Consider the following 57,671-nt stretch of genomic DNA (forward strand, 5'->3'; position numbering starts at 1 on the left):
ATCAAACTCTCCAATAAAGTTTGTTGCTGGTTCAAAGCTGGCAAATCTTTTAATGATAGACTCATTAACGCTTTCGCTGTTCAGTTTTCAAAGAGCATTTTTTGTCGAACGTCTTACATCTTATCACGTTCGTTATTAGCGAGTCAAGAAGTTTTTTATCGAATCTCGTTTTCTTTTCTCGTATTTTGTCGTTGTTCTTGGCGACAAGGAATAATCTATCACATATAAAATTCTAAATCAAGAGTAATTTTAAAAGTTTTTTTATCAAAAAACGAGAAACAGCTAAAATATCGCGATACGAAAGGAAAAAGAGCGAGAAAAACATCCCGCTCTTTCTATTAAATATCTCTACTATATTCATGCTTGGGCTATCTTTTAACGACGCCTCTGAAGCTCCGTCAGTACTTCATCCAGTGGCAGCTTTTGCTCGCGTAACAAAACCATCAAGTGGAAGATCAGATCAGATGCCTCGTACCGCAGTTCCTCGCGACTTCGATTTTTCGCTGCAATAATGACCTCGGCAGCCTCTTCCCCGACCTTTTTCAGGATTTTATCTACGCCTTTTTCGAACAAGTAGGTGGTGTAGGAGCCTTCCGGGCGCTCTGCCTCCCGCGCGGCAATTAGTTCCTCGAGCTCACTTAAGATGGCAAACCGCTCTACTTGTACTGGCTCATCATCTGTATCGGTGAGAGCCTCCTGCGTGAAACAGCTATACGCTCCCGTATGACATGCGGGCCCATTCGGTTCGACCATTACAACCAGTGCATCTCCGTCGCAATCATACCGCATAGAGACGATCCGCTGTGTATGACCCGAGGTCTCGCCCTTGTGCCACAATTGTTGTCGGGAACGGCTCCAAAACCATGTTTCTTTGGTCGCCAATGACTTTTGTAGCGATTCCTCATTCATATAGGCAAGCGTCAAGACCGTCTTGCTTCCGGCATCCTGCACGATGACAGGAATCAAACCCTTTTCGTCAAAACGCAATTTTTCCACGGCAAACGCTTCTGCTCCTTTCATGGTCGTACGACAACTCCTTTGGTTTGCAAATACTCTTTGACTGATTGAATCGACGTCTCGTCATAGTGAAAAATAGAAGCGGCGAGGGCGGCATCTGCCTTTCCTTGCGTCAGCACATCGTAAAAATGCTCCCTCAAGCCCGCTCCACCAGAAGCAATGACCGGAATTCCAACCGCCTCTGATACCCGCTTGGTCAATTCGAGGCCAAAGCCTTTCTTTTCCCCATCGTCGTCCATGCTGGTCAAAAGAATTTCACCCGCTCCCAGCGCTTCTGCCTCCTGTGCCCAGCGGATGACGTCCCTACCCGTCGCATTCCGTCCACCGTGGGTATACACTTCCCAGCGATCTTCCCCGACACTTCTCGCATCAATCGCCACGACGATACATTGTGAGCCAAAGACTGTCGCTCCCTCGCGAATCAATTCCGGACGCAAAACAGCCGCTGTATTCAACGAGATTTTGTCCGCACCCGCACGCAAAATCCTTTTCATATCGTCGACGCTATTAATGCCACCGCCAACCGTGAAAGGAATCGTAATGTTTGCGGCCGTTTTTTCGATGACATCCACCATCGTCTTGCGTCCTTCATGGGACGCAGAAATATCGAGAAAGATCAGCTCGTCTGCTCTCTCGTCGCTATACTTTTTTGCCAGTTCAACCGGGTCTCCTGCATCGCGAAGTCCGACGAACTGCACGCCTTTTACCACCCGTCCGTCTTTTACATCAAGACACGGGATGATTCGTTTAGCCAGCATAGGATTCACGCCCCTCCATACGCTGGAGCGCTTCTTCCAATGTAAAAGCGTCCGTGTAGAGTGCTTTGCCAACAATGGCGCCAGAGACTCCGTCCGAAGCATGGGTAGCCAGCGTCAACAAGTCGTCCAGTTGGCTGACACCTCCCGAAGCTATCACCGATTTTCCTGTAGCCATCGCCAAGGCGGCAATTTCTTCTACATTCGGTCCTGTCATCGTGCCATCACGGGCGATATCGGTATAAATAAACGTCTCCGCGCCAAACGTAACCAACCGCTTGGCAAGCTCTGTCGCTTGCACATCTGTCGTGGTCAACCAACCTCTGGTAGCCACCAGTCCATTCCGGCAGTCCAGACCAATCGCAATCTTGTCTCCATCGTTTTGAAGAATTCGCTTCGTAAAAGGCTCGTCTTCGATCGCAGCAGTCCCGACGATCACTCGCGCGACGCCCGCCTCCAAATAGTCCGCGATCTGCTCTTCTGTCCGAATGCCGCCCCCAACCTGCACGGGTACAGGGATCGAGCGCGCTATCTCCTTGATGATCGCTGCATTTGCAGGCTTGCCTTCCTTTGCCCCGTCCAAATCTACGAGATGAACCCAGGACGCCCCTTGCTCTACCCAGCGTTTCGCCATCGCGAGCGGTGAATCGGCGTACACTGTCTCTTGCCCGTAATCTCCTTGGAAAAGTCGAACACACTTGCCCCCGCGAATATCGATCGCCGGATAAACAATAAAGCTCATGTCAAAACCCCCTCGCATTGAACGGCAAAGTTGCGCAGCAGCAGCATTCCTGTCTCTCCGCTCTTTTCCGGGTGAAACTGCATACCGTATACGTTGTCACGATTTACAATGGCTGTGACCTCCTGGTGATAGTCACTCGTCGCAAGCAAGACATCAGGCTCGCACAAAACATGATACGAGTGGACAAAATAGACGTAATCGCCATCCTGCACACCGTTTAGTAACGGTTGCTTTTGCTTGATCATCAGTTGGTTCCAGCCCATGTGCGGTACCTTGTAATCCCCGCGAAAACGAACGACCTCACCACCGAGCAGTCCCAAGCCCGTATGCTCGCCATGCTCCGCACTTTGCTCAAATAAAAGCTGCATGCCGAGACAAATGCCCAAGATCGGACGACCTGTTGCTGCGTATCCTTTGATTGCTTGCTCTAATCCGAGCTCACGAATGTTGGCGATAGCATCTCCGAACGCCCCGACCCCCGGCAAAATCAACCCGCTATATTCTTGCAGACGCTCTGCTTGAGAGACGAATTCATACGAATAGCCCAATCTTTCCAACGCCTTGCTCAAGCTGTACAGATTCCCCATGCCGTAATCGATGATGCCGATCATGTTACAAAACCCCTTTTGTTGACGGGACCCCTTTTACACGCGGATCGATCGTCGTCGCTTCATCCAGTGCACGGCCCAGCGCTTTGAAAATCGCCTCGATCATGTGGTGCGTATTGTGACCGTAGTGCAGGATCACATGAAGATTGATCCGCGCCTCCAGTGCGAGTTTCCATAAAAATTCGTGCACCAGCTCCGTCGGAAACTGACCAACGATATTCGTCGGGTACGTAGCCCGATATTCCAGATGAGGACGGTTACTGATATCAATGACGACCTGTGCGAGCGCGTCATCCATCGGGACAAACGCATTTCCATAACGCTTGATGCCTCTTTTGTCTCCCAACGCTTCCCGCAGAGCATGCCCAAGACAAATCCCGATATCCTCAACCGTGTGGTGATAGTCGATTTCGATATCTCCCTTTGCCTTGACAGTCAGGTCGAAATGTCCGTGTCGGGTAAACAGGTCTAGCATATGATCCAAAAATGGTACACCTGAGTTTTGCTTGCTCTCACCCGCACCGTCTACAGCAAAGGAAAGCGCGATCTGCGTCTCATTCGTATTGCGTTCAATCTGTGCTGCACGTTGTTTCCCTTCACTCATCTCTTTTCACTCTCCTGCTCTTCGGTCTCAAAATCTCGCAAACGCGCAAGGATCGCTCGACCGTGCCCAGACAATCCTTCCTGCTCTGCCAGCGCCACAATTTTATGTCCATTTTCCCGCAAATCTCGCTTGCTGTAGGAAATAACACTCGACTTCTTGATAAAATCATCGACGGATAATGGCGAGGAAAAACGCGCCGTTCCATTCGTAGGAATTACATGATTGGTACCAGCAAAATAATCGCCGACTGGCTCTGAGCTGTATGGGCCGAGGAAAATCGCACCTGCGTTTTCCACTTTTCCGAGATGCTCAAACGGCTCCGCCATCATGATTTCCAAATGCTCGGGTGCGATGCGGTTAATGACAGCAAAACCTTCTTCCAAATCGGCGACGAGTAAAATAGCCCCGTAGTCGCGTATCGCCGCTTCTGCAATCGATTTGCGTGGAAGATCGGCAAGCTGTCGCTCTACTTCCTGTGACACCTGCTCCGCCAGCGCTTGCGATGTCGTAACCAATATAGCGGCTGACATCGGATCATGCTCAGCTTGAGACAGCAGGTCTGCCGCGACGTAACGCGGGTTGGCTGTTTCATCTGCGATCACCGCAATTTCGCTAGGCCCTGCCACCATGTCGATACTGACCAATCCGAATACTTCTCGCTTTGCCAGTGCCACGAAAATATTACCGGGGCCAACGATTTTATCGACTGACTTGATTTGCCCCGTCCCGTAGGTCAATGCCGCAATCGCCTGCGCTCCGCCTACCTTGTATATCTCAGTCACACCTGCAATTTGAGCTGCAACGAGTATCGCCGGATTGATTTTCCCATCCGCTCCTGGGGGCGTCGTAATAACGACTTCTGGAACACCTGCAATTTTGGCAGGGATGGCATTCATCAATACGCTGGATGGATAAGCTGCCGTTCCGCCTGGAACATACAACCCTACGCGCTGCAATGGACGTATTAGTTGGCCCAGCAATGTGCCGCTTTCTTTGGTAGTAAACCAGGACTGGCGCACTTGTCGCTCATGGAACGTCCAAATGTTTTCGGCTGCTTCTTCCAATGCCGCTTTGACTTGTGAAGAAACGAGCTCACTTGCTTCTGCAAATTCTCCTTCGCTCACACGGAAGTTTTGTAGAAGCACACGATCAAATCGCTCTGTGTAATAGCGTAACGCCTCGTCGCCTTGCTGGCGAACCGAGGTGAGGATCGCCTTCACCGCTTCTTGCTGTTCTCTCGTCCCAGCGTCTACCGATCGTTTCCCTTCATACTGGCTGGCTGACTTGATACGCATAGCTGTCTCCCCTTCTTCTCTAGTTCCCGCGAGGAATGACCTCTAAAAATTTTCCGGCGATCTCATCCACCGCTTCACTTTTCATCCGATAGCTGGCTCGATTGGCAATGAGCCTCGTCGTAATTTCACAAATGCTCTCCAGTTCGACCAAGCCATTTTCCCGCAATGTCCTCCCAGTTGAGACAATATCCACAATCCGATCAGCCAGCCCAATCATTGGTGCAAGCTCCACTGAACCATTCAGCTTGATTACCTCAACCTGCTGTCCCTGCTCACGAAAATAACGTGACGCAATCTTCGGATATTTCGTCGCAACACGCAGAGCTTCCGTCGGTTTCCAGTCTGGCAGACCCGCTACCATCATGCGACAATAGCCAATATGCAAATCCAACAGCTCGTAAACATCTCGTTCTTCTTCCAATAAAACATCCTTACCGACCACGCCAACGTCAGCCACCCCATACTCGACATAAGTAGGAACATCGGCAGGCTTCGCCATAATGAATTCGAGCTTGGCATTTTCTACAGGGATGATCAGTTTGCGCGAATCTTGTAGATCCGCAGTGACCTGCAAGCCAGCCTGTTGGAGAAAGTGGACGGCCTCTTCAAAAATCCGCCCTTTTGGCATGGCGATCGTCAGTTTTTGGTCGTTTTTCGTGAGTGCCATCTCCTACTCCTCCTGTTGTGTCATGCAAATGACCTTGGTAAATCCCGCTTCTTGTCCAACCTGTTTCTCATCTATCTTGGAGACGAGACGTGTCACTACTACGAGCCCGTCTTCACGTAATAGCTGTGCCTCTGCCAAAGCGGTGCCGCGGCAATCCTCCGTGTAAACAAGCAAAACGCGGGCAGGTGCTTGCCTTTTTACCGAAGGAGTGACCTGAAGCAGCCGATCCATTTTGATCGCAAAGCCTGTAGCGGATGCAGCCCGCCCAAATTGGGAGAGTAATTGATCGTAGCGTCCTCCGCCCAATAGCGGGGAGCCCAAGTCAGCAGCGTATCCTTCAAAAACGACGCCTGTATAGTAGTTCAAGTTGATGATCAGATTGAAATCGATCAACAAATCTTCTGTCACCCCGTAGGCTTCTAACGACTCCCACAAGGAAGCAATCGTCTCGACTGCCCTCCCTGCCTTTCCGTTGCCTGCCAGTTTGCGGGCGACCTCGATTTTCCCTTTTCCCCCTTGCAACCGTAACAAGGCTTCCAATCGGCTTTTTGCCTCTGTCGAAATGTTTACTGTCGCGAGTAGCTGCCGGAAGCCAACGAAGTCTCGCTCGTACAAAAACTGGCGGAATTGATTGCGAATAGGCTCATCCTCAATCTCTTCCTCCAAAAGACCGTCTACAAAATCGACATGTCCAATGGCAATCCGAAACGTTTCCACACCAGCTACCCGCAAGCAAACCACCGCAAGCGCAATGGCTTCTGCATCCGCATCGACAGACGCATCTCCGATCAGCTCGATCCCGGTTTGAGAAAACTCCGCATTCCGTCCCGCTTCCTTTTCTTGTGCCCGAAACACATTTGCCTGATAATACAACCGAATCGGCAATGGAACATCTTTATAAAGGGAGGAAACAACCCGCGCAATTGGCGTCGTCATGTCCGGCCGCAGGACTACGGTGTGACCTTGTTTATCCAGGATGCGAAACATCCGATCTGTCAGCGTCGCACTTGCGGCTCCTACCGTATCGAAGTATTCCAGAGAGGGTGTGGATATTTCGTCATAGCCCCATCTCTCGATACACTGCCGCAGTTCCCGCTCCAAGTGCCGTTGCTTCGCCAGTGATTCCGGCAGTATGTCCCGCATCCCAAGCGGCTTTTCAAATCCCAACGGCTTTGCCATCTTTGTTCCCTCCATCACATTCGCTTTACTCTGCTAATATGGTAACAAACTAAAGTGTTATGAAGAAGATTACCACGTCGAGAATCTTAGGTCAACCAAGATAAGAATAGTCGGAAAATTTAACACAAAACAAAAAACCGCCAGGATAAGCACCTGACGGCTGATCATAATGGAAGTGACACTACAAGACTTCTTCCTCTGAAGCTTTCATTCGAATGAGCTGCATGGGATTCCCACCTACAAAGGCACCAGGCGGGACATCCTTATGAACAACCGTTCCCGCTGCGACAATGGCCCCTTTTCCAATCGTTACTCCAGGCAAAATGGTAGTGTTGGCCCCCACCAGGACAGCATCCTCAATAATCACTTCTCCCAAACGGTATTCATCTATTAAATATTCATGGGCAAGTATGGTCGTATTGTAACCGATCACGCAATTACGACCGATCTTGATTTTCTCGGGAAACATGATATCCATCATCACCATCAACGCAACCGCACTATGCTGCCCTACTTCCATACGCAAAAATGTGCGAAACATCCAGTTCTTCCATGAAACAATCGGCGTATATCTGGAGAGTTGGATGACGATAAAATTTTTCATGACTTTCCAGAAGCTTACCGTTCGATACATGTGCCAAAGCGGGTTTACCCCATTTACGGGATAACGTGTTGTCTTCCTCATATGCGTCTCTTTCTCCTACAAGTCAGAATCGGCATCCTCTAAAATGGCATTCGACTGTTTCCGTGTGAAGTGCATCGCGGCGTTATAACCCATCCGTTTCAAACGGAAGTTCATCGCTGCAACCTCAATGATGACTGCCAAGTTTCGTCCTGGTCGAACAGGAACGGTAATAATCGGAATTTCCGTATCCATGATCTTCAATGTTTCCTCATCGAGTCCCAACCGCTCGTACATTTTATGTGGCTCCCACAGCTCTAGCTGGACAACCATCTCGATGTTTTTCACATTGCGCACAGCACCTGCACCAAACATCGTCATAATGTTGATAATCCCTACACCACGGATTTCCAAGAGATGCTGAATCAGCTCAGGAGCGCTACCGCTTAGCTGCCCCCCTTGCGTCTGCTTAATCTCCACTGCGTCATCTGCTACGAGTCGGTGTCCGCGCTTAACAAGCTCAAGCGCAGCTTCACTCTTCCCGATTCCGCTTGATCCCATAATCAAAACACCGACGCCGTAAATGTCTGTGAGTACCCCATGAATCGTCGTCGTTGGGGCAAGACGATTCTCCAGGAAGTTGGTTACTTTCCCGACCAACGTCGTCGTTGCCAGAGGGGACTGAAGTACAGGTACCCCCAACCGATTGGAAACGTCAATCATCTCTTCAGGCACCATCTGATTACGGGTCACACAGAAGCAAGGAACCTGACTTTGCATGAGAAAATTCATCCGTTCCAGCCGTTCCTCTGGAGTCAGCGTTTGAAAAAAGTTGATTTCCGTCAAACCGAACAATTGAATCCGCTCTTCCGCAAAGTACGAATAGTAACCGGCTAACTGCAGTCCCGGACGACTCAAATCCGTTACGGTAATCTCACGACCCAAGCCCTCTTCTCCGCTCAAAATCGTCATATTGAAATGATCCACTAAATGGCTCACATTCGTCTTACGCATGAAGCTTCCCCCTCACATGGGATTTTCCGTCCCTATGGTTGTGTCTCTATTGTAACGAAACCTTTGTGCTTACGACAACCTCATAAGACCGAGCATCCTGATTAGCCAAAAACCCCGCTACTCGTTTGAGAGAATACGGGGCTTTTTCAAACATACTACCTCTTTTCTTTTCTCGTCCCTACCACAACTTCAATGAGGTAGCCAAAAATACTCATCAGTGCTGCTGCCACGATGACCGTGCCAATGTTATCAGGCCATGGTCCCACTTCAAATCCATCAATAAAGTAGGCAGTCAATGCAAACGTCACGGCATTAATGACAAACCAGAACAAACCGATCGTCAATACTTGCAAGGGAAAAGTAAAAAACAGCAGAATCGGCCGAATCACTGTGTTGACCATCCCCAGAATCAATATAGCCCATAGTGCTACTGTGAAATTCGCGACATAAATGGAATGGAACCAATTGCTGATCAAAAGCAGCGCGGCCCCATTTAAAAGCATTTTGATTATCCAGCGGCTCATGGTGTATTCCCCCTATACAGTCTGGCCTTCGCGCAACAATTAGCGAATCCCTTTTACTTCCCATTCCCATTGTTCAAAAAACGTTGTCATGAATCGATGTCTGTCTTCGGCGACTTTCTGGGCAGTCTTGGTGAAGAGCATGTCTTTGATGCGCTGCAGCTTCCACGTGTATTCCTTATAAGGCGTATGCTGATTGGGGTCATCCGATTGTATGGGTTGCCCAATAACCCCAGTATAAGCAAAAACCCGCGCTACTCCAATAGCCCCAATCGAATCCAGCTTGTCGGCATCAAACAAGACCTTTTCTTCTAGGGTATGTGGAGGTCGTTCTTTGCGAAAACGATGGGCGAGAATCGCAGACTGCACACGTGAGATGAAGGCCTCCGTCATACTGCGTTCGGCGAGCCATTCCCCTGCTAGTCTTGCGCTGATTTCGGCATGACACTCTCCTGTTTGCCGTTCTTCTGCTCTCCCGATGTCATGCAGCAAAGCAGCGAGGCGCAGCACTTCCATATCTGCCCCTTCCTCGTGGCCAATCCGCTCACACATTGCCATCACACGCAAATTATGCTGCCAATCGTGTGCAGGATCTTGTCCATCAAAGCGCTTCTGTGCTTCTGCCACTAGCTCGGCAGGTAGTGCGGCAATAGAATCCTTCACGTAATCCATCTTTTCTCCCCCTTTGTGCTCACGTAGAAAAGATGCCCCCCTGAATCAGGGAGGCAGTCTCTCGATTACTTTGAAACGAATTGCTCTAGCTTGGCATTCGTCCGTTCTTTATCGCGTTCCAAAATCGGCTTCAAATAGATACCCGTGTAGGAGCCCTCCATTTTTGCCACTTCCTCTGGTGTACCCGTTCCGACAATTTCTCCGCCACGTGTACCACCCTCTGGCCCCAAATCTACGATGTAATCCACCGTTTTGATGACATCCAGATTGTGCTCGATGACCAGCACCGTATCTCCGTTTTCCACCAATCGCTGCAGTACTTTCAACAAACGATCGATATCGTCTGTATGCAGACCGGTTGTCGGCTCATCCAAAATGTACAGAGTTCGTCCTGTGCTGCGTCGATACAGCTCAGAGGCTAGCTTGACGCGTTGTGCTTCCCCACCAGAGAGGGTGGTAGCAGGCTGCCCCAGCTTCATATATCCCAATCCTACGTCTACGATGGTCTGCAGCTTGCGCTCAATCTTCGGCAGATTGCGGAAAAACTCTACCCCATCCTCGATCGTCATTTCCAAAACATCAGCAATACTCTTGCCTTTGTACTTCACGTCGAGCGTCTCGCGGTTGTAGCGCTTGCCATGGCAAACTTCGCAAGGCACATACACATCCGGCAAGAAGTGCATCTCAATTTTAATAATCCCGTCACCGCTGCACGCTTCACAACGGCCACCCTTGACGTTAAAGCTAAAGCGACCTTTTTTATAGCCGCGCACTTTGGCTTCGTTGGTGGAAGCAAACAGGTCGCGAATATCATCAAAGACACCTGTATATGTCGCTGGATTGGAACGTGGTGTACGTCCAATTGGAGATTGATCGATGTCGATCACCTTGTCCAAATGCTCCAGTCCCAGGATGCGACGATGCTCACCTGGCTTCACCTTTGCCTTATTCAAATCGCGTGCCAGTGTCTTTTGCAAGATTTCATTGATCAGCGTACTTTTTCCTGAGCCAGATACACCTGTTACGGCAACAAAAACGCCAAGAGGAAGCTTCGCAGTGACGTTTTTCAGGTTGTTTTCCTTCGCGCCCTCAATCTTGATCCATTTGTCCGAAGGCTTACGACGCTCCAGCGGAACAGGGATGAATTTGCGCCCACTCAAATAGGCACCCGTCAAGGAGTTAGGGTCCTTCATGACTTCATCCGGAGTTCCTGCCGCTACGATTTGACCGCCATGTATGCCGGCGCCCGGGCCAATATCGATAATGTAATCGCAGGCCATCATCGTATCTTCGTCATGCTCGACGACGATCAATGTGTTCCCCAGCTTGGTCATATGCTCCAACGTCTTGATCAGACGCGCGTTATCCCGTTGATGCAATCCGATACTCGGCTCATCCAAAATGTAGAGAACGCCCATCAGACTAGAACCGATCTGCGTAGCCAGCCGAATCCGCTGCGCTTCTCCCCCGGACAGTGTTCCCGCCGCACGGCTCAGCGTCAAGTAATCCAGTCCGACATCAATCAAGAAGTTCAGTCTTGCCTTGATTTCTTTTACGATCAGGTTCGCAATCTTTGTTTCCCGCTCTGTCAGTTCCAGGCCATCGACAAACTGATGCGCATCGAGAATAGAAAGCGTAGTCAGCTCGGAAATGCTACGCTCCCCGATCTTAACCGCCAAGCTCTCCTGACGCAAACGTTGGCCTTTGCAGACAGGACACGCCTTTTGGCTCATAAATCCTTCAATTTGCTCGCGGATGTAATCCGAGCTGGTCTCCAGATGACGTCGTTGCAGATTGATGACGACACCCTCGAACGGAACGACTGCCTCGCGTACTTGCCCGAACTCGTTCTCATAGCGGAAGTGAATTTTTTCGCCTTCACTACCGTACATCAAGATTTGTCGGTGCGCTGCCGTAAGCTCCTCATATGGCACATCCATTCGAATGTTAAAGTGGCGGCAAGCTGATTCCAACAATTGTTGATAGTACGTCGAAGTCTTCGGCTCCCATGCGCCAATCGCCCCGTCATCGAGCGTCTTCGTCGCATCCGGGACGACCATATCCGGGTCGACCTCCAGTTTGACACCTAATCCATCGCACTCTGAGCAAGCACCAAATGGGCTGTTAAAGGAGAAAATCCGCGGCTCCAGGTCTCCAATGGAAAATCCGCATACCGGACAAGCATGCTTTTCACTGAACAGCAGCTCTTCTTGCTCCATCACATCGACGATGACCTTACCATCTGCTAAACGAAGTGCCGTTTCCAAGGAGTCTGCGAGACGCGCCTGTACATCCGGCTTCACGACGATCCGGTCAACGACAACCTCAATGTTATGCTTCTTGTTCTTTTCCAGCTTGATATCTTCGGACAAATCGGTAATTTCACCATTGACCCGCACACGGACGAAGCCTTGCTTGCGGATGTCCTCCAGCAGCTTGACATGCTCTCCCTTGCGTCCTTGCACCATAGGAGCTAGAATCTGCATTTTCGTGCGCTCAGGATACTCCAATAGTCGATCGACCATTTGTTCAATAGTCTGGGATTGGATCTCGATGCCATGCTCCGGGCAAACCGCTCTACCGACACGCGCATACAAAAGGCGCAAATAGTCGTAGATTTCCGTAACCGTACCTACCGTGGAGCGAGGGTTGCGGCTCGTCGTTTTCTGGTCAATCGAGATTGCAGGGGAAAGTCCCTCAATCGAATCCACGTCCGGCTTGTCCATTTGCCCGAGAAATTGGCGGGCGTATGCAGACAGAGACTCGACATAGCGTCGTTGTCCCTCTGCGTAAATGGTGTCAAAAGCAAGCGATGACTTACCCGAGCCAGACAAACCCGTCAAAACGACGAATTTGTCCCTCGGAATGACTACATCAACATTTTTCAAATTGTGGGCACGTGCACCCTTTACGACAATATGTTCTAATGGCATGAAAAAAACCTCTCCTTAGAGTTCCGCCTTCAGCTCAAGAATCAAATCACGCAATTCGGCCGCACGCTCGAACATGAGGTTGCGTGCCGCTTCTTTCATTTCTTCTTCCATACGTTCTATGACAGCCACGCGATCCTTCTTCGGCATTTTTTTGAAGTCCGCATGTGGCAAGTAATCCGCTTTTTCCTCCGCTACCTTGGTAGCCTCGATTACTTCGCGGACGGACTTTTTCACGGTTTGCGGCGTGATGCCGTGCTCTTCATTGTAAGCCATCTGAATGGAACGACGGCGTTCTGTCTCTCGAATCGCAGAGGCCATCGAATCTGTCATTTTGTCCGCGTACATGATAACGCGTCCCTCAGCATTCCGCGCAGCCCGACCAATTGTCTGAATCAACGAGCGCTCATTGCGAAGGAAGCCTTCCTTGTCTGCATCCAAAATCGCCACGAGTGATACTTCCGGTAAGTCCAGACCTTCCCGCAAGAGGTTGATCCCGACCAGCACATCAAACTCACCTAAACGCAATGAGCGTAAAATCTGCATCCGCTCAATCGTTTTAATATCCGAGTGAAGATAGCGGACCTTGATTCCGATTTCTTTCAGATAGTCCGTCAAATCCTCAGACATTTTCTTCGTCAGAGTCGTGACGAGAACTCGCTCATTTTTCGCAATCGTGGCTTGAATTTCGCCAATCAAATCGTCTATCTGTCCTTTGATCGGACGTACCGTAATCGTTGGATCAATCAAGCCTGTCGGACGAATCACCTGCTGCACCATTTCCGGACTATGTTCCAGCTCATAAAGACCAGGTGTAGCCGAAATGTAGATCGCTTGTTTTAGCTTTGCTTCAAACTCCTCGAACTTGAGTGGGCGGTTATCGCGTGCAGAGGGCAGACGGAATCCGTGTTCGACCAGTACATCCTTCCGTGCGCGGTCACCGTTATACATCCCTCGCACCTGTGGCAAGGTCATATGCGACTCATCCATCATGACGATAAAATCATCTGGGAAGTAATCCAGCAAGGTATACGGAGCATGCCCGGCAGGCAGTCCCGTCAGATGGCGCGAGTAGTTTTCGATTCCGGAGCAAAAGCCCATCTCCATCATCATCTCAATATCGTACCGTGTGCGTTGCTCTAGTCGCTGTGCTTCCAGGAGCTTGCCCGCATCACGGAATTCTTTCAGTCGTTCTTCCAGCTCGGCCTCAATGCTTTGGACAGCCAGCTTCATTTTCTCCTCGCGTGTCACATAATGAGATTTAGGGAAGATGGCAATGTGATCACGCTGTCCCAAAATCTCGCCGGTCAGCACGTCAATCGAAGTAATCCGCTCAATTTCATCTCCAAAAAACTCAACGCGAATCGCCTGCTCACTCTCTGAGGCAGGGAAAATCTCCACGACGTCACCCCGCACACGGAACGTACCGCGCGTGAAGTTGATGTCGTTGCGTGTGTACTGGATATCGACCAGACGATGCAATATCTCGTCCCGTCCTGTTTCCATACCAACACGCAAAGACAAGAGCAGCTCCCGATACTCCTCGGGCGAACCCAATCCGTAAATGCAGGAGACGGAGGCAACGATGATTACATCTCGGCGTTCAAACAGCGCACTGGTAGCCGAGTGACGGAGCTTGTCGATCTCCTCGTTGATGCTCGAGTCTTTTTCAATAAACGTATCTGATTGGGGAATGTATGCTTCGGGTTGATAGTAATCGTAGTAGCTGACGAAGTATTCCACCGCGTTGTTCGGGAAAAACTCCTTAAACTCTGCACAAAGCTGAGCGGCCAGAGTTTTGTTGTGTGCCATCACGAGTGTTGGCCTGTTCACCTGAGCAATTACCTGGGCAGCCGTATAAGTCTTTCCCGTTCCCGTCGCACCCAGCAATGTCTGGTGTCGCTTGCCAGCCTGTAACCCTGCCACCAGCTCGGCAATGGCGGTTGGCTGGTCACCGGACGGTTGAAACTCCGATACCAATTCAAAACGCTCCATTCCCTCGTTCATCTCCTCATAGCATGACTGTTTCTACTTCCATTATAACACAATTCCGGCTAGTTTAAGCCCAAAATTCGAACAAACGTTTGTCTTCATCTTTCCACCGATTTTTCCGATATAAGATGAAGGAAGTACAAACATACGCAGATAGACTCGCCACCTTCAGGGAGGATTGACATGTCAGATAACGGAACAACCGTCAAAAATAACCCTTATATACAACCGCATATGAGCTATAAAGGCAAAAAGGAATTCAGCACGGAGCTCGACCAAAATGCCTTTATGAAGCTCATGCTGGAGCAGTTAAAGCATCAGGACCCTATGTCCCCCATGGACAACTCTCAGTTCATCCAGCAAACAAGTATGCTGACCATGGTAGAAAAAATCACAAAAATGACCACGCTGATGGAGCAATCGAACAACAGCATGGTCACTTTGGATAAGTATGAAAAGCTGGTAGGTCGTACTGCTTCGTATTCCCTCACTACAAAAGACGAGATGACGGGAGAAACTAAGACGGAGAAGAAAGAAGGCGTACTTGATGCCGTCTACATGGATCAAGGCAAAATCTACTTCCGTATCGCAGGCGAATCGACACCGATTCCGCTGGCAGACGTCTCCGGATTGGAATCGCAAGGTCTGGCCGGCAATACGCTCGACAACAGCGTGAAGTACATGGAAATGATCGGTCGTGAGATTTCCTATAAAGTAACAAAGGAAGTCGACCGGGATGGCAATCCAGATACCAAAAACGACATTTCCAAGGTTGATGAAATCTTGAATGGCGTCATCACTGGCTTTACCACAAAAAACGGTACCGCACAATTCCAACTGGATAATGGATCAACCGTAAAAGCCGAAGAAATCGTAGGCATGACGGTGAAACCTGAAAACAGAACAATGGGCAACTCCCTTGCCTATGCGCAAATGATCGGCTACAATATCACGTACAACCAGTCTCAGACAAACCCGGACGGCACCACTACCAATACTCCTCTTTCCGGAGTGGTCAAAGCTGTCAGCATGAAAAACGGAGTCGTTGAATTCGTCCTCCAGGATGATAAGAAAGTCGCTCTCAATCAAATCACAGGATTCGAAGCAACTGCCTAGAATCCTATCCAAAAAGCCGCACATCTTCGAAATCGGAGAAGGCGGCTTTTTCTTTTACAAGTTCCTATTCGTTTACGATCACTTTTCCGGTTATCGCATCCACATAAAATGTATCATCTACTTTAGATTCTCCCCCGCAGAAGCAATGCGAGCGAGTTTGGCGAAACGAAAGGTCATAGCCGAGTTTCCAGGTAATCGTGTTTTTCTTATAATCTGGCTGGTGGATATAGGTCAGCTCAAGTGGATAGGTTTGCAGTAATCGGGTCATAGCCACTTGTTCTTTAAGGGCTTGAGAACGGGCAGGGTATTTGACACTGGGCGGTTTGTTTATGCTCACCTGATCCCATGTACCCGTCCATGAATCGATCCGAATCGTATACATCCCGTTCTCCACACTCTGATTGACCCCATAAACTGGAATGCCGTTTACAAGGGGATCAGCTATGATTGAGGTGTACCTTTCATCTCCATCCTCCGTTATTTGGATCTGATTGTTTCCAGACGGAGTCAGTCTTTTCAAAAGCTTATCCGCTTCCATCCGATCCCGCTTCTTATCCGTTTTCACATTAGACCATTGCGGATTATTCACCTTTGTGGAAAATGCAAGCAGTTCACCAGACTTTGCATCCGTCACGAGGAGATGATGCTGCTCACCGTTAGTGCTTCCCTCAGGAAAGGTAGCCATTCGAGATATCTTGTCAGCATCGGGAACCCCCTCACTAAAATTCCCCCAAATGAAATAACGACGGGCTGGACCATCATCGTAACTCGCCTCGTAGATGGACAGCGGCAGCTTTTCTGTTTCGAGTCTAAACAATATGCGTAATAAATCACGGGCTTGTGCCTCTGTTTGCGCTACCCACTTCTCACCTGTTCCAGTCACATTGATGGTCTGAGCCGGGTTGGTTGTCGCTCGGGAATTCGCTGTTACCAATCGTTTGCCACTGAAGGCATCCAATGCACTACCTGTATGTTGTTGCGCTATGACTCCATTTTTCAGGACATAAGCGAGCTTTGCTTCTACCTGTTCGCTTTGATGATGAATGGGCAATAAATAAACAAGCTCTAATGGCCGGCTTTCTTGCCACTTTCGTACAGCTAGTTCGGAGGAGATGACACGCTGCGGAGATGGGAGTGAAGAGGGACTTACTTTTTCGTATAGCCTGCCATCAAACGTGGAAAACCAAACGATTCTTCCCGATGCATCAAAACTGACGAGACAATCATAATCGTCATCGAGCACCACATTATTCAGAACTCGCACCAGTCGAACCGTCAATAAATCCTTATTTTTATAAACCTCTCTCGCTTGATAGTTGTTTCCTGTGCCAGTCTCCTGCAATCCAGCGACAAAAGCTAGCGCACGTGCTTTGGCTTGCTGCTCAGTCGGGTAGGCAGGCTTTGTTGCTGCTTTCGGGGTAAGATTCAGTCGGAGCAACTCCCCTGTCTGTCCGTCAAAAATCGCATCATCCATGGACGACTCAGCCTCAGCAGCAGACTGTGCAAACGTGACCACTACCCCGCTAACACCAGGTCCATCTACATCGCCACCGTAAACGACAAAGCGCGAAGACAGCTCCGGCAAAAGCTTGACTAGCTTTTGGACACCTTTCGTCACATGCATCGGTACAGCTACAACCGATTGGGCCTGTGCTACGGTCACAGTTGTCGTTGCGCCTGCTCCTGATAAGGGTGCGGCAAAAACCGTGGTAGCAGCTAATGTACCCGACAAAAACCACGAGACCGTTCTTTTTACCTTCAACACCGAACCCACTCCCTCTTTTTTCCTCCTACATTGAGACGCAACAGCTACCAGTAAGTTTCCCATTGGACAAGCTTATCTCGAAAAAAAGAAGGTATGCACGTTTGCCTGCATACCTTCTCCCAACTATCCTTATGCTCCTACATTTAGCTTCTCCAGCTTTTGCTTGATCAGCTCGACTACACTGGCGCGTTTCAAATCAACAAATGCACGGGTATTGGCATCTGGAACCACAATAATCCCCAGTTGGTGATGATTGCCCGCATAGACCGCACACTGTACGAACTTCAGCTCACCTTCATGCGTGAGTACTTCCATTTTACAAAAGGCAGGATTGGCTTGTAGTGCTGGATATAAATCTTCTTTTTCCCGCACCGAAATGCCATTTACTTTCACGATAATCTCACCGGGCGTAATGCCGATTTCCTCTGCTCTCGTTCCCGGAATGACACCCATTACTTTTACACCGCGCGAAGACTGGATGAAATAAGGCGTACGCTTTCTTTCTTGATACTGACTCCAGAAAAACAGCGCCTCATGACCGAATAGTGCAAAGATCGCGGTCAGCATGATCAACGGATAGAACCATACAGTCAGAGCACACAATCCCAACAAAATGAGCGCATACAGCGTCAAATTTTTTGCAACCTGCGTTGCTTTTCTATACGGAGTCATCGTTTGCGTCATATCAGAGAATCCGGTCACTGTGGGCAGAAGCATCAGTCCGAAAGAAGCGACTTCGGGCGAAAAGAACGGCCACCCCGGATACAACGCACCACTGATAGCACCAGGCTCCATCTGTACGAACAGCACGGCTGGCGTCAGCCAAAAAGAATGAAGCAAATAGGCACCGACAATCCGACCACGCTGCCCTTCCACGAACAGTGGAGAAGCGTCTCGCCCGCCATTCCAGCGTACGAGCATCGCTTCAATTAGATGCATGATCGCAACTAACGCAAGCAATGGCAATGGTTTCGCCTGACGAATCATTTCCCAGATATAGCTCAATCCTGGAACATCCGTAACCGGTGGAATAACCAGTGTGATCGCGTGTAAAATCGCCAAAATCCCGGCAGCATATGCGAAACAGAGAAATCGTAAACGAATCAGCGCCAAGATGAGCGCCAATCCCCATAGTATCCACAAATCCTGTGCTTGCACGACCACGCCGAGTCCTGCACTAAGAAGAGAAATCAGCAAGCCTCCCACCAAGCCCATTCCTACAGCCCGAATCGTTGAGAGCAAGGGGGACTGAATGCGTGCAGAAAAAAGCTGCCTTTCCAGATTCATCTGTCTGCGATAATGCAAATAAATAAAAACCAGAAAGAGATAGAAGACAGGATTGATAAAAAATGCGGCAAAGCCATATGCAATGGTAAGCATATCTGCCTGTATCGCCAATTGCCTCACCTCAACTAAAGGAAAGAAAAACCACGGCATTTGATTTGCCGTGGTTATCATTTCTACGGGTAGCAGGGAATTACCTGCTTCCATTTTCTTGATTATTCATTACTTGCCCGTGACTACATCCAGAGCTTTTTGCAATTGCAGATCATTCTCTGGCTTCGTCATCGTTTTACGGAGACTTTCTTCCAGCGAAGAGCGTGTCTTCGCGTCTACTTTGCCAGTTACCTCAAGCTTGCTGGAGGTTTGGAACTGCTTGATTGCTTCCTCTGTCTTTTCATCAAAATAGCCATCTTCTCGTCCTGTGGACAGATTCAAGCCTTTCAGGATGAGCTGCAGGTTTTTCACGTCAGTACCAGCCATGTCGCGCTGCAATACCTTATCTGCCGGCAGCAGAGTTGCGTTGAAATAGTCAGGTTGCTTAACTTCAAAGTCTGGCTTAATGCCTTTTTTATGGACCCAATCCCCACTCGGTGTGATCCACTTGGCAATCGTCAGCTTCAATTGGCTCTTGTCGTTCATTTCCATGGTACTCTGAACGGTTCCTTTACCAAAGGTCTTCTCACCGACCAGCTTGTAGTTGCCGCTATCTCGCAGAGCACCCGCGAGAATCTCCGATGCACTGGCGCTTCCGCCATTAATCAGTACCGAGATTGGATAAGGCTTGGCAGCTTCTGTAGTCGAGAAATACTCTTCTTTTTGCTGTCCGCCATTTCCATACTCGATTTGTACGATCTTGCCTTTATTCGGTACGAGGATTTCGCCGATTTCCTTCACAGCCAGCAAATACCCGCCCGGATTGCCTCGAACGTCAATTACCAGACCGCCAATCCCCTTCTGCTCAAGAGCAGCCAGCTGTTCTTTGAAGTGCTTAGCTGTGTCTGTAGAGAACTGGGTAAGGTTGATTACCCCTACTTTAACACCGTTCTTCTCGATAATCTGACTGTTTACCGTCTCAATCGGAATATCGTCACGTACACACACAATGGTAAGAGGCTCTGGTACTCCGGCTCTCACTACTTTGAGAACCGCCTTCGTTCCTTTTGGACCACGAATCTTCGTCACTGCCTGATGCAGGTCCAATCCTTCAAGGGATTCATCATTTACGCTCAAAATTTGGTCGTTTGGACGCAGCCCCGCACGCTCCGCTGGGGAGTTTTTGAATGGGGAAACAACCGTTACCCGACCATTTTGCATCGTTACCTCTGTCCCAATCCCTTGGAAAGTCGAGTGTAGGGTAGATGTGAACTCCTCAGCAGAGCGAGGGTCCATGTAATCACTATACGGATCTTCAAGCGACCCGACCATTCCGCCAATTGCACCCTCTACTAACTGCTCAGTGGTGACATTTTGGATGTAATCTTTCTTGATTGCTGAAAACGCCTCGTACAGCTTCTGGAACTCTTTCGGATAATCTCCGCTTCCAGAAAACAGCGCCATGCTGGATGCTGTTAAAGCCCCACCTTGACTCGAACTGGCGCTAGCCGATGTCTTCATGATCGCCATCGTAACAAAACTACTGGCTACCATGGAGATGAGTACAAGCGCGATTACGGTACGTCCTTTCCATCTCACTGTTACGTCACCATCCTTTGTGCTACCGGAAAAAGATATGCTGCTAGTGTATGCATGTTCCGTTCACAATATTTGTCTGGTCGCACGAGGGTCTACTTCAAGTACGGCATTGGGTTAACTGCTACGTCGTTTTTATAGACGGTAAAGTGTACGTGATTTCCGGTTGAGCGACCTGTTGATCCTACCTCTGCGATCTTTTGACCTCTCGATACGGATTGCCCAACTGAAACCTTGATACCTCCCTCGCGAATATGACCGTACAGAGTGGTATATTCTGCGTTATGCTTGATCATTACTGTATTCCCGAAGCCGCCGTTATATCCTGCAAAGAGAACAATTCCGTCAGCCGCAGCCAAAATTGGCGTTCCCTTCCGTGCTGCCATATCTACACCATTATGCCCAGCTGAACGGCCTGTAAACGGGTCGGACCGCACTCCGAAGCCTGAAGTGAAGCGGAATTGCCCACTTGCGACAGGCAAACCAAACTTTCCACCCTTGTAGCCTGTACTGGATGCGCTCAGCGCACGTACTCGCTCCGAATATTTGGCTGCTTCTTGTTTGGTGATAGCCAAAAGCTCCTGCCCATACTGCTCCAAATCCACTTCAAGAGCAGACTCTTTTTTATCCAGTTCAGCCTTGACCACTAAACTTTGCTTGTACTGCTTGTCCAATTCGACTTTGAGCTCCTCAGCCTCATCGAACATCCCAGCGTACACAGTCAGCTGATGATCAATTTCTTTCTTTTTGGTCTCGATGGTTTCCTTATCGCGAATGTTATCCTCTAAAATACGCGTGTCCTGCTCCAAAATAAGCTGCAAGGCCTGCATACGCGTCAAAAAGTCCCCAAAGTCAGAGGAACCGAGAAGGACATCCAAATAGGAGACCGTACCGCGTTCGTACATGGAAGTCACACGTGTTCTGAGCAAGGCATCCCTTTTCGCCACGCGATCCTTTGCCTCATCCAGCTTATCCTGCGCGTTTGCTGCTTTTTCCTTGGTATCTTCCATTTGCTGCTCAAGCTTGTCCAGCTTTTTCTGTGTATCGTTGCGACGCAAATCGATTTGCATCAATTGCGTTTCCAAGCCCTTTTTCTCTTTTTGCACGACATTGATCTGTTCTTCTGTCTTCTTCATTTGCTGCTGCTGGCTTTTCTTCTTCTTTTGGATTTCTTTTAGCTCTCGATTAATCTTGTCCAAAGAGGCCTTACTAGGCGCAGCCAAGCTCACATTCGTCGGGAGCACCGTACCGACTACAAGCCCAGTGATTACGAGTGCTAGCAGGATTCTCTTTCTCATGATACTCCTCCCACGCTCTTCAAATTATTAAACTCGCAAGAAGCGACGTACGGACACCAAACTTCCCCAAATCCCGATGAATGCACCAATCGCCAGCAAAGCCAACGCAACTTGATACACGAGCGGGAATAGCGGCAACAGTTTAAACAGTTGGGAAGCTTCAAAACTGGAGTGAATGGCATCCAGGAGGTAGTAATACCCAACCATTAACATAATGGTCGGAATCAATGCCCCTGCCACACCCATCATGAGCCCTTCCACAAAGAATGGCCAACGGATAAACCAGTTCGTGGCACCAACCAGCTTCATGATTTCAATCTCTCTGCGACGTGCCACAATTGTCAGCTTAATCGTGTTGGCAATCAAGAACATCGCGGTAAAACCAAGTCCAATAATAAAGGCAATCCCGACATTACGAACTGCTCCAGTCAAGGAAAACAGTTTGTCCACAGTGCCTTCCCCGTAGGTTAGGCTTTTGACATACTGGATATTTTTAATTTGAGCAGCAACAGCAGCAGTGTCTTGCGGTTGCTTCGTTTTTACGGTAAACGCATCCGGCAGAGGATTGCTTTCCTCCAATCCTTCAAACAAATACGCTTTTTCACCAAGGCTCTCTTTAAATTTCTTCAGCCCTTCGTCTTTCGGTATGAATGAAACGGACTCCACTTGCGGAAGCTTCTTGATGTTGTTCTCAACCTGTGTGATGTTTTCTTTTGTCGCCAGCAAGTCCATGAAGACGCGGATTTCTACCTGCTTTTCCACGGTTTGCGCAAAGTAATTGACGTTCATCGCCAGAATGAGGAAAACTCCCAAGATAAAGAGAGTAATGGTCACGGCACTAATTGAAGCGAACGACATCCAGCCGTTCCGCCCGAGGTTTTTGACCCCTTCACGGACATGGCGCCCCAGCGTCCTAATCTTCATAACCGTATTCCCCTCTCTGCTCATCACGGGCAATTTGGCCTGCTTCGATCGCAACCACCCGTTTTCTCATGGTGTTTACAATTTCTCTATTGTGGGTAGCCATAACGACTGTCGTTCCACGCTGATTAATTTCTTCAAAAAGCTTCATGATTTCCCAAGAGGTCTCTGGGTCCAGGTTCCCCGTTGGCTCGTCCGCGATAATAATTCCCGGACTATTCACCAATGCGCGTGCCAAGGCAACCCGTTGCTGCTCACCACCGGACAGCTCGCTTGGTAGCATTTTGGCTTTATGCTTGAGCTTTACGAGACCCAAAACATCCATCACGCGCGGCTTGATTTGTTTCGGATTGCTCTCGATTACTTCCATCGCAAATGCGACATTTTCGAACACGGTTAACGTCGGCAGCAGCTTGAAGTCTTGGAACACGACACCGATACTGCGGCGGACTAATGGTATTTGACGCTCTTTGATTCTGCTGACATTGAAGCCACCCAGAAAGATTTGTCCTTTCGTCGGCTTCTCTTCACGGTACATCAATTTGATAAACGTAGATTTACCCGCACCACTGGGGCCTACTACGTACACAAATTCACCTTTCTCAATCCGAATATTGATTCCTTTCAAAGCATTGGTTCCATTCGGGTATGTTTTCCATACATCGAACATTTCGATCAAGCCAATCACATCCTACTTCGTCAGATCCTTGTCTATGTATCTTGATCCTGATTTTTTGTTAACGGTAAAATCGACAAAACCCCTCTACCCACTAGCAAGCGCTGCCATACCTTGCTGAAAAACAGCGGGATTTCCCATCTTATCCATTATACCACCACGATTCACGGATGGTATCCACTAAATCTCTCATTTCTTGTCGAAACAGCTTCGATTGTTAACAACTGTCACGAATTAGGGAGATATTAAGATTGCACATTCCCGCCTAGCATCATGGAAAACAGTTGGCTACAATGAGTGTGATAAGAGGTCATCATAAAAAAGGAGCTGGTTATCAACGTGGAAAATTTTGTTTACCATAACCCGACACAGCTGATTTTTGGACGGGGTCAATTGGCCCAGCTCGAGGAAAAAGCACGTCTGCTAGGTCCCACCGTTCTTTTGGTATATGGTGGTGGCAGTATAAAGCGAACTGGTCTCTACGACAAAGTGATTTTTCTTCTCCAGTCTGCGGGCTGCCGCGTGCATGAGTTGTCCGGAGTGGAGCCAAATCCACGTCTGAGTACCGTTAACAAAGGAATTGAGTTATGCCGCCAAGAGGGTGTCAATTGGATACTCGCTGTAGGTGGTGGTAGTGTAATCGACGCGGCCAAAGCAGTCGCGATTGGTGTGCCTTACGAGGGAGATGTTTGGGATTTTTATACGCGCAAAGCGGTCGCACAAGAGGCTCTGCCCCTCGGTACCGTACTGACACTTGCTGCTACTGGTTCTGAAATGAATCGGGGAAGTGTCATCACCAACTGGGAGACACAAGAAAAGCATGGGGCTGGCACGACGTTTCCGACGTTTTCGATTCTAGACCCAGAGCATACGTTTAGCGTACCTCGCGACCAAACGATCTACGGAATCAGCGACATTTTGTCCCATGTATTCGAGCAGTATTTCACGCATACAGCCGAAATTCCACTGCAAACACGTTTTGCCGAGTCGATCATGAAGACCGTCATCGAAAATGCAGAACGCGTCCTCACCAATCCGGAAGACTACGATGCCCGCGCCAACATCCTGTACTGCGGAACAATGGCATTGAACGGCACTCTCCCGGTTGGCGTCACAACAGACTGGGCAACCCACTCCATTGAGCATGCTGTCAGTGCTATTTACGACATCCCGCACGGTGGCGGTCTGGCAATCATCTTCCCGAAATGGATGCGCTATGTGTACCGTGAAAACGTCGCTCGCTTTGTGCGGTTCGCGACAGAAGTATGGAATGTCGATCCTTCCGGCAAGACAGACGATGAGATCGCCTTGGAAGGGATCGCCGCTACGGAAGCTTTCTTTGCGCGTATCGGTGCCCCTACCCGATTGGCTGATTACGACATCACCGACGAGCACTTGCAGCTCATGGCCGAAAAAGCTACTCCTTTTGGACCGATCGGCCAGTTTAAAACATTGACGAGTGACGATGTGGCACAGATTCTTCGATTAAGCTTGTAAAAAATACAATAAATCGACAGTTAGAAGCAATTGATTATATACGAATCAGTTGCTTCTACTTTTTTGAAAACAGATACAAAATCTATCATCTCATGAAAATTAATGTAAAATTCTGTATTTACAACCTTTTTTAAATAGAATATTATGAAAATTGTAAAATAAAGTCGTTAAAAGGAGGGTTTACTATGAAGAAAAAGCTTCTAGTCGGTCTTTCATCATTGGTTTTGAGTTTAACAGTGGCATCCTCTGTATTTGCTGCATCGTATTGGGAAACGGAAACAAATCAGCAAAGCAATAATACATGGAGTCAACGTGATGCAAATGGATTTGTTCTAGGAATCGGGGATGTCGCACAAGGATACATTTGGGATATTGATGATGAAGACTACGTTGCTTTTTACCCAAAAACAAGTGGTACAAGAACAATTAGATTGAACGTTCCTTCCAATATGGATTTGAAATTTGAAATATGGGATGCAGCGCGTAACAAAGTATTGGATGAATCCATTTCAAATAAAAACGGTGTAGGTGGCGCTGAATCAGTTACCATGTATTTTTCTGCGCAAAAATACTATATTTTAATTGACCGAGTGAGTAAATCAGGTGCTGAAGGTAACACCACAAACGGATATGCTCTATCTATCCAATAATTTATGTTCGATCAATTCATTATGGCTCGTCCAATTCAAATGGACGAGCCATACCTTTTTCGAATGGCATACCCACACAGGAGCACCAACGGTACACCGATGCTATAGGTAACATCATAGAATGGCCAGTACTTCGCAATGATGTCGCCATAGACAACCATATTGGGCGAGAAAATCGTAGACATTACCATGAGCAAAACGATGTACGGAAGGATGAGAACCCTGAAGTTCTCGATTCGAAAGACGTGACGGATGCCCAAATGAAAAAACAGGCAATATAATGTAATTTTGACGCTCACCGCGATAAACCAAATCACCGCGATAATCGCCTCTAGCCGCTGGATGAAATCCCCGAGCTTTAGCTGTTTGATAAGAACATAGGTTGGATAAAAATGCCGCGAAGTCTGTTCTGCCCCCAAAACAAGGATGCACATCAGCATGATGATGAACAACACAATCCCTCCAAGCAACGTCCCCAGAAAAAAAGATCTCATACGTTTTTGGATAGGCGAGACAAACGGAAGAACCGCCATAAAAATGACCAGCTCTGAAAAAGGAAAGGCAATTGCCGCTGTAGAACCCTGCAAAATTGGCTTCCACCCATTTTCAAATACAGGTTGAATTCTCGACATGTCCGCCTGTGGCAGAAGAGTAATCATGAGTAAACCAAAAAAGAAAAAGAACCAGACAAAATAGATTTCTGCCGATTCTGCGACTGTTTGCAGTCCCAAACGCACACCAAACATAATCACAATGACAAACAATAGCTGTATCGCGAATCTTGGAGTCGAGACTAATAGATGCGTGCCAACAAAGTCGCCGATTTCCATCACATGCGCCCCTGCTGAAAACAGCGTATAACCAATAAACGAGAGGGTAATGATCGTTCCTAATACTCTCCCAACGGTTTGATCAACGAAGGTAAAGAAGCTCTGATTCCGATAAAGCTTCCCCACAGCTATGAGTAAGACAATATTGAGCAGTCCCACCACAAGCCCGATCAGGATGGATATCCACGCATCCTGTTTAGCGAGTGTAGCCGTCACTCCAGGCAGAACGAGAACGGAATCCCCAATGGTAACTAGGGTGACGAGCATCAATAGTTGCCGGGGACTGATCTTGTAGCTCTCTTGCATGATTGCTCCCTGCTCTCTTTAGGCCTTCGATCCCTTTATACAATTATTTCCTCCATGAATCGGCGCTAAACACGTAGGCATTTCATGCTATGATAAAGAAATATATGTAAAATGGATGGGAGGACTGCAACCATGTATAGAGTAAAAAAGCAGGACGTAATTTATGCCATGTCTCCTGAGAATCGGCCGGTCTTGAAGGTAGAAGCAGGCAGTATCGTAACGTTTGAAACCTGCGATTGCTTCGAGGACCAAATCCAATCGGCTGACACGGTGTTTCAAGAGCTTGATTGGAATCGGATCAACCCTGCTTCCGGCCCTATTTATATAGAAGGAACAGAACCAGGTGATATTTTGGTTGTTCATATTCAGAAAATTAAGATTAAAAATCGAGGCGTAATGGTTACAGGGCCGGAACTGGGTGTAATGGGTTTCGACCTGCAAGAAAATGTGATCAAAATGATTCCGATACAAGATGGAAAAGCTGTCTTGTCGGACAAGCTTCAGGTTCCGATCAGTCCTATGATTGGCGTAATTGGAACAGCTCCTGCCAAAGAAGCCATTTCATGCGGTACGCCAGGCGATCACGGCGGTAACATGGACTGCAAGCAAATGCGCGAAGGTACTACATTGCTTTTACCCGTAAATGTTCCCGGCGCATTGTTTGCCCTGGGTGACCTTCATGCTGCAATGGCTGACGGTGAAGTTGCTGTATGTGGTGTGGAAATCGCAGGGGAAGTAACCGTAAAGCTCGATGTAATAAAAGGAAAACAGTGGCCGTTACCGATGGCAGTCAACCAGGAGCATTTGATCACAATTGCGTCGGAAAAAGCGCTGGACAAGGCTGCGGATCGAGCGGTCATCAACATGGTACAATTTCTACACGAAGAGCTCGGCGTAGAAAAGGCCGAAGCCACCTTCCTGCTCTCCGCTGCGGGAGATTTGCGCATCTGTCAGGTCGTGGATCCTTTAAAGACAGCCCGTATGGAGTTGCCTCTCGCGTACGCAACCGCAGTTGGCTTTGATTCGAAAATAGTCGGTAGATAAGGATAGAACGCAAAAAAACCCCAAAGCTATGGGGTTTTTCCCTTTATACATGCACGTTTTTATGCAGGTGAACCAACATCGATCAGGGATTCAATCATGACCTTTTGGCTGTTTTTATCCACCCAAGCATGTGTTTCTACCAGTTGCTTGCGATACCAATCCATTTGGACTTCTACCTGATTACGAGCGGTCCCACCCAACACGTTGCGCGCATTGACGACGGTCTCAACAGCTAGCGCTTCATACACATCTGCTCCAATAGCCTCTGAGAAGCTCTGGAATTCCTCCAAGGTCAGATCCAGAAGATATTTTTGCTGCTCGATGCAGTACAAAACGGTTCTCCCTACGACTTCATGCGCCTGACGGAACGGCATGTCTTTGCGAACCAAGTAATCTGCCAAATCTGTCGCATTGGAAAAGTCATTGGTAACTGCTTGACGCATACGATCTGTTTTGACTTGCATCGTTTTAATCATCGGCGTGAGCAACGCTAGTGCACCATGAATGGTAGCTACCGTATCAAACATGCCCTCTTTATCTTCTTGCATATCCTTGTTGTACGCCAGCGGCAAGCCTTTCAATACGGTTAACAATCCAAACAGATTGCCGTAAACACGCCCTGTTTTCCCGCGAACCAGCTCTGCCACATCAGGATTTTTCTTTTGCGGCATAATACTGGACCCCGTACAAAAAGCATCGTCTAGCTCCACAAAGGAAAATTCCTGACTGCTCCAGATGACGAGCTCTTCGCACAGACGGGAAAGATGAGTCATGACCAAAGAAGCGTCTGCCAAAAATTCGACAATGAAATCACGATCACTCACTGCATCCATGCTGTTTTGATAGATACCGTCAAATTGCAGCAATTCCGCTACAAATGTGCGGTCGATCGGGAATGTCGTACCTGCGAGAGCACCTGCTCCAAGCGGCAACACATTCACACGCTTCCACGTCTCGGTCATCCGTTCGATATCGCGTTGCAGCATGGACACATACGCCATCAGGTGATAGCCAAACAATACCGGTTGCGCACGTTGCAAATGTGTATAGCCTGGCATGACGGTATCGAGATGCTGGCCTGCTTGTTCTAACAATGCCTCTTGCAAATACATCGCCAATTGGATAATCTCCATCAGCTTTTCTCTGAGGTACAGGTGCATATCCAAAGCAACCTGATCATTGCGGCTGCGTCCAGTATGGAGTTTGCCCCCCACCGGACCGATCTCTTCAATCAGCATCTTTTCAATATTCATGTGCACATCTTCGTGCGCAACGAGAAACTCAGCTTGCCCGCGCTCAATTTTCTCTTTTACTTTTTTCAAGCCAGCAATGATCTGTCTTACTTCCTCCATCGGCAGGATGCCACACTTGCCCAACATGGCAACATGAGCCAGGCTTCCAACGATGTCCTGTCGCCACATTTTCTGGTCGAAAGAAATAGAAGCGGTATACTCTTCTACGAGTTGATTTGTCGGCTTCGTGAAGCGTCCTCCCCAGAGTTTCATTGCTTGATCGCATCCTTTTCATCCAAAATCTTAATGGCCGTGTTTTTATTCTCGTGCAGTACACCCTCGTTTACCTGTGCGTATACCTTTGTTGGCAGACCCCACAGCTTGATGAAACCGAGTGCTGCTTTGTGGTCGAATTGGTCACCTGCATTGTAAGTCGCCAGCTCATGGCTGTAGAGAGACGATGCAGAGGTACGGCCGACAACGATCGCATGTCCTTTGTGCAGCTTCACGCGTACAACACCCGTTACGTGTTTTTGCGTTTCTTCAATGAATGCCTGGACAGCATTGCGAATTGGCGAAAACCAAAGACCCTCGTAAATCACTTGCGCCAGTTTTTGCTCGACAATCGGTTTGAATTGAGCGACCTCACGTGGTTGGGTCAAGAATTCCAGCTCACGGTGCGCCAAAATTAAAGTAGTCGCAGCCGGTGTCTCGTAAACTTCGCGAGATTTGATGCCCACCAAACGGTTTTCCACATGGTCGATACGGCCTACACCATGGTTTCCAGCGATCTTGTTCAGCTTGAGGATCAGCTCAGCCAGTGGGAGCTCTTCGCCGTTCAATGCCGTTGGCTTCCCTTGCACGAAGGTGATTTCGATTTCTTCTGCCTCGTCTGGAGCATCCATGATTGACTTCGTTAGATCGTATGCACCTTCTGGAGGAGCTGCCCATGGATCTTCCAGAACACCGCACTCGCAGCTTCTGCCCCACAGGTTTTGGTCAATGCTGTATGGATTGTCCAGATCGATTGGGATCGGAATATTGTTCTTTTTCGCATATTCGATCTCTTCGTCACGCGTCCAGCCCCATTCACGAACCGGCGCCACGATTTTGATATCCGGGTTCAGTGCTGTAAAGGAAACATCGAAACGTACCTGGTCGTTTCCTTTTCCTGTGCAACCATGTGCGACAGCTACCGCGCCTTCTTTTTCCGCGATTTCAACCAGCACGCGCGAAATCAGGTAACGCGACAGTGCAGACACTAGCGGATATTTCCCTTCGTACATCGCGTTTGCCTTCAGAGCTGGCAACACGAATTCCTCTGCGAATGCATCTTTTGCATCCACTACGATTGATTTCAATGCCCCTACCTGCAATGCTTTTTTCTGTACGAAATCGAGGTCTTTCCCTTCCCCTACATCCAATGCAACTGCAATGACATCGTAGTTATACGTATCTTGCAGCCATTTAATTGCTACCGATGTATCTAAACCGCCTGAATAGGCCAACACAATTTTTTCTTTTGCCATCATTCTCTCTCCCCGTTTCGAAGTTTCTCTTATGCGAGTAATTATACAAACGAACTAATAAAAATACAACTATTTTTCTTGTGAATTTCTTGTTAATTCGCATTCAAAGACGAATACGCAATGAAAATATACACTTCTCGTATAAAGAGTGTCTTGTTTTTATGCATACTCATCATCTGTTTATGCATAAACGTTCTCGTCATCAAAAGGGAAACTTATCCTGGGCAACGAATGAGTGAATGGAGGAATTCCATAGGAGAAGTCTGTTGGAGGGATTATGAAAATAATTTATTTGGTACGTCATTGTCAGGCTGCTGGCCAAGAACCCGAAGCCTTGCTCACGGAAAAGGGAGAAGTACAAGCTCGGGAGCTTGCCACCTTCTTCGCTGGTTCCCCCATTGATCGAATCATTTCGAGTCCGTATCATCGGGCGGTTGCTACCATCCAGCCACTTGCACAGGAACGCGGAATCGTAGTTGAAGAAGACACGCGCTTGGTCGAGCGTGTCCTTAGCGGAGTACCACGTGAGGATTGGTTCGAGCGACTCCGCGATACGTTCGATGACTTGACTCTTGAACTCGAAGGAGGCGAATCCAATCTTACTGCTATCAACCGGGCAAATTCGCTGCTCACTGAGATTTTGGCAGACGAGCATAAAAACATTGTGCTTGTTAGTCACGGATGCCTACTGGCCTTGTTCATGAAATCAATAGATGATCGCTTTGGCTTTCACGATTGGGAGAAATTAAGCAATCCAGATGTCTTCAAGCTTACCTGCCATTTAGAAACCAGTGAGCTCGTCCGCATATGGTCGTAAACGAATAAAAACAGTTACAAGGGGCAGCTCATCTGATTGCCTCCTGTAACTGTTTTTGTGGGATGGACTCTATTCCGATAATGCTCTGCAACTCATCGCACGGCAGTCGCTGAACGATTCTGATAAAATGCTCCGCCAATATCGGATCAAATTGGGTACCGGAGCCTCTTCTGATTTCTTGAAGCGCTTCCTCCACAGGTAGCCCTTTTCGATAAGGCCTGTCCGCAACCATCGCATCGAAAGCGTCTGAAATCGCTAAAATTCTCGCCATCAGCGGAATCTCATCCCCGGCTAAACCATCCGGATAGCCCCTTCCATCTATACGCTCATGATGCGAGCGGATCGCCGGAAGCAATTCATTGAACATCCCTGCTTGCAAAATGATTTCGTAACCAATGACCGTGTGCTGCTTGATCTTGTCATACTCTTCTGGAGTGAGCTTTCCTTTTTTATTGAGAATTTCGTCTTCGATGCCAATTTTTCCAATGTCGTGCAGGATTCCCCCGATATAAACATCCTCCACTTTTCGTTCGGCCAAACCAATATCTCTCGCAATTTCTCTTCCCCAGTAAGCTACACGCTGAGAATGTCCACTTGTGTATCGATCTCGTGCGTCAATGGAAGCAGCCATCGTCGTTAAGAAGTTGTGATTGAATGATTTGACCTCTTCCACTTTTTGCTGAAGCCTTTGAAGATTGTCATAGTAATGATGAAAAACGTAGCTGATCGTAATAAACGCAATCGTCATAGGAATTAGTGTTAACGGACCATATAACTCTACTAATCGTGAACCTACCCCGGCAAGAATTAAAAGCAACAAGTAAGTCGAGGTAAAGCCTTTTGCCATCATCTTTACGGTTCGCGCCCAGGTCATTTGATGAAAATAGGAGATACCCAATCCACATAAAGTCAGGTTCACAAACCAATACACAACAGCCAAAAACAAATCACTAATAATGGGAGAAACAGTTCCTAAGCCCTCGATCCAATCCTTCAAAAACGCTACTGTCCATATAGTCATTAACAACTGCCCAATGTTAATAATAGCTTTTAGCGGATTAAACCTTACCAGGAAAGCAATGATTAAAGATTCAATAACAGCAGCCCATACTCCGACCCAAACTCCGTACAACAAGATACCCGAAAAGATTACAGCATTGTTCACTGTTAAAATCGTATTAGATATACGCACGGGAGCAAAACAGGAAAAAATGGTCAGGAGGGTGTAGGTAGATAATACCCCCCAATGCTCACGAGCAGCCCATTCAGATGAAGATGTGTAAAAAATATAGATTGCTGCAATGACAAATCCAACCTGGACAACAATCCCTTTTATCCAAACTGCAAAATCAGTTTTTTGTCGCATAACTTTTACCTTCGCGAAGTTGTAGTAATGAAATCGGTTTATTCATCAATCGCTGAACAAGTAAAAAGGCACCTAACATAATAAAAATATCGCCGATGCTAATAATCCGCGGAATGAAAGATGGCATGTAAATGACATCCGTCAAAAACGGAAAATTCGAACTTTCCGTCAATACACTATGCTTGTAATTCGTTCCGTTTATAACAGGCTCTAAATCATAAGGAAGCTTTGCTGCTTGAACTAAATCGATTGGCATTTTTCCATTGTTAGACCAAATTGCAATCGCATTCAGAAACCAGCCGATTAAAAAAATCCGCATATCTTCAAATTCTCGATTAAAAACGAGGAAGGCCAAAATAAACACATACGCGATCGATATGAAAATGCCACCGATCGTAGGGAAGAAAACTGCACAAGACTGCAGCAATATGGTAACGATAAGAAGTTTCATTTGGTTGAACTTAGGTAATTCTTTGATTCTTCCCCCTCGCAGCAATGCTACGAGAAAAGATAGGGCAATTACATCCAATAGCATGTTGTTTCCTCCAAGCTTGAAGAAAAAACACCACTCAGCCAAGCGGTGTTTGTTTCTCCGATACGCTTATTTATCCAATATGGAAGTTTGCAGAAGTAGCTGCTACGATTGCTACCACCATCATAATTGCCGCGAACCATTTTTTCATTTTCTTTTCCCCTCCTTCAAGCATAGTGGAGAAAGCTGGCTTCGCTACTGTCCGTGATGCAGAGGCCAAGCGACCAAGTACAGCCCCTGCTCCCCTTTCCTTTTCCATTACGGAAAAGGTTGGATTCGCTACTGGCTCCATACGGACCAAGCGACCAGATACAGTCCGTACTTCTTCGCTTCTTTCCTACCTTTATTTTACACATAAGTGACAAAATTCGGCAATCATAGATTCATAGTCTATTCGATTTAATTGCAGATAGTTCTATTTAACTAGAACTATGTTCACACCAGCGCCGCCAAGATCGCTTTTTGTGCGTGCAATCTATTTTCAGCCTGATCAAAAATGACAGAGCGCGATCCGTCGATGACCCCGGTTGTCACTTCCTCCCCACGATGTGCTGGCAAGCAGTGCAAGAAGAGATAATCACGGTCTGCCGCTGCTACCAATTTTTCGTTCACTTGATAGTCGGCAAATGCTTTCAATCGCACCTCATTTTCTTCTTCAAAACCCATACTAGTCCAAACGTCCGTGTATACAGCATCTGCCCCCATGACAGCCTCTATCGGATCAGTGGTCACCATCATTTTTCCACCGCTTTGTTTCGCGTACCCTGTAGCTTTTGCGACAATGGTTGTATCCATTTCGTAGCCTACCGGAGTCGCCACCCGCACATCAAGACCTAGCAGAGCTGCGCCCAGCACCAGTGAGTTCGCCACGTTATTGCCGTCTCCTACATAGGCGAGCTTGATTCCTTTCAGCTTGCCCTTATGCTCCCAGATCGTCAGCAGATCAGCCAAAGCCTGACAAGGATGGTACAGATCGGTCAAACCATTGATAATGGGGATCGACGCGTGCAGAGCAAGCTCTTCTACATAGGAGTGGGAAAAGGTACGAATCATGATGGCATCCACGTACCGAGAGAGAACTTTTGCTGTGTCGCTGATCGGCTCCCCGCGTCCGAGCTGTAGCTCTTTTCCGCTCATGAACATCCCCAGGCCGCCCAACTGGTGCATCCCTACTTCAAAGGAGACGCGCGTGCGGGTCGAAGCCTTGTCAAAGATCATTCCCAACGTCTTGCCTTGCAAAGGCTGGAATGGCTGACCCAGCTTTTGCAATTGCTTGACGTGAGCAGACAGATGGAGCAGCTCCATCAATTCTTCCCCGTTGAATTCATCGACGCGCAGGAAGTCCTTTCCTTTATGCTTTTGTAACGGCAAGTTTTGAAAGTGTTCCAATATCTTCACTGGCTGCATGCGAGCCACCTCTTTTCTTCAAAATAGACTTCACGTATAACTCGAACGTATCGACAGCGGAGAACAATGGCACACCCTGTTGTACCATCCTGCTTCTCAGGGCAAATCCTGTCCGGCCCTGACGATTGCCTTTCGTCGCAGTAACGAGAGCGAAGGCCGCTTCTTCCTTTTGCAACAGCTCGATCCACGCCGCTTCATCTGCCACGATATGCTTCACGACAATTTCTTTGGCTGCCAGCCACTCGGCCGTTCCGGGAGTCGCCGCCAGTTCCGCTCCGTCAGCGTGGAGTCGCCCCAGCAGCTCTCTTACAGCTTCCTGCTTATCTCCATCTGCCAGAGAAATCATGACCAACTGACCTTTTTGCCAGTCGCCGTACAAATTGTCCTTGAAAGCAAAGGCTTTGCCTGCTGCCTCTTCGAAAGAATGCCCCAAGCCGAGAACTTCGCCCGTCGATTTCATCTCTGGACCAAGTACCGGGTCTACACCGTTTAGCTTGATCGTGGAGAAAACAGGTGCCTTGACGACTGCAAACGGAATCTCTGGTAAAAGCCCTGTACCATAGCCCATCTCCGCCAGCTTTTCACCCAATTGTGCGCGAACCGCGAGTTGAACCATCGGGATGCCAGTCACTTTGCTTGTAATCGGTACGGTCCGTGATGCCCGTGGATTTACCTCCAGTACATAAACCGTTTCCCCATCAATGACGAACTGGATATTGATTAATCCGACCGCTTCCATTTCCTTCGCGATTGCTTCGGTATAGCTCGCGATTTTGTGCTTGATGTCATCCGTCAGATGAGGAGCTGGGAACAAGGCTACACTGTCGCCTGAGTGGATGCCGGCTCTCTCCACATGCTGGAAAATCCCTGGGATGATAACAGATTGTCCGTCGCATACCGCGTCTACTTCTGCTTCCTTGCCTGGAACGTATTTATCCACAAGGAGCGGGAAAAACATGCTCATGTCCGGATGGTTCAACCAGTCGTAAAGGGTAGCTTGTAGCTCGTCGATATTGTGGACAACTACCATACCTTGCCCGCCGATGACGTACGAAGGTCGCATCAAAACAGGGAAACCGATCTCCTCCGCGATCGCGGTTGCATCCTCCAAGGACGATACTCCTTTACCGGGGATATGCGGAATGTCCAGCTTGCGCAGCATGGCGTAGAACAGCTCGCGATCCTCCGCGCGTTCGATTGCGGTAAGCGACGTACCCATTACTTTCAGCCCCGCGTTCTCCAGCTTGGCTGCCAAATTGATCGCAGTTTGACCACCGAACTGAACCATGACGCCCTCAACCTGTTCGCGTTCTGCGATATGCAGCACGTCTTCTACGTGAAGTGGTTCAAAATATAGATGGTCGGCTGTTTCGTAGTCAGTGCTGACCGTCTCTGGGTTGTTGTTCACAACGACTGCCGCAATACCACTTGCCTGAAGTGCTTTGGCTGCATGCACAGAGCAGTAGTCAAATTCGATTCCCTGACCAATGCGTATAGGACCTGAGCCAAGTACCAGAACTTTGCGGCCAGACAGTGACTCGACCTCATCTATTCCTTGCCAATCCGAATAGTAGTAAGGGGTTTGGGCATCAAATTCTGCCGCACAAGTGTCCACGATTTTATAAGTAGGCGTAATGCCTGATTCTTGACGAAGTGATTTGATTTCGGCAGGTGTAGCACCAACCAGTGTAGCGATGGTTTCATCGGAAAATCCGCGACGCTTTGCTTCCAACAACAGCTCTGGGGTTAGTGTTTTGCTGTCGTGGCAAGACAGCTCTACTTCCAAGTCCACGATTTTACGCAAGCTCCGCAAGAAAAACGGATCGACACCAGTCAGATTGTGTAGCTCACTTTCTGTAAAGCCTTTGCGAATGGCCTCGGCAAAAACAAATAGTCTGATATCCGTCGCGTCCTGCAAGGATTGGGCAAGCTCCTCACGCGTCCATGCTGCCAGCTCTGGTCGAGTCAAATGAGTGCAGCCCTGTTCCAAAGAACGAACTGCCTTCAAAAGTCCTGCTTCCAGATTGCGGGCGATCGACATGACCTCGCCAGTCGCTTTCATTTGCGTCCCCAGCTTTCGGTCTGCCAGTGGAAATTTGTCAAACGGGAAGCGCGGGATTTTGACAACGATGTAGTCCAACGCTGGTTCAAAGCTGGCGTACGTATAGCCCGTGATTGGATTAAGCACCTCATCCAGCCCGTAGCCCAATGCGAGCTTGGCTGCGATCCGTGCGATTGGATAGCCTGTTGCTTTGGACGCCAACGCACTGGATCGACTGACACGAGGATTTACTTCGATCAGCACATACCGATCAGAATGCGGATCGAGCGCAAATTGAATATTGCAACCGCCAACTACCCCAAGCGAACGAATCACTTTCGTTGATACGCTGCGCAGCATTTGGTACTGACGATCTGTCAGCGTCTGAGAAGGCGCAACGACAATACTGTCTCCCGTATGAATACCTACCGGGTCCAAATTTTCCATATTGCACACGATTATGCAGGTATCATTTGCGTCCCGCATGACCTCGTATTCGATTTCCTTCCAGCCTTTTACGCTGCGCTCAATCAGTACCTGACCGATTGGGCTAGCTGCAATCCCACCGGCTGCAACCTTTCGCAAGGATGCTTCATCCCCTGCGATCCCGCCACCTGCTCCTCCGAGTGTATAAGCAGGACGGACAATCACTGGATAGCCGATAGCGTTCGCAAACTCGATTGCTGCCTCTACAGATTCGACTGTATCGCTCTCTGGAACAGGCTCTCCGATTTGTTGCATCAATTGCTTGAACAGCTCACGGTCTTCCCCGTTTTGAATGGCAGCCAGTGGCGTACCCAGCAGCTCCACGCTATACTTTTCCAGCACGCCCGCTTCTGCCAGCGAAACAGCAAGATTAAGTCCCGTTTGGCCGCCTAATGTAGGCAAGAGACCATCGGGACGCTCTTTTGCGATAATAGCTGTCACGGATTCCACCGTGAGCGGCTCCAGATATACTTTGTCCGCTACTTGTTCATCTGTCATGATCGTTGCCGGATTGTTATTTACCAGCACGACCTGCACGCCAGCTTCTTTTAGGGAAAGGCAAGCTTGTGCGCCTGCATAATCAAACTCCGCTGCCTGCCCAATGACGATCGGGCCAGAACCGATGACCAATACTTTATGAATGTGTGGCAATTTAGGCATATCTCTTCGCTCCTACTACGCGCATCGACTGCAAGAATTGGTGGAAAATGTGGGATGTATCACTCGGACCCGGATGTGCCTCCGGATGAAACTGCACACTGAAAACAGGCAGACTGATGTGACGCAATCCTTCGACTGAACCGTCATTGACATTACGGTAGGAAACCGCTAACTGGCGTTTATCCAGAGACTCTTCCTTGACCACGTACCCGTGATTTTGTGAACTCATATATACTTTGCCAGTCATCAGATCCTTGACCGGATGGTTGCTACCGCGGTGACCGTATGCGAGCTTCTCTGTCTTGCCGCCGTACATTAGCGCCAATACTTGATGCCCCAAACAAATACCCAATGTCGGGTACTGCTCCACAGCTTTGCGCCATTCGCTGCAATACGCAAGCAAATGCTCCGGATCGCCAGGCCCATTGGAAAACAACAAGCCGTCTGGTGCGAGAGCATTTATTTGAGCAAAACTCGTATCAAAAGGAACGACCGTAACACGGCAGCCTTGCTGGAGAAGGGCATCCAAAATGGATTGCTTCATGCCGAGGTCAATCAAGACAACATGCTCCCCTGTTCCGGGATAACGCTCCACCTGTTGTCTGGATACGTTGGCAACTAATGATTTCTTGGCGTGCTTGTAGCGCAGGGACACCACTTCCTCTACCTGCATAGGCTGATCGGAAATGACACCGAATACGGTACCGTCTTGACGGACGCGCTTGGTAATCGTTCGCGTATCAATCCCCGCAAGGATCGGGAATCCAAATGCTTCTGCGGCTTGGGCCAAAGTCATGTTTGATTCGTAATGACTTGGCTCCGTGCATAGCTCGCTGACAATCATCCCTGTCAATGCTGGCTTGGCTGCTTCATAATCCTTTTCGTTGATCCCGTAGTTTCCGATCAAGGGATACGTGAAGGTAACGATTTGCCCTGCAAAGGAAGGGTCGGTCATCACCTCTTGGTATCCCGTCATTCCTGTATGAAAAACCACTTCTCCGAATCCGTTAATGGGTGCGCCATACAGCTTTCCTGTAAAAACCTCGCCGCTCTCCAGCGTTAAATACCCTGTTCCTAACGATTGTTTCTCTCTATCCATCTATGAAGCCACTCCTCTCCAATGGGCACCGGCCTGATTGCTCTTACCGAAAATTTATGCAACCTTTTGTATTAATATACATTTGGGATTATAAAAATGCAACGAGTTTTTTGACCACTTCCACTCGTTGCATTCTTTGCTTTTTCATCTAAACCTGCGACAGTGCCTCGCTTAATACAGTAATGGCCTGCTTTACTTCCTCGTCTGTCGTTACAAACGAAGGCAAGAGTCTCACTACTTGTGGGCCAGCCATCAGCAGAATGACTCCTTTTTCCCGTGCATACGCAACCGGCTCACCAGCAGGAATCGTTAGCTCCACACCGAGAAGCAGCCCTTTTCCCCGAATCGTAACCACTTTGTCTGGATGCTCCGCCTTGAGCTTTTCCAGCTCTTTGATCAATACGTCATGGATATGAGCTACCCGCTCCAAGATCTGCTCCTCTTCCATCGTCGTAAGCGTCGCGATCCCAGCAGTTGCTGCCAATGGATTCCCGCCAAAAGTGGTACCATGCGTACCCGGAGCAAACGCTTCTGCTACTTCCTTGGTCGCGACGACCGCTCCAATCGGAAAACCACTTCCCAAGCCTTTTGCCAATGAAATCGCATCTGGCTTCACGTCGTAGTGCTGGAAGGCAAACCATGTACCCGTGCGGCCAATCCCAGTCTGAATCTCATCGATTAACAGGAGCAATCCGTGCGCATCGCACAATTCACGCAGCGCCTTCACCCACGCCTCTTCTGCCGGATGCACGCCGCCCTCTCCCTGTACCAGCTCCAGCATGATCGCGCATGTCTTGTCTGTAATGGCTGACTTGACCGCATCAAGGTCGTTGTAAGGAACCGTGACAAATCCTTGCGGCAGTGGTGCGAAGCCGTCCTTCACCTTTTCCTGCCCAGTAGCCGTCAGGGTGGCCAATGTCCGCCCATGAAAAGACTGTTCAAAGCTGATGATTTCGTAACGATCGGTCCCTTTTATTTTTTGTGCATAGCGACGGGCGAGCTTGATCAAGCCCTCATTCGCCTCTGCTCCACTGTTGCAGAAAAAAGCCTGATCCAGTCCAGACAGACGACTCAGCTTTTCCGCCAAAATCTCTTGCTGAGGAACATGCACCAAATTCGAGCAATGCCACAACGTATCGAGCTGCTCGTGGAGCTTAGCCGTTACTTTTGGCGGGACATGCCCTAACGAGGTCACGGCAATTCCCGAGGTAAAATCGAGATATTGCCTGCCTTGATCATCCCACACCTGGTTTCCTTGTCCTTTTACCAAACTGATTGGCCATCTCGCATAGTTATTCATGAGATGCACAGGCGCTGTTGTTGTATGCATATTCATTTCCCTCCTCATCCTAAGCGTAATTGACATTCATACGGACTGTTGTCCCAACTGCCTGCCCCGCACAAACACCGAGCAGATCTTCAGCGGTTCCCCGGCAGATGACAACCTGCTCCACGCCTTGTCCGAGAGCGTCGAGAGCTGCCTGAACCTTCGGAATCATTCCGCCAGTAATAATTTCTTCCCGAATCATTTCCTGTATCTCTTCTGCACTTGTGGCTGACACTACTGCCTTGGTTCCGTCTGGCTGTGGCTGCATAATGCCCGGAACGTCTGTCACCATGATCAGTTTTTCGGCGCTAAGTGCTGCTGCAATCGCCCCTGCGGCTACATCCGCATTGACGTTATATGTCTCTGTGCCATCTTCACTAACAGAAAGGGGAGCAATCACCGGGACGAAGCCCTGCTCAAGAATCGCTTTCGGAATAGTCGTATCCGCCTTCTTGATTTCTCCTACCCACCCGAGTGGCTTCGGCGTTTTTGTTGCCAAAAGGGTCTGACCATCGATTCCACTAACTCCCCAAGCCTTGGCTCCTGCCTGCGTCAGTCTTTTTACCAGCGCCTTGTTGATACTGCCGCATAAGACCATCTCTACAACACGCAGCGTGTCCTCGCAGGTAACACGCAGCCCATCCACAAATTGCGGAGTGATCTGAACTCGATCGAGCATACTGTTAATGGCAGGTCCGCCCCCATGGACGATGACGATCTCTTGTCCTTGCACCTGCAGTCCGGCAATCGCCTGAAAGAAGGAGTCAGGCAGCTGATCCATGGTGCTTCCGCCACATTTGATCACGACAATTCCTTGCATCTGCTCTCCTCCTCTACGGGTACACAGGTACGAGCGGCAAGCCCGTTTTCTCAGGCAAATCAAACATGACATTCATGTTTTGTACAGCTTGACCTGCTGCGCCCTTCATCATGTTATCGATTACCGACAGCAAGATCACACGCTTCGTGCGCTGATCAACGTGGATGGCGATATCGCAGTAATTGGAGCCATAAACTTCTTTCGTATGTGGGTGACTGCCTGCGGGACGTACACGCACAAAAGGCTTATCCGCATAAGTAGCTTCATATAGCTCCTGGATTTGCGCTTGAGTGACATCAGCCGTTAGCTGTCCGTAAGCCGTGACTAAAATCCCGCGCGTCATCGGCACCAGATGCGGCGTAAATTGAACAAGCGTCTCTTCCCCGCTCTGTTTTTGCAGCTCCTGTTCAATCTCTGGTGTATGCTGATGACTCGCAACTTTATAAGCATGAATACTTTCATTAGTCTCGCTGTAATGAACCCCTAGCGATACTCCACGTCCAGCACCGGACACACCTGATTTGGCATCGACGATCCAACTGTTTGACTGTACCCAACCTGTCTTCATCAGCGGAAGCAAGGCGAGGAGCGTAGCAGTGGGATAGCAGCCAGGATTCGCGATAAGACTCGCACCCGCCACTTGCTCTTGATTCCACTCGGTTAAACCATAAACCGCCGCTTCTACCCATTGGGACGGGGCCGGCTCATGTTTGTACCACGTTTTGTAGACCGCACCGTTTACCAGACGAAAATCCCCGGATAAATCAATAACCTTCACGCCTTTTTCGACCAACTTGGGGGACAGCGTGCTACTTACTCCCGCAGGTGTAGCAAGGAAGATCAAATCGTTCACACCGCTCATGCTGTCTGCATCAATTGGTGACAATGTGGGCAACCCGAGCCCAGCTACATGTGGAAACGATTTTTCCAAGCCATCTCCTTCAGATGAACTTGAATATAAACTGGCAATCTCAACATGCGGATGCCCAGCCAAAAGACGGATCAACTCCGCGCCACCATACCCCGTTGCTCCAACAATCCCGACCCGAACCATGCTCTCTCCCCTTTATTCCCATCTGTATTTTTATACATGAATAATAATAAAAATCCATATAGAATACAACAGAAAAACTTTTTTACGTCCAAAGAAAAAAGCGCCCGATTGCTCGAGCGCTGGTTTCTTGCCCTGTTTACTTTTTGTCCGCTAACCATGCAGCGATGTTTTCTGCATCTTTTCCTTTGACGAGACCCGGAGGCATTGCTCCTTTTCCTTTTTCCAAAATGGCCAGGATCTGTTCCTTGTTCAACTCGCTACCGATCTTTTGCAAGTTCGGTCCAACTGCCCCTTCCAACGTCTGTCCGTGGCAGCCTGAACAAGTATTTTTGAACGTGGATTCTGCAGTTGCTGCATCATAGCTGCCGGATGGTGTCGTCGAAGGTGCTGGTGTTTCTGTCGCCGGTTTTTCACCTGCCGGCGTTTCTGTCGCAGGTTGTTGTGCTGGTTGTTGTGCTGGCGGCTGTGTTTGCTTGCTGGTACCACAGGCACTTAGCGAGAATGCGAGTACAGCCGCTGTCAAAACGAGTGGAATACGTTTCAAGGCTGTTCCCTCCTTTATTCGGATTTCTTCGCTAAGTATGCCTCCAACTACCACTTCTCATTCTTACTACAGCCATTTAGGACAAAGGAAATTCCAGCGGACTCCATTCACGTAACTCCAACGTCCGCGCGCCTTCCACAACAACTGGATCAGCCTCAGCTAATTTGCGGGCTTCTTCCAGAGAATCCGCTTTGTAAATGACCAATCCGCCAAGCTTATCTGTAAAGGGTCCTGCCATGACCACTTTTCCCTGCTTGTACAAATCATTGATATACGAAAGATGCGCAGGTCTTACTTGAGCATTCAACTCTTGATTCACGATTGGCAAAAATGCGACATACAACATGACGGTTTCTCTCCTTTTTCATGACCTTGTTCTTTTCTGAAGTATAACATAATTATGAATACGGACTTTGGTCTAGTAGGATTTTTCCTTTCTACAGCGAACGATTCAAAGGTAGCAAGTAGCAACAGAGAGGCGGATAGGTATGGACACGCAGATACAGTTATATACATCTCTCTTCCACAACAATCCTGACGCTGTTTTCATGTTCGACATGCAGGGCAGATTCACAGGCGTAAACGCTGCTGGTGAAGCATTGGTAGGATTCACCTCTCAAGAATTGCTGCGTATGCAAATTTGGGAAATCCTCGCTTCTACTGAGGGTCTTGATAGTAAGAAACAACAACAAATCCTCTCCACAGGAATCAGAAAAAATAAGCATTATCAGTTGCTCCATAAAAACGGGCAGGTTGTGGATATTATCGCTTCCAGCTTTCCCATTTTTCAAAACGGCGAAATCATCAGCCGTTATTCCATTGCCAGAAACATCACGCAGCAGATGGAAATGGAAGAGGTTCTTCATCAGATGCAAGAGAACTTTCGGTTAATATCCGAAAACATTATGGATTTGATTTTTATTGTAAATGTGGACGGAATGATTACCTACGCTTCCCCTTCTGTTCAGGCGGTAACTGGTCTCACGATTGATCAAGTGATCAACCAGCATTTTTCGATCTTGATTCATCCTGAACAAGTAACCAACGCCAAGAGCGATTTTGCTCAAATGTTGAAGCAGAAGACCACGCTCGACGCCGAGTACCATTACCTGCACCCAGACGGTAGAATGTTGCTGTTTGATGTGAAGGGGACACCTGACGTTTGTTCAAACGGTCATATTCTCAGCACGGTTTTTGTGGCACGTGATATTACAGAACGTCGGCAATCAGAAGAATTGCTTCGTTACTCTGACAAGCTTTCCGTTTTAGGAGAGCTTGCCGCAGGTATCGCCCATGAAATTCGCAATCCGCTTACGGCCTTGAAAGGGTTTATTCAACTCATGGAAGGGGACGAGTTCGCCAATCAGCAATACCTGCAAATTATGCGATCCGAAATCGACCGGATTACTTCGATTACCAGTGAGCTTTTAATAATGGCCAAGCCGCAAACGTTGCGATTTGCTCCCAACGGCCTTTTGCCATTGCTTTCGTCTGTCATTAAGCTTTTGGAGCCGCAGGCACTTCTTAAAAATGTATCCATTCTCACTGATTTTCCGCAGGTCACGTCCCTCATATTGTGTGAAGAATATCAAATCAAGCAAGTCTTCATAAACATCATAAAAAACGGCATGGAAGCCATGCCGTTAGGTGGAAATCTCACAATCAAGGTTGTAGAGCGCCCTTCTGATGTGATCATCCGAATCAGCGATCAAGGACAAGGCATCCCTGCCGAGCTACTTCCCCGATTAGGAGAGCTTTTTTATAGTACAAAAGAAACAGGAACTGGCCTGGGGTTAATGGTAAGCACAAAAATTATTCGCGATCACGGCGGTACCATCAACATCGCCAGCGATGTCGGCAAAGGAACCACCGTATCGATCTCCATACCAAAAGCCTTGAAGCCTACTGTTTCGTTTAACGATTAATCTGCGCGCGCAGATAGGCATCGATAAACGAATCAATTTCACCATCCATGACTGCTTGAACGTTCCCTACCTCCATATTCGTCCGGTGGTCTTTTACCAGACTGTATGGGTGGAAGACATAGGAACGTATTTGGCTGCCCCATGCAATATCTTTTTGTTCACCTTGAATCGCGGCCAACGTTTTCTCTTGTTCTTCCCGTTTCTTCTCAAACAGTCGTGCCGTCAGCATCTTCATCGCACGCTCTCGGTTTTTAATCTGGGAGCGTTCTGTTTGACACGTCACCACAATTCCAGAAGGCAAGTGAGTAATCCTTACAGCGGAGTCAGTCGTGTTGATATGCTGACCACCCGCACCACTGGAACGATACGTATCGACTTTCAGGTCCTCAGTACGTATGTCTACCACGTTATCGTCTTCGATCTCCGGCAGGACGTTGCAAGACACAAACGATGTGTGTCGACGTCCAGAGGCATCAAACGGAGATATCCGCACAAGACGATGAACCCCTTTTTCTGATTTGAGGTAGCCATACGCATTGTAGCCCTTAATCAGGAGAGTGACACTTTTTACACCGGCTTCATCGCCAGGCAAATAGTCCAATGTTTCGACCTTGAAGCCCTTGGCATCCCCCCAACGCGTATACATACGTAGAAGCATGGACGCCCAATCCTGGGACTCCGTACCACCCGCTCCCGGATGCAGCTCCAGAATGGCGTTGTTTTTGTCGTATTCATCACTCAAAAGCAATTCCAGCTCAAAGCTCTCAAATGACTTCCGCAGCTCCTGCGTACTGTCATACAGATCTGGAATGAGGGAGGAATCCCCTTCTTCGATGACGAGTTCCAACATTACCTGGAGATCCTCGTACTGGGAATCCAGCTTGGCCATCGTCTCCACGAGGCTTTTGATTGCATTCAGTTCACTGATTGTCTTCTGCGCTGCATCGTTGTCATCCCAAAAATCGGGTGCCAGCATGCGCTCTTCCAGTTCACCAATTCGTTCCTGTTTTACTGGGAGGTCAAAGAGACCCCCTGATATCCGCTAAACGCTTAGCCATGCTAGACATCTCTTGTTTGATGTCCGCAATATCGATTAATGCCATGTTGCGAATCACCTTCTCTTTACGTAAGCTATGTTTTATTGTAACGTAATTTGCCGGATGCGCAAATACGGCAGCTTGTCACGTTTAGAAAAGGGACTTCGCCGCTACCTTTTTTACGTTACCACCGGTGGTGATGGCGAGGATCTCAGGTCTCGGATTTCATGTGGTTGTTTATTTTCCGCCTGTGGTGCAGCAACCAGATTGAGATGGGTACGCCGAGCTTCACTTGCTTTTTGCTGGTATGCTTGCTTGATGATAGCTTGTCGCTTCCAGTTGTGTGTTTTTCGATAGGTTTTGGCTAGCGGACTTTCACGCGTTCGATCCACCATTCCACTCGGCGGTGCGATCAAGGCCTCATTCCAATTCGGCTCCGGAATTTCCTCCATCAGTCGCTTGTCCTCAAAGACCGGGTCTTGCGCTGAGATGACTCTCGGTAATTCGATTCCCTCCTCCTTTTCAATGAGCTGTACTTTTTTATTTTCTTTTCCTGTCTTTAGGACTGCTTTTAAAGTAACGGAAATGCGCTCCATCGTATTCTTCGTTTGTATCCCCATCACGTTCACTGACGTTCTCATTTGTTCATTCCCCCGTCTTCGTGAATTTTTGGTAAAAGTGTTGTACTTACGATTCTATTTATTTTTCAGATAATTACCACCTGAATCGTTCGATCACATTTACCAGTGTTAGACAAATAGATCGTTAATATCAGACGAGGAAGAATAGATGAGGACGAATACTGTCAAGGCATTAGGAATGGGCAAGAAAAAAACATTCCCCTCGTACCGAATTTGCCGATACGAGAAGAATGTTCTGTTATTGCTTATTGTTTCTTATTTTGGCGTTTGCGTTCTTGCTCCTGAGCGCGACGCTGTGCACGGTTTTTCGGATCAGCATCACCGGAGGTCTCCGGATCTGGACGATCGGATGGTCCGGAGGTTTGCAAGTTGTCCGGATCGAATCCTTGACCGCGAATGACATCTTGACGCTCCAGGTTTTGGCTAACTTCGGCCTTCATGATATACATAGCGACTTCTTCTTGAACAGCAGCCAGCATACCTTGATACATTTCGTATCCTTCGAACTGGTACTCACGAAGCGGATCGTTTTGTGCGTAGGCGCGCAGGTGAATCCCTTGACGCAACTGATCCATTGCATCGATGTGATCCATCCACTTGCTGTCGACAGCACGCAGAATAACGACTTTTTCAAACTCGCGAATCGATTCGCCGATTTCTTCTTCACGCTGTTTGTACTGCTTATCAACTTCTGCTTTCAACAGCTCGAGAATTTCCTCTGCTTCCATGCCTTTCAGCATTTTAGCCGTAATCGTTTCTTCATAGAGGAATCCATTGTTGGCAGCATCGGCCAATGCTTGCAGATCCCAATCCTCTGGTACCTCTTCTTTTGGACAATGCAGAGACACTGCGCGCTCCATCACTGCGTAGATCATATTCAAAGCAACATCGCTGAGGTTTTCGTGTTCCAGGATGTCTTTACGCTGTTTGTAGACAACCAGACGCTGCTGATTCATCACGTCGTCGTACTGGAGAACGCCTTTACGTGCATCGAAGTTCGATCCCTCTACACGCTTCTGCGCGGATTCTACCGCACGAGTAACCAGGCGGCTCTCGATCGGCATATCCTCTTCCATACCCAAACGATCCATCATATTCATGATATTGTCCGCACCGAAACGACGCATGAGCTCATCTTGCATCGAGAGGAAGAACTGGGATGAACCCGGGTCCCCCTGACGACCGGCACGACCGCGCAGCTGATTGTCAATCCGACGGCTCTCGTGGCGTTCTGTACCGATAATATGAAGACCGCCTAGGTCCGCAACACCTTCGCCAAGCTGAATGTCCGTACCACGACCCGCCATGTTTGTGGCAATGGTAACCGCTCCGTACACACCTGCACGTGCAACAATTTCTGCCTCGCGCTCATGCTGCTTCGCGTTCAATACATTATGCGGTACGCCTTTTTGCTTCAGCATTTGGGACAAGCGCTCCGAGTTTTCGATGGAAATGGTACCTACCAGGATCGGTTGGCCCTTTTTGTGACGCTCCACAATGTCGTTTACAACCGCACGATATTTAGCCGCCTCTGTTTTGAAAACAAGGTCAGGTGAATCGACACGCTGTACTGGCTTATTCGTTGGAATAACCACAACATCGAGACCGTAAATCTTTTTGAACTCTTCTTCTTCCGTCTTCGCTGTACCTGTCATACCCGCCAGCTTCTCATACATACGGAAGTAGTTTTGCAAGGTAATGGTCGCCAGTGTCATGCTCTCGCTCTGAACACGCAGACCTTCTTTGGCTTCAATCGCTTGATGCAAGCCATCGCTGTAACGACGTCCAACCATCAGACGGCCGGTGAACTCATCGACGATCACCACTTCGCCTTCCTGCACCACATAATCGACATCGCGCTTGAACAGCACTTGTGCTTTCAACGCCGCCGTAATGTGGTGGTTCAACGTGATATGTGCCGTATCGTACAGGTTGTCGATGTTGAATGCCTGTTCGACTTTGCTTACGCCATCATCTGTGAGGTTGACGATTTTCAGCTTCTCATCGATTGTGAAATCTTTTTCTTCTTCCAAGCGCTTCACAAAATGCGAGCAGATGTAATACAGCTCTGTCGATTTGTTAGCAGAACCGGAGATGATCAACGGCGTACGTGCTTCGTCAATCAAAATGCTGTCCACCTCGTCGATGATAGCGAAGAAGAGTGGACGTTGCACCATTTGTTCCTTGTACAGAACCATATTGTCACGCAAGTAATCGAAGCCAAACTCATTGTTCGTACCATACGTAATATCACATGCGTATGCTTCCCGCTTTTCTTCTGGGTTCAGTCCATTCTTGTTCAAACCAACTGTCAGCCCGAGGAAGTTATACAGTTTACCCATGATGCTCGAGTCACGCTCAGCCAAGTATTCGTTCACGGTAACGACGTGGACGCCTTTTCCCATCAAGGCATTCAGGTATGTCGCCAGTGTCGCAACCAGCGTTTTACCTTCCCCCGTCTTCATCTCGGAGATACGACCTTCCTGAAGCACCATACCACCAATCATCTGGACGTCGAAGTGACGCATGCCCAGTACACGGATCGACGCTTCACGTACAACGGCAAACGCTTCATTCAAAATTTTGTCCAGCTCTTCTCCATTTGCCAAGCGAGCCTTAAACTCAGCTGTCTTCTCCCGCAATTGGTCATCCGAGAGTGCCTTAATCGTTGGTTCCAGTGCGTTGATACTTTCTACACGCTTAAACATTTTCTTTACTTCACGTTCATTGCTATCGCCGAATATCTTTTTAACGAGTCCTAGCATGAGGACACCCCTTCCATATACTGCCAAACAAAAATGCACAAGCCGGCATGAGTCCAATAATAAAAAAGGATACCGATTCTACGAAAATAATACTTTCTAAAAAGATATTTTATCAAATAGAGCATCCTCTACACAAGTAAAGGGAGTTGCCAATAGCAACTCCCTAGTCTTATACGAATGAGAATGTGTAAAGTTTCGTTATTTTGGTTCAATCAATCCATAACGCCCATCATTGCGGCGATACACCACACTGACGTCATTGGTGTCACTGTTTTGGAAAACGAAGAAGCTGTGTCCCAGCATATCCATCTGCATGACCGCTTCCTGTGCATCCATCGGCTTCAGATCGAAGCGTTTGGTTCGAACGATATCGATGTCGATATCCTCCTCATCCACATCCGGGATCATGACTGCTACTGGCTGACTCTCACGCTGTGCGATTCTTCCAGTCGAATCCACTCGAAGTTTCCTCATCAGCTTCGTTTTGTGTTTGCGAATCTGACGTTCCAGCTTTTCTACTACCAGATCGATAGCAGCATACATATCTTCGTGCGTTTCCTCCGCTCGGATAATCACCCCACTCAACGGGATCGTTACCTCGATCGTGCCTTCTCCTCTGTGTACATGCATGGTGACTTGTACTTCTGTAGGCTGTGGAGTTTCAAAATATTTTTCCAGACGGCCGACTTTCTTTTCGACATATTCTCTAAGTGCAGCGGTGACTTGAATGTTTTCTCCACGAATGTTAAATTTCATGGTTCCAACCTCCTTCCGTCTATACATACGTATTCGCCACCTCTGTAAATAATCCTTCCACTCAGCTTAAAAAAATCTTTGCAAATCTTTTACAAACCATCAATATCCGACATTATTTTACCAATACTTACTAGATTCCCTATGCTATAATAGGACACGTAATCATCCCATCCTATATCGCGGTCGTACATCGCACTGGAGGAGTCCTCATGGCAGAGGTAAAACCTTCCCATTCACTTATCGGAACAACGCTCGCTCAAGACGTTTACAATGAATACGGGCTGCTTTTACTACCCGCTGGTGCAATCCTTCATCTTAGTGATATACGACTACTAGAGGCCCACCAGGTAGAAGCCGTACACGTTACTACAGACTCGGAAGCACCCGAAATGCCCTTTCCTCTCCTTCATTGGAGTGAGTCGGAGGCTGCAAAGGCCTATATGGTGGCCGTACAAAAAACCGAGTATTTATTTAACCAGCTCGCAAATGGGGGTACTCCCAAACTGCAACAATTTAGCGACGCTGTTCACCCTATGCTCGATCAAGTTCTTCATCACATGAGATTTCTGCGCTTCATTTATTTGAATGAAGGAACAGAAAGCTATACGTATCGCCACTCCCTGCATGTAGGTATCGTGGCAGCTTTAATCGGAAAAATCATAGGATTGCCGCAACGTGATGTTCATTTTTTGGGCCTTGCAGGTCTTCTCCATGACATCGGCAAGATGAAAATTCCCGATGAACTGCTATCCAAGCCAGAGCGTTTGACAGACGAAGAGTATACGATAATGAAAAAGCATACCGTATACGGTTACGAGCTTCTGCGCACCATGGACGATGCCGACAACTTGCTGGCACAGTGCGCCCTGATGCACCACGAACGCTGGGATGGAAGTGGATATCCTCTCGGACAAAAAAAAGATGGCATCCCTTTTGAATGCCAAATCATCAGTGTCGCAGACACATTTGATGCGATATGCACAGATCGCGTGTATCGGAAGGGAACCTCTCCCTTTGAAGCCGCGAATATTCTGTGGGAGTCAGCTTGTACAGGCCAATTAAATCCGATGATTGTGTCTCGTTTTATCCACTACATTATCTTACTTTACGTCGGCTCCCATGCGCTTTTGAACAATGGCGACCACGTCGAAATCATTATGATTCATACTGATGAGCCTATGCGCCCTCTCGTTCGTAGAGGGAATGAATTTATAGACCTGAGACTCCAGCGTTCGCTACGCATTCAAAGAATGATCAGTTAAACACGCAGAAAAAAAGAATCCCCCTGTCCGATTAAGGAATCAGGGGGATTTTGCTATTGTTTCGTCTTCACAGGCTCACTCACTACCGCGTGGAATATTTTTTCTCTAGTCCTCTCACGACTACACGGGACAAGAACAACGTAAGCACCAGGTAAACCGCCGCCTCCGTTAAATATGGGGGGTAGCGCTCAAATGTACTTTTCGCCACGTTCATGGCTGCGTAGTTTAATTCTGGTGTCGCAATTACTGCCAGAAGAGATGAATCTTTCAAAAGTGCAATAAACTCATTTCCGATCGCGGGCAGCATTCGTGTAAACGCTTGGGGAAGTATAATTTGGCGCATCGCAAGGCCCTTGTTCATGCCAAGTGATCGTGCTGCTTCCATTTGCCCCGGATCAATTGATTGGATGCCGGCCCGAAAGATTTCCGCCATATAGGCAGCCGCATTGAGTGAAAGCGCGACGAAGCCTGAATAAATCGCTTCCGGGCTGCTCACTCCCGGATACAGAATACCCCAAATAGACGGAATCACCGCAAAATGAATCAGCAAAATTTGGACCAGCATCGGAGTTCCCCGAAACAGCTCTACGTAAATCGAACAGGTCCAACGCAAGATTCGCTTGGAGGACATTTTGCCCAAGCTGATGAACAACCCCAAAAATGTTCCGCAAACCGTAGCCACTGCCGTTAGTAAAATCGTATTCATGATGCCTCGGATAAACAGTTCACGGTAGTCGTAGATGACACTCCAGTCCAATGGCTCATCCTCCCTTCTTCCTGTCAGCAAGCCAAGCTGCGAACAAACGCCGGCTGCGAACAAACGCCGGCTACGTCGAAAGACGCACCCGGCCATTTTGCTGCCTACTTATTGCCAAAGTACTGGGTGTAAATTTCCTGCAGCTTTCCATTTTCTTTTATCTTTTTCAATCCGTCGTTGATTTTGTTAATCGCATCGGCATTGCCCTTTTTCACGATAATTCCGTAAAATTCCTTTTCAAAGGAATCATCTTTTATCAGCTTAAACTTCTTATCTTTTACTTTATTCACGTAGTATGATAAAACGCCATTGTCGCCAATTACTGCATCGACTCGACCATTAAAGAAGTCATCGACGGAAGATGGCATATCATCATAGCCCTTCAAGCCTTCATACGTATCTCCAAACGCTTTTTTGACCACTTCTTCACCCGTGGTCGCAGCTTGAACACCGATCTTCTTGCCTTTCAAATCTGCCAGCTTCGTCACTGGAGAATCTTCCGCTACCAGAATGAGTTGATTCGCTTCAAAGTATGAGTCCGAAAAATCGTATTTCTCCTTGCGCTTCTCCGTGATCGTGATAGACGAGATCCCAATATCAACCGTCCCTTTGTCCAGCCCATCAAAAAGCGGGTCCCACCCGGTGTTTTTCCACTCGATCTTGAATCCGCCAGCTTCTGCGATCGCGTTCATTACATCGATGTCATGGCCACTAATCTTGTCAGCCTCAAGCATTTGGAACGGTGGATATGCCGCATCTGTACCCACTACGTACACCTTGTCACCTGAACTACCACTCGCTCCGCCACTACCGGACGTTTGCTGACCACCCGATCCACAGCCTGCGAGGAGCATCCCCACACCGACGACCAACGCGAGCGATTTGAACCAATTTGTCCCGATACGCATCTCGAATCCCCCTTGTGTCTCTCTATCTACTCATTTTGTCCCCAGCAATGTCCACATGGAAATTACGGATTTTTTGCGTTCTCCACAGAGTTATCCACATTATCCACATACCATTGTGCACAAGCTGGGCATAACTATTTTCCTGTATATTCTGCCACTTTAGTACGAAAGTAAGGGGAACGAAATGGGAAAATAAGTATATCTAGCAGCAAAAAAACAGGATTCATATATACGGGATATAGTTCTATCCTGCATATAAAAATCCTGCTTTTATCTGAAAATAATGAATTGTTATTTTTCCCCCAAAATCACGATCTCTACCCGGCGATTCTTCGCACGGTTCTCCGCGTTGGAGTTATCCACAAGCGGTTTGTACTCGCCCAAGCCAGCCACTGTAAAGCGAGACGCTGGTAAGGAGTTAGCATCCACCATTTCACGCATGACAGAGATCGCGCGCGCCGAGGATAGCTCCCAGTTGGATTGGAAGGAGCTGCGAGATATCGGCACATCATCTGTATAGCCCTCGATTCGCACCTTGTGCTCAAAACGCTTCAAAACCCCTGCTACCGTCCCGACGACTTGCTTCCCTTGGGCCTGTAGGTCTGCCGAACCACTCGTAAACAAGATCGTTTCCGGCAAACGGATACGCAAGCCTTCTTCGGTCTCCTCGTAGTCGAGATTCAGCTCAGCCAAAGCGGAGGATAGCTGGTTGCGTACCGTCTCCATATCGCGCTCACTCGAGTCAGACAGGCCCATCGGCCGCTTCGGCACGTTTACGGTGTCTTCGGAGCCTTCTTTTACTTTTTCACCCTTGAGCTCCTTCTGGCGAGCCTCCAATTGGTAGACCTCGCGCTGCAACTCCAGCTTTTGCAGGTTGAGCAGGTCGAGACTCTCATGCACCTTCTCCAAGCTCGCTTTTTCCTTTTGGACATCTTCCTTTTGTGACTGAATGCTCTTCGTCTGTGTCGCCGCAATAATAATCACGATCACGAACAACAGTGTAATCAGGTCACTGTAGCTAAGCAGCCAGCTTTTTTCTAGCTCTTTTTCGTCGTATAACCGGTCGTCATGCATAGCGGTCCTGCCTTTCAATCGTGCCCTTCATGCTGCCTGCTTCTTTAATCAGCACCAGCTTTTGGTCACCTGGCAAGAAGGAGTTCAGCTTTTCAAACAACAAGCGTGGTGTCTCCATGCGCTGGAGACCAACACAGCCTTCGATGAAAAGACGCTTTTCAAACATTTCCCGGTCGTACAGATCCATCAGGCGGTAGTAGCATGGCAACGCGAACAAGTTCGCCAAGAGCGCGCCATACAACGTCGCCACGACCGCTGCGCTCAGGCTATGTCCGGTCAAGGCCATGTCTTCGAGCGACTTCAGTACACCCGTCATCCCCAAGAGCGTACCGACCAGCCCCATCCCCGGTGCCAGCAAGCTGATCAGACGGAAGAACCCTGCTGATTGTTGGTAGCGATACTGCTCGCCCTTTAGCTCGTTCTCCAGGATCAGACGCAGCTCTTCTTCGGGAACACCCTCAACCGCCAGTAAGCATCCTCGCTGGATAAACGAATCGGGTTCTTGTTGCAGCTCCTTTTCGAGCGCGATATAGCCCTGTTCCTTCTGGACGAGCGCGTAGTAGTAGAAGCGCTTGATCGTTTCCTCAACGTTGCTTTGTCGGCCATGGATGAGCAGGCGCCAGATTTTTTTCAAGTCGAGATGCTTACGTTTGACTGCGTAGGACATGACTACGGAGAGCGCGACTAGCTCGACGGCGGTTACGTTGAGGAGGTCCGATAAGGTTCCGTTTAGGTAGACCGCGTGTATGAAGATGAGGAGGACGGCTCCGATTAAGACGAGTGAGCGACGTTTTGTGGACAAAAGTGATTCACCTTCCTAGTTTTTCAGCAAGTTGTTCTTAAAGTATAGCAGATGGTGGAAAAAAGATGAGAGAATAGAGTCATGGTTATAGTGAAGCTTGGTATAAAAAATGTCGATAATGATATAGAAAGTAATTCTAGCAAAGAGGTGATCATCTGTGAATGCCGTACAATTAAAACAAGCCGTTACTATTAGTTTGACGAAGCAAGTGCAGGAGACTGCGCAGGCGCAATCTTTAATGATGTTGGAGGGTTTTGCTAAGACGCAGCAAAATGTTCAAGCGGCTCAGGCAAGTCATCCATCTCTTGGAAAAACGATCGATATTCGTGCATAAGTGGATCGAGTAGGAGGGAGTGACTGACTCCCGTCCTCTCACACCACTGTACGTACTGTTCGGTATACTGCGGTTCATTAAGCTTGACGAGTGACAGAATATCGTTGTACTAAGCTTTTCAGCCCTTGTTGTTGCCAATATGCAACTCCGAGGGCTTTGTGTATTTGAGGAGTCTTTGCGGTACTCCATTCACCCTTTCGGGTGTTTATAATTTCTATTGCTTGGACGTGCGATAAACCCAGAGACAGAAGTTCTCGATATCGGGTCCTTGCTTCACCGTATCATCACGAAAGTGATTAGTGGATATGTTTACTTAATGTTCAGCGACTCCTTACAGAGACGGTTACCAACACCAAGTAAGAACGATAACTTCCATACCATGTACCTGCCTAATTTACTGCTATACCCCTTGACTTCGATTTGTTTAGCAAACTCGTCCAAGTACAGCAACCTCAAATTAGATTCGTGTACCTCAGGTCGGGACTTTGCCGCTGGCTTCCTTCAGATTCCACCTCGCAGTGGACTGGGCTAAGGATTGGTACAGCCACCCCCCGTTTTGGACTTTCACCCTAGAGCTATCGCCCATGCTGGGCGCACTAAGAAAAAATCGCCAGAAAATGATCTGGCGACTTTTCACTTGGCTTACTATTTGTACTCGAAATTAATCGTATTGCTCTCTTTACCGTCTGGGTTAACAAATTTAATAGGGACCGTACCCGGACTATTACCAGGAGGTGATACTAATCTGATTCGGACATCGCTGTAGAAATAAGAAACTGGTATTTCAATGTCATTCATGTATACTTTTAATCCATTAATAAACCCGGTTCCATCAACATATATATAGGTTCCTCCAGTGACAGGACCACTTGTTGGGGTAATCTTTGTAATAACTGGAGCAGGTGTCGGAGGCGGAGCATCATACGTAAATGTTGTTGATGCTGTCGCTCCATTTGGCATTGTGATAACAATTGGCACTGCACCTGAAGTAGAACTTGCAGGAGTAGTTATCCTAATACGGGTATCACTATAATAAACTCCAACAGGAACTGATTTCCCATCGATTGTGAGAGTCATATTGGGACTGAAGTTTATACCATCAATATATACAAATGTTCCTCCAGCCATCGGACCATTCTTTGGAGTAATACCAGTTATTTGTGGTGCTGGAATTTCATACGTGTAACCATTTGAAACAGTAAAACTTTGTCCATCTCCATTTGTAACAGTAACGTCAACAGGACCTTCATATCCATTAGACGACGGAGCTTTTACTCGGACGCGAGAAGCACTGTAGAAATAATCTATCTTCACTGCGTTTGATCCAAATTTCACCATTGCATCTTGCTTAAAGTTCGAACCATCCAAATAGACGAATCCGCCTCCGCTAGCATTACCTTTATCTGGAGAAATTTTGGTGATTTCCACGACTTGCGGCGGTGGTTTCATAAAAGTAAAACCAGCAGCTTTTATTCCTTCCTTACCATCCGGGTTGACAAACTTCACATCAACAGGACCTTCTACTGAAGAAGAAGGAGAAGTAACTTTAATCCGAGTATTACTGTAAAAAACGTTTACTGGAACTTCAGTGCTACCGAAATAAACTTTTAATCCTTGAACGAAGTTCTGGCCGTCAATATAAACCGGTGTACCACCAGTTAACAAATCACTATTAGGCGTGATTGTGGTGATTACTGGTGCAGGTGCAGGTGGTGGTGCATTATAAGTATAGCCTGCATTTTTAGTACCTTCCCCGCCATCTGGATTTACGATTTTAACATCTACAGGGCCTGCTTCACTGGCAGCCGGAGCGGTAACTCGGATTCGTTCTTTAGAATAATAAGCACCTACTGGAACCTCTACCTTACCAAAATACACTTTCGATCCTTGGACGAACTCCGTACCATCTATATATACAAATGTTCCACCAATCAAAGGACCATTGTCAGGTGAAATAGTTTTAATAGTTGGCGGGAGAATCGGTGGAGCATCTAAGTATTTAAAACCTGAAGCTAATATTGCCTCTTTATTATCCGGGTTGACAACTTTCACTTCTACTTCTCCAGCAGCGGCTACTGACGGAGAAGTTACGGTTATTTTCGTGCTTGAAGCAAAACTTTTAACTACTGCTTCGTTAGACCCAAAGTATACTTTAATACCTTGAACAAAATTTTTGCCTTCAATCGTGACATTATCTCCGCCGGCCTTTAGACCAGTATTAGGTGTAATTTTTGTAATTTCTGGGGCAGGGAGCTCTGGAGCGGGCTTATAAGTATAGCCATCCTTTATAGAAATATTTTCTCCATCCGGATTAATGACTTTTACTTCAACAGGACCCGGAGTTGTTGCTGCCGGTACTTTTACTTTTATACGGGCATCTGAGTAATAACTAGATAGTGCGGCTTCTACTCCTCCAAAATAGACCTTTACTCCCTGGGCAAATTTTTTCCCATCCAGGAAAACAAACTCTCCACCTGCTAATTCACCAGTGTTAGGTGTAATATTCGTTACTTCCAGTTTTTCTACAACCGGGGCATCGTAAGTATAAGCACCGGGAACAGTAAGCGAAGACCCGTCAGGGTTTGTAAACACAAGATCAACAGGTCCAGCTACAGTAGTCGCTGGAGCCTTAACTTTAATATAAGTTGGTCCAGCATACGTATCTAATTGAACCTCTTTATCTCCAAACTTAACTTTCATCCCATTCATAAAATAATTACCATTGATAAAAATCAATGTACCGCCACTTAATGGGCCATGTGCCGGTTGAATAGTGGTTACTTTAGGATCTGCCTTGTATTG

At 48.0% G+C, this 57,671-nt stretch carries 51 protein-coding genes (1 of these 51 running past the window's edge); 8 read left to right on the plus strand and 43 right to left on the minus strand.

The window, feature by feature from the left end; genetic code table 11:
- Positions 1-375: 375 nt before the first annotated feature.
- The 14 genes from hisIE to uvrB form a co-directional block, all read right to left on the minus strand.
- Positions 376-1,020 (minus strand): bifunctional phosphoribosyl-AMP cyclohydrolase/phosphoribosyl-ATP diphosphatase HisIE, encoded by a 645-nt coding sequence (gene hisIE / locus HP570_RS14375; RefSeq protein ID WP_173626164.1) that lies wholly within the window; start codon positions 1,018-1,020, stop codon positions 376-378.
- Positions 1,017-1,775, minus strand: a complete 759-nt coding sequence (gene hisF / locus HP570_RS14380; RefSeq protein WP_173626165.1) for an imidazole glycerol phosphate synthase subunit HisF — start codon at positions 1,773-1,775, stop codon at positions 1,017-1,019. Before hisF ends, hisIE begins: the two co-directional genes overlap by 4 nt.
- Positions 1,765-2,514: a 1-(5-phosphoribosyl)-5-[(5-phosphoribosylamino)methylideneamino]imidazole-4-carboxamide isomerase gene (gene hisA, locus HP570_RS14385; protein WP_173626166.1), complete on the minus strand. Its 750-nt coding sequence runs from the start codon at positions 2,512-2,514 to the stop codon at positions 1,765-1,767. Before hisA ends, hisF begins: the two co-directional genes overlap by 11 nt.
- Complete coding sequence (hisH, locus tag HP570_RS14390; protein WP_173626167.1) at positions 2,511-3,125, minus strand: imidazole glycerol phosphate synthase subunit HisH; 615 nt, start codon at positions 3,123-3,125, stop codon at positions 2,511-2,513. The genes hisA and hisH overlap by 4 nt, the downstream gene beginning before the upstream one ends.
- 1 nt (position 3,126) lies before the next feature.
- The gene (gene hisB, locus HP570_RS14395) at positions 3,127-3,726 is read right to left on the minus strand and encodes an imidazoleglycerol-phosphate dehydratase HisB (RefSeq protein ID WP_173626168.1); all 600 of its coding nucleotides are present in this window, start codon (positions 3,724-3,726) and stop codon (positions 3,127-3,129) included.
- Positions 3,723-5,021 carry a histidinol dehydrogenase gene (hisD, locus tag HP570_RS14400; RefSeq protein WP_173626170.1) on the minus strand — a complete coding sequence of 433 codons (1,299 nt, stop codon included), beginning with the start codon at positions 5,019-5,021 and terminating at the stop codon, positions 3,723-3,725. The genes hisB and hisD overlap by 4 nt, the downstream gene beginning before the upstream one ends.
- Before the next feature lie 19 nt (positions 5,022-5,040).
- A complete protein-coding gene (gene hisG, locus HP570_RS14405) occupies positions 5,041-5,688 on the minus strand; it encodes an ATP phosphoribosyltransferase (RefSeq protein WP_173626171.1) in 648 nt (215 codons plus the stop codon).
- Positions 5,689-5,691: 3 nt separating this feature from the next.
- A complete protein-coding gene (locus HP570_RS14410) occupies positions 5,692-6,867 on the minus strand; it encodes an ATP phosphoribosyltransferase regulatory subunit (RefSeq protein ID WP_173626172.1) in 1,176 nt (391 codons plus the stop codon).
- A 181-nt stretch (positions 6,868-7,048) separates the two neighbouring features.
- Positions 7,049-7,552: an acyltransferase gene (locus HP570_RS14415; protein WP_015893499.1), complete on the minus strand. Its 504-nt coding sequence runs from the start codon at positions 7,550-7,552 to the stop codon at positions 7,049-7,051.
- Positions 7,553-7,567: 15 nt separating this feature from the next.
- Positions 7,568-8,503, minus strand: coding sequence for an HPr(Ser) kinase/phosphatase (gene hprK / locus HP570_RS14420; RefSeq protein ID WP_015893500.1), 936 nt, complete (start codon positions 8,501-8,503; stop codon positions 7,568-7,570).
- 155 nt (positions 8,504-8,658) lie between these two features.
- Complete coding sequence (locus HP570_RS14425) at positions 8,659-9,027, minus strand: phage holin family protein (protein ID WP_064200491.1); 369 nt, start codon at positions 9,025-9,027, stop codon at positions 8,659-8,661.
- Positions 9,028-9,066: 39 nt separating this feature from the next.
- Complete coding sequence (locus tag HP570_RS14430; RefSeq protein WP_142497922.1) at positions 9,067-9,696, minus strand: HD domain-containing protein; 630 nt, start codon at positions 9,694-9,696, stop codon at positions 9,067-9,069.
- 65 nt (positions 9,697-9,761) lie between these two features.
- The gene (gene uvrA / locus HP570_RS14435; RefSeq protein WP_173626173.1) at positions 9,762-12,629 is read right to left on the minus strand and encodes an excinuclease ABC subunit UvrA; all 2,868 of its coding nucleotides are present in this window, start codon (positions 12,627-12,629) and stop codon (positions 9,762-9,764) included.
- Between the two features lie 15 nt (positions 12,630-12,644).
- Positions 12,645-14,621, minus strand: a complete 1,977-nt coding sequence (gene uvrB, locus HP570_RS14440) for an excinuclease ABC subunit UvrB (protein ID WP_173626174.1) — start codon at positions 14,619-14,621, stop codon at positions 12,645-12,647.
- 180 nt (positions 14,622-14,801) lie between these two features.
- Here uvrB and HP570_RS14445 point away from each other — a divergent pair, with 180 nt between their 5' ends.
- Positions 14,802-15,734: a flagellar hook assembly protein FlgD gene (locus HP570_RS14445; RefSeq protein ID WP_015893505.1), complete on the plus strand. Its 933-nt coding sequence runs from the start codon at positions 14,802-14,804 to the stop codon at positions 15,732-15,734.
- 64 nt (positions 15,735-15,798) lie between these two features.
- Here the strand turns inward: HP570_RS14445 and HP570_RS14450 are convergent, their stop codons facing one another.
- The 6 genes from HP570_RS14450 to ftsE all read right to left on the minus strand — a co-directional run bounded on the left by HP570_RS14450 (position 15,799) and on the right by ftsE (position 23,370).
- Complete coding sequence (locus tag HP570_RS14450) at positions 15,799-17,499, minus strand: hypothetical protein (protein ID WP_309139198.1); 1,701 nt, start codon at positions 17,497-17,499, stop codon at positions 15,799-15,801.
- Positions 17,500-17,628: 129 nt separating this feature from the next.
- Complete coding sequence (locus HP570_RS14455; RefSeq protein WP_173626178.1) at positions 17,629-18,990, minus strand: PDZ domain-containing protein; 1,362 nt, start codon at positions 18,988-18,990, stop codon at positions 17,629-17,631.
- A gap of 15 nt (positions 18,991-19,005) precedes the next feature.
- On the minus strand, positions 19,006-20,475 hold the full coding sequence (locus HP570_RS14460; RefSeq protein ID WP_173626179.1) for a S41 family peptidase: 1,470 nt from the start codon (positions 20,473-20,475) through the stop codon (positions 19,006-19,008).
- Between the two features lie 92 nt (positions 20,476-20,567).
- Positions 20,568-21,770, minus strand: coding sequence for a murein hydrolase activator EnvC family protein (locus HP570_RS14465; RefSeq protein WP_173626180.1), 1,203 nt, complete (start codon positions 21,768-21,770; stop codon positions 20,568-20,570).
- Between the two features lie 27 nt (positions 21,771-21,797).
- A complete protein-coding gene (ftsX, locus tag HP570_RS14470) occupies positions 21,798-22,694 on the minus strand; it encodes a permease-like cell division protein FtsX (protein ID WP_015893510.1) in 897 nt (298 codons plus the stop codon).
- Entirely contained in the window at positions 22,684-23,370 is a 687-nt protein-coding gene (gene ftsE / locus HP570_RS14475) for a cell division ATP-binding protein FtsE (RefSeq protein WP_015893511.1), read from the minus strand. The genes ftsX and ftsE overlap by 11 nt, the downstream gene beginning before the upstream one ends.
- Positions 23,371-23,706: 336 nt before the next feature.
- Between ftsE and HP570_RS14480 the strand changes: the two genes are divergently transcribed.
- Together HP570_RS14480 and HP570_RS14485 are read left to right on the plus strand one after the other, a co-directional pair.
- Positions 23,707-24,864: an iron-containing alcohol dehydrogenase gene (locus tag HP570_RS14480; RefSeq protein WP_173626181.1), complete on the plus strand. Its 1,158-nt coding sequence runs from the start codon at positions 23,707-23,709 to the stop codon at positions 24,862-24,864.
- Positions 24,865-25,049: 185 nt separating this feature from the next.
- Complete coding sequence (locus tag HP570_RS14485; RefSeq protein ID WP_015893514.1) at positions 25,050-25,514, plus strand: hypothetical protein; 465 nt, start codon at positions 25,050-25,052, stop codon at positions 25,512-25,514.
- A gap of 35 nt (positions 25,515-25,549) precedes the next feature.
- On the opposite strand, the gene HP570_RS14490 is transcribed toward HP570_RS14485, so the two are convergent.
- Entirely contained in the window at positions 25,550-26,650 is a 1,101-nt protein-coding gene (locus HP570_RS14490; RefSeq protein WP_173626182.1) for a GerAB/ArcD/ProY family transporter, read from the minus strand.
- Positions 26,651-26,782: 132 nt separating this feature from the next.
- On the opposite strand from HP570_RS14490, the gene HP570_RS14495 reads away from it, so the two are divergent.
- Entirely contained in the window at positions 26,783-27,694 is a 912-nt protein-coding gene (locus HP570_RS14495; RefSeq protein WP_173626183.1) for an acetamidase/formamidase family protein, read from the plus strand.
- A gap of 59 nt (positions 27,695-27,753) precedes the next feature.
- Here HP570_RS14495 and argH read toward each other — a convergent pair whose 3' ends face one another.
- Positions 27,754-29,199, minus strand: coding sequence for an argininosuccinate lyase (gene argH / locus HP570_RS14500; RefSeq protein WP_064200479.1), 1,446 nt, complete (start codon positions 29,197-29,199; stop codon positions 27,754-27,756).
- On the minus strand, positions 29,196-30,455 hold the full coding sequence (locus HP570_RS14505; RefSeq protein ID WP_087341596.1) for an argininosuccinate synthase: 1,260 nt from the start codon (positions 30,453-30,455) through the stop codon (positions 29,196-29,198). Before HP570_RS14505 ends, argH begins: the two co-directional genes overlap by 4 nt.
- Positions 30,456-30,732: 277 nt before the next feature.
- Between HP570_RS14505 and HP570_RS14510 the strand changes: the two genes are divergently transcribed.
- Positions 30,733-31,272 (plus strand): histidine phosphatase family protein, encoded by a 540-nt coding sequence (locus tag HP570_RS14510; RefSeq protein ID WP_173626184.1) that lies wholly within the window; start codon positions 30,733-30,735, stop codon positions 31,270-31,272.
- Positions 31,273-31,300: 28 nt separating this feature from the next.
- Here the strand turns inward: HP570_RS14510 and HP570_RS14515 are convergent, their stop codons facing one another.
- From HP570_RS14515 to HP570_RS14565, 11 genes are all read right to left on the minus strand, one after another.
- On the minus strand, positions 31,301-32,638 hold the full coding sequence (locus HP570_RS14515) for an HD-GYP domain-containing protein (protein ID WP_173626185.1): 1,338 nt from the start codon (positions 32,636-32,638) through the stop codon (positions 31,301-31,303).
- Complete coding sequence (locus HP570_RS14520; RefSeq protein ID WP_173626186.1) at positions 32,622-33,173, minus strand: DUF5317 domain-containing protein; 552 nt, start codon at positions 33,171-33,173, stop codon at positions 32,622-32,624. Before HP570_RS14520 ends, HP570_RS14515 begins: the two co-directional genes overlap by 17 nt.
- A gap of 70 nt (positions 33,174-33,243) precedes the next feature.
- The gene (locus HP570_RS14525) at positions 33,244-33,462 is read right to left on the minus strand and encodes a hypothetical protein (RefSeq protein ID WP_173605598.1); all 219 of its coding nucleotides are present in this window, start codon (positions 33,460-33,462) and stop codon (positions 33,244-33,246) included.
- A 143-nt stretch (positions 33,463-33,605) separates the two neighbouring features.
- The gene (gene argF, locus HP570_RS14530) at positions 33,606-34,577 is read right to left on the minus strand and encodes an ornithine carbamoyltransferase (protein WP_041749681.1); all 972 of its coding nucleotides are present in this window, start codon (positions 34,575-34,577) and stop codon (positions 33,606-33,608) included.
- Complete coding sequence (carB, locus tag HP570_RS14535) at positions 34,522-37,764, minus strand: carbamoyl-phosphate synthase (glutamine-hydrolyzing) large subunit (RefSeq protein WP_173626187.1); 3,243 nt, start codon at positions 37,762-37,764, stop codon at positions 34,522-34,524. Before carB ends, argF begins: the two co-directional genes overlap by 56 nt.
- Positions 37,757-38,863, minus strand: a complete 1,107-nt coding sequence (locus tag HP570_RS14540) for a carbamoyl phosphate synthase small subunit (protein WP_173626188.1) — start codon at positions 38,861-38,863, stop codon at positions 37,757-37,759. The genes carB and HP570_RS14540 overlap by 8 nt, the downstream gene beginning before the upstream one ends.
- A gap of 148 nt (positions 38,864-39,011) precedes the next feature.
- Positions 39,012-40,193: an aspartate aminotransferase family protein gene (locus HP570_RS14545; protein ID WP_173626189.1), complete on the minus strand. Its 1,182-nt coding sequence runs from the start codon at positions 40,191-40,193 to the stop codon at positions 39,012-39,014.
- A 19-nt stretch (positions 40,194-40,212) separates the two neighbouring features.
- Positions 40,213-41,010 carry an acetylglutamate kinase gene (argB, locus tag HP570_RS14550; protein ID WP_173605601.1) on the minus strand — a complete coding sequence of 266 codons (798 nt, stop codon included), beginning with the start codon at positions 41,008-41,010 and terminating at the stop codon, positions 40,213-40,215.
- 13 nt (positions 41,011-41,023) lie between these two features.
- Positions 41,024-42,064 (minus strand): N-acetyl-gamma-glutamyl-phosphate reductase, encoded by a 1,041-nt coding sequence (gene argC / locus HP570_RS14555; RefSeq protein ID WP_087341615.1) that lies wholly within the window; start codon positions 42,062-42,064, stop codon positions 41,024-41,026.
- Positions 42,065-42,200: 136 nt separating this feature from the next.
- Positions 42,201-42,608, minus strand: a complete 408-nt coding sequence (locus HP570_RS14560; RefSeq protein WP_041749682.1) for a c-type cytochrome — start codon at positions 42,606-42,608, stop codon at positions 42,201-42,203.
- A 76-nt stretch (positions 42,609-42,684) separates the two neighbouring features.
- Positions 42,685-42,954 (minus strand): YciI family protein, encoded by a 270-nt coding sequence (locus tag HP570_RS14565; RefSeq protein WP_015893531.1) that lies wholly within the window; start codon positions 42,952-42,954, stop codon positions 42,685-42,687.
- Positions 42,955-43,096: 142 nt separating this feature from the next.
- On the opposite strand from HP570_RS14565, the gene HP570_RS14570 reads away from it, so the two are divergent.
- Complete coding sequence (locus HP570_RS14570) at positions 43,097-44,533, plus strand: PAS domain-containing sensor histidine kinase (protein ID WP_173626190.1); 1,437 nt, start codon at positions 43,097-43,099, stop codon at positions 44,531-44,533.
- On the opposite strand, the gene prfB is transcribed toward HP570_RS14570, so the two are convergent.
- From prfB to hpf, 4 genes are all read right to left on the minus strand, one after another.
- Positions 44,523-45,636 (minus strand): peptide chain release factor 2 gene (gene prfB / locus HP570_RS14575; protein ID WP_015893533.1). Its coding sequence is split into 2 segments (ribosomal slippage): positions 44,523-45,554 and positions 45,556-45,636, totalling 1,113 coding nucleotides; the frame shifts between segments, so codons are not numbered across the junction. The two genes, HP570_RS14570 and prfB, sit on opposite strands and share 11 nt — an antisense overlap.
- 113 nt (positions 45,637-45,749) lie before the next feature.
- The gene (locus HP570_RS14580) at positions 45,750-46,211 is read right to left on the minus strand and encodes a hypothetical protein (RefSeq protein ID WP_142497941.1); all 462 of its coding nucleotides are present in this window, start codon (positions 46,209-46,211) and stop codon (positions 45,750-45,752) included.
- Positions 46,212-46,456: 245 nt separating this feature from the next.
- Positions 46,457-48,976 carry a preprotein translocase subunit SecA gene (gene secA / locus HP570_RS14585; protein ID WP_064200465.1) on the minus strand — a complete coding sequence of 840 codons (2,520 nt, stop codon included), beginning with the start codon at positions 48,974-48,976 and terminating at the stop codon, positions 46,457-46,459.
- Positions 48,977-49,174: 198 nt separating this feature from the next.
- On the minus strand, positions 49,175-49,732 hold the full coding sequence (hpf, locus tag HP570_RS14590; protein WP_015893536.1) for a ribosome hibernation-promoting factor, HPF/YfiA family: 558 nt from the start codon (positions 49,730-49,732) through the stop codon (positions 49,175-49,177).
- A 209-nt stretch (positions 49,733-49,941) separates the two neighbouring features.
- On the opposite strand from hpf, the gene HP570_RS14595 reads away from it, so the two are divergent.
- A complete protein-coding gene (locus HP570_RS14595) occupies positions 49,942-50,994 on the plus strand; it encodes an HD-GYP domain-containing protein (RefSeq protein WP_173626191.1) in 1,053 nt (350 codons plus the stop codon).
- Positions 50,995-51,076: 82 nt separating this feature from the next.
- On the opposite strand, the gene HP570_RS14600 is transcribed toward HP570_RS14595, so the two are convergent.
- The 4 genes from HP570_RS14600 to HP570_RS14615 form a co-directional block, all read right to left on the minus strand.
- The gene (locus HP570_RS14600; protein WP_172139039.1) at positions 51,077-51,751 is read right to left on the minus strand and encodes an amino acid ABC transporter permease; all 675 of its coding nucleotides are present in this window, start codon (positions 51,749-51,751) and stop codon (positions 51,077-51,079) included.
- Positions 51,752-51,855: 104 nt separating this feature from the next.
- Positions 51,856-52,659, minus strand: coding sequence for a basic amino acid ABC transporter substrate-binding protein (locus HP570_RS14605; protein ID WP_173626192.1), 804 nt, complete (start codon positions 52,657-52,659; stop codon positions 51,856-51,858).
- Positions 52,660-52,950: 291 nt separating this feature from the next.
- Positions 52,951-53,733, minus strand: a complete 783-nt coding sequence (locus tag HP570_RS14610) for an OmpA/MotB family protein (protein WP_173626193.1) — start codon at positions 53,731-53,733, stop codon at positions 52,951-52,953.
- Positions 53,726-54,535: a motility protein A gene (locus HP570_RS14615; RefSeq protein ID WP_015893541.1), complete on the minus strand. Its 810-nt coding sequence runs from the start codon at positions 54,533-54,535 to the stop codon at positions 53,726-53,728. Before HP570_RS14615 ends, HP570_RS14610 begins: the two co-directional genes overlap by 8 nt.
- A gap of 157 nt (positions 54,536-54,692) precedes the next feature.
- Here HP570_RS14615 and HP570_RS14620 point away from each other — a divergent pair, with 157 nt between their 5' ends.
- Positions 54,693-54,869, plus strand: a complete 177-nt coding sequence (locus HP570_RS14620) for a putative motility protein (RefSeq protein WP_173626194.1) — start codon at positions 54,693-54,695, stop codon at positions 54,867-54,869.
- 645 nt (positions 54,870-55,514) lie between these two features.
- On the opposite strand, the gene HP570_RS14625 is transcribed toward HP570_RS14620, so the two are convergent.
- Positions 55,515-57,671, minus strand: partial view of an IPT/TIG domain-containing protein gene (locus HP570_RS14625; RefSeq protein WP_173626195.1) — the 3' portion only. Its footprint extends 1,311 nt past the window's final position; only the last 2,157 of its 3,468 coding nucleotides appear in the window; the start codon falls outside the window, past its right edge — the gene reads right to left on this strand; the stop codon is at positions 55,515-55,517.

This window comes from Brevibacillus sp. RS1.1 (assembly GCF_013284365.1).
Classification (GTDB): domain Bacteria; phylum Bacillota; class Bacilli; order Brevibacillales; family Brevibacillaceae; genus Brevibacillus; species Brevibacillus brevis_D.

Excerpts from the sequence above, each read along its gene's own strand:
- hisIE (WP_173626164.1), bottom strand. The coding sequence starts at position 1,020 with ATGAAAGGAGCAGAAGCGTTTGCCGTGGAAAAATTGCGTTTTGACGAA.
- hisD (WP_173626170.1), bottom strand. The coding sequence starts at position 5,021 with ATGCGTATCAAGTCAGCCAGCCAGTATGAAGGGAAACGATCGGTAGAC.
- argC (WP_087341615.1), bottom strand. The coding sequence starts at position 42,064 with ATGGTTCGGGTCGGGATTGTTGGAGCAACGGGGTATGGTGGCGCGGAG.
- HP570_RS14430 (WP_142497922.1), bottom strand. The coding sequence starts at position 9,696 with ATGGATTACGTGAAGGATTCTATTGCCGCACTACCTGCCGAGCTAGTG.
- HP570_RS14485 (WP_015893514.1), top strand. The coding sequence starts at position 25,050 with ATGAAGAAAAAGCTTCTAGTCGGTCTTTCATCATTGGTTTTGAGTTTA.
- HP570_RS14545 (WP_173626189.1), bottom strand. The coding sequence starts at position 40,193 with ATGCATACAACAACAGCGCCTGTGCATCTCATGAATAACTATGCGAGA.
- argB (WP_173605601.1), bottom strand. The coding sequence starts at position 41,010 with ATGCAAGGAATTGTCGTGATCAAATGTGGCGGAAGCACCATGGATCAG.
- HP570_RS14445 (WP_015893505.1), top strand. The coding sequence starts at position 14,802 with ATGTCAGATAACGGAACAACCGTCAAAAATAACCCTTATATACAACCG.
- hpf (WP_015893536.1), bottom strand. The coding sequence starts at position 49,732 with ATGAAATTTAACATTCGTGGAGAAAACATTCAAGTCACCGCTGCACTT.
- carB (WP_173626187.1), bottom strand. The coding sequence starts at position 37,764 with ATGCCTAAATTGCCACACATTCATAAAGTATTGGTCATCGGTTCTGGC.
- HP570_RS14520 (WP_173626186.1), bottom strand. The coding sequence starts at position 33,173 with ATGCTATTGGATGTAATTGCCCTATCTTTTCTCGTAGCATTGCTGCGA.
- HP570_RS14505 (WP_087341596.1), bottom strand. The coding sequence starts at position 30,455 with ATGGCAAAAGAAAAAATTGTGTTGGCCTATTCAGGCGGTTTAGATACA.
- hisB (WP_173626168.1), bottom strand. The coding sequence starts at position 3,726 with ATGAGTGAAGGGAAACAACGTGCAGCACAGATTGAACGCAATACGAAT.
- hisG (WP_173626171.1), bottom strand. The coding sequence starts at position 5,688 with ATGGCACTCACGAAAAACGACCAAAAACTGACGATCGCCATGCCAAAA.
- HP570_RS14525 (WP_173605598.1), bottom strand. The coding sequence starts at position 33,462 with ATGGAGCCAGTAGCGAATCCAACCTTTTCCGTAATGGAAAAGGAAAGG.
- hisF (WP_173626165.1), bottom strand. The coding sequence starts at position 1,775 with ATGCTGGCTAAACGAATCATCCCGTGTCTTGATGTAAAAGACGGACGG.
- HP570_RS14465 (WP_173626180.1), bottom strand. The coding sequence starts at position 21,770 with ATGAGAAAGAGAATCCTGCTAGCACTCGTAATCACTGGGCTTGTAGTC.
- HP570_RS14610 (WP_173626193.1), bottom strand. The coding sequence starts at position 53,733 with ATGCATGACGACCGGTTATACGACGAAAAAGAGCTAGAAAAAAGCTGG.
- HP570_RS14595 (WP_173626191.1), top strand. The coding sequence starts at position 49,942 with ATGGCAGAGGTAAAACCTTCCCATTCACTTATCGGAACAACGCTCGCT.
- HP570_RS14410 (WP_173626172.1), bottom strand. The coding sequence starts at position 6,867 with ATGGCAAAGCCGTTGGGATTTGAAAAGCCGCTTGGGATGCGGGACATA.
- HP570_RS14605 (WP_173626192.1), bottom strand. The coding sequence starts at position 52,659 with ATGCGTATCGGGACAAATTGGTTCAAATCGCTCGCGTTGGTCGTCGGT.
- HP570_RS14425 (WP_064200491.1), bottom strand. The coding sequence starts at position 9,027 with ATGAGCCGCTGGATAATCAAAATGCTTTTAAATGGGGCCGCGCTGCTT.
- HP570_RS14570 (WP_173626190.1), top strand. The coding sequence starts at position 43,097 with ATGGACACGCAGATACAGTTATATACATCTCTCTTCCACAACAATCCT.
- HP570_RS14495 (WP_173626183.1), top strand. The coding sequence starts at position 26,783 with ATGTATAGAGTAAAAAAGCAGGACGTAATTTATGCCATGTCTCCTGAG.
- uvrB (WP_173626174.1), bottom strand. The coding sequence starts at position 14,621 with ATGGAGCGTTTTGAATTGGTATCGGAGTTTCAACCGTCCGGTGACCAG.
- argH (WP_064200479.1), bottom strand. The coding sequence starts at position 29,199 with ATGAAACTCTGGGGAGGACGCTTCACGAAGCCGACAAATCAACTCGTA.
- HP570_RS14415 (WP_015893499.1), bottom strand. The coding sequence starts at position 7,552 with ATGAGGAAGACAACACGTTATCCCGTAAATGGGGTAAACCCGCTTTGG.
- hisH (WP_173626167.1), bottom strand. The coding sequence starts at position 3,125 with ATGATCGGCATCATCGATTACGGCATGGGGAATCTGTACAGCTTGAGC.
- HP570_RS14510 (WP_173626184.1), top strand. The coding sequence starts at position 30,733 with ATGAAAATAATTTATTTGGTACGTCATTGTCAGGCTGCTGGCCAAGAA.
- HP570_RS14455 (WP_173626178.1), bottom strand. The coding sequence starts at position 18,990 with ATGGAAGCAGGTAATTCCCTGCTACCCGTAGAAATGATAACCACGGCA.
- HP570_RS14515 (WP_173626185.1), bottom strand. The coding sequence starts at position 32,638 with ATGCGACAAAAAACTGATTTTGCAGTTTGGATAAAAGGGATTGTTGTC.
- hprK (WP_015893500.1), bottom strand. The coding sequence starts at position 8,503 with ATGCGTAAGACGAATGTGAGCCATTTAGTGGATCATTTCAATATGACG.
- HP570_RS14565 (WP_015893531.1), bottom strand. The coding sequence starts at position 42,954 with ATGTTGTATGTCGCATTTTTGCCAATCGTGAATCAAGAGTTGAATGCT.
- ftsX (WP_015893510.1), bottom strand. The coding sequence starts at position 22,694 with ATGAAGATTAGGACGCTGGGGCGCCATGTCCGTGAAGGGGTCAAAAAC.
- HP570_RS14580 (WP_142497941.1), bottom strand. The coding sequence starts at position 46,211 with ATGAGAACGTCAGTGAACGTGATGGGGATACAAACGAAGAATACGATG.
- hisA (WP_173626166.1), bottom strand. The coding sequence starts at position 2,514 with ATGAGCTTTATTGTTTATCCGGCGATCGATATTCGCGGGGGCAAGTGT.
- HP570_RS14490 (WP_173626182.1), bottom strand. The coding sequence starts at position 26,650 with ATGCAAGAGAGCTACAAGATCAGTCCCCGGCAACTATTGATGCTCGTC.
- argF (WP_041749681.1), bottom strand. The coding sequence starts at position 34,577 with ATGCAGCCAGTGAAGATATTGGAACACTTTCAAAACTTGCCGTTACAA.
- HP570_RS14540 (WP_173626188.1), bottom strand. The coding sequence starts at position 38,863 with ATGGATAGAGAGAAACAATCGTTAGGAACAGGGTATTTAACGCTGGAG.
- secA (WP_064200465.1), bottom strand. The coding sequence starts at position 48,976 with ATGCTAGGACTCGTTAAAAAGATATTCGGCGATAGCAATGAACGTGAA.
- uvrA (WP_173626173.1), bottom strand. The coding sequence starts at position 12,629 with ATGCCATTAGAACATATTGTCGTAAAGGGTGCACGTGCCCACAATTTG.